Below are 57,067 nucleotides of genomic sequence, written 5' to 3'. Positions count from 1 at the left end.
TGCACCACCACCCATGGCAGCTCCGGCGGCGCGGGCATGGCCGCGCGCAGGCGGCGCACGTCCTCGTCGGCGGGCGGCGCATCGGTGGCCCGCAGGCGCTCGCGCAGCCGTTCCAGCGTGACCGCCAGCCGCCGGTCGTCGAACGGCTTGAGCAGGTAATCGACCGCCGCCACCTCGAACGCACGCAGGGCGTGCTCGTGATAGGCGGTCGCGAACACGATCAGCGGCCACGGCGGCGGCAGGCGGTCGAGCACGTCGAAGGCGCTGGCCGTGCCCAGCGCGATGTCGAGAAACAGCGCATCGACCTGCGTCGTCGGCAGACGATCCAGCGCCTCGCGCAGACCGTCGGCCTCGACCACGATCTCGACGTCGTCGTGCGCGGCCAGCAACCGCCGCAGCCGGGCGCGCGCCGGCGCCTCGTCCTCAACGATGGCCAGACGCAACGGCATCGTCCCGCTCCAGCGGCATGTCCAACGTCACCTCGGTGCCGCCCTCCGCGCGCCGCGCGATGCGCAGCGCGTGGTCGTCGGGATACAGCAGCGCCAGGCGCTCGCGCACGTTGCCGAGTCCCAATCCGGGTTCGGCGTCGGCGGCCAGTCCGACGCCGTCGTCGGCGACCCGGCACCGCAGCCGCCCGTCCTCGGCCCACACGTCCACCTCCAACCGTCCGCGGCCGCTGCGCAGGCCGTGACGGAACGCGTTCTCGACCAGCGGCTGCAGCAGCAGGCGCGGTATCCGTGCGTCGCCCAGCGCGGGATCGATGCGGATCGCCACGTGCAGCAGTCCCGGCTGCCGCTCGGCCATGAGATGCGCGTAGGCGCGCAGCCACTTCGCCTCCTCGCCGAGCCGGATGCGCTCGCCGCCCTCGCCGTTCATCGCCGAGCGCAGCAGATCGGCCAGCGCTACCACCATGCGGTCGGCGGCGGCCACGTCCTCGTACATGCGGTTGGAGATCGCGTTCAGCGTGTTGAAGATGAAGTGCGGCTCGATCTGCGCGGTCAGATGCGCCAGCCGCGCCTCGGACACCGCCTGCCGCAGTTCCAGCTCACGCAGTTGCTGGCGGCGACGCTGGAGGATGCTGCGCACCAGGGCGCAGGCCAGCAACAGCAACAGGTAGGTACTCAGATCGCGCTGGAACTCGAAGAAGAACACCTCCACCGCGTTGCCGACACGGTAGGTGCTGCCCATCGCCGCATAGGCCAGCTGACGCAGCCATTCCATCGAGGCGATATGCACCACCGAGAACACCAGGCAGGCCACCACGTGGATCGGCAGCCGTCGCGGCCAGCCGGGGCCGGTGATGCGGAAACGGTTCTCGAAGCGCGCCACCGCCAGCGACAGCACGCTCAGCACCACGGTGCTGCTCAGCTCCCAGACATAGTTTTCCCAATGCGCCGGCGGATGCATGTCGCCGCGATGACTGATGACGCCCTCGCTGCCCTGCCACAGGCCCAGCAGCACCCAGCCCAGGACGTACAGCAGGAACCGGACCGGCCGCTCCAGCAGCAAGGCATCGGGAGAACGGAATCGGGACTGCGTCATGACATCGCCGCGGCAACAACGAAGGTCATTGAACCGCGATCGGCCGTCGCCGTCGATGCCGTCCGTCCCGGCATCGGCCCCGCTCGTCACATGCCGGTTGCGAACTCGTCGGCGCGCAGCCCGGCGAAGTCGAACAGCGACGGATCGGCCAGGTGCGAGGGTGTGACATGGCCCAGCGCGCGCAGGATGTTGTCGACGCGACCGGGTTGTTCGCGGTCCCACGCGTTCAGCATCGTCTGCACGGCCTGGCGCTGCAGGTTCGGCTGGCTGCCGCACAGGTTGCAGGGAATGATCGGAAAGCCCTGTTCTTCCGCATAGGCCTCGATGTCGCGCTCGCGACAGTAGGCCAGCGGACGGATCACCACGTGGCGACCGTCGTCCGAACGCAGCTTCGGCGGCATCGACTTCAGCGACGCCTGGAAGAACAGGTTCAGGAACAGCGTGGCGACCAGGTCGTCGCCATGGTGGCCGAGCGCGATCTTGGTGATGCCGTTGGCCGCCGCCCAGGTGTACAGCGAACCCCGCCGCAGCCGCGAGCACAGACCACAGGTGGTCGCGCCCTCGGGAATCACCCGCTTGACCACGCTGTAGGTGTCCTGCTCGATGATGTGGAACGGCACGCCCTTGGCGCGCAGGTAGTCCGGCAGCACGTGCTCGGGGAAGCCCGGCTGCTTCTGGTCCAGATTCACCGCGATCAGCTCGAAACGCACCGGCGCGCGCGCCTGCAGCTGCAGCAGCATGTCGAGCAGGGTATAGGAATCCTTGCCGCCGGACAGGCAGACCATGACCTTGTCGCCGTCCTCGATCATGCCGAAGTCGACGATGGCCTTGCCGGTCAGGCGGCGCAGCTTGCGGCCGAGCGATTCGTGGCGGCGCGCGCCGCGCAGGCCGTCGAGCGGGATGACGATTTCACGGGCATTCATGGGCGTCGATTGTACCGGCCTCGACGGCGCTACACTTGGTGCTTGGACTTACCGTCACGGAGCGCACCCGTGCAGCCGCCCGATCCCGTCGAAATCGCCCGCCAGCTGGAAGCCCTGCGTCTGGAGCATCGCGATCTGGACGACGCCATCGCGCGGCTGGTCATGGACCCGATCTGCGACCAGCTGCGGCTGAGCCGCATGAAGAAGCGCAAGCTGCTGCTCAAGGACAGCATCGCGCGGCTGGAAAGCCGGATGATTCCCGACCTCGACGCCTGAACGGGGCGCGGCCGACGCCGCGCCCACGGACTCAGTTGCCTTCGACCGGATAAGTCTGCGCGGAACCGTCCTGCGGCTGCGCGCTGGTGCCCGTCGTGGCCGCGGCCGGCTTCATCGCCGCCTGGCCGCACTGGTACGCACCCCAGGCCTGCTCGCCGTCCAGCGGCTCGCCCAACGGCTTGACCGTATCGGCGCCCATGCTGGCGGCCTCGTTGCGCGCCATCACTTCCAGCTCGTCACGCACCTTGATGTCGTTGCGGTCGATCGGGCCGACGCGATCCATCACCGACACCGTGACCCGGCCCAGCTGCTTGCACTGGGAGACGTCCTGGGTCCAGGCCGTGTGCACCTTCTTGCCGCCTTCGTTGAGTTTGATGCCCCAGGTGCAGCCGGCGACCGTCAAAGTCAGCACCGCCAGGACGAGCAACGGAATCTTGCGCATGGAATTCTCCGGAAAGGGACTGCTTGCAGTCTGCCAACGCGCATCGTACCGCGTGAACGTGACTTGCGGCTTAAAGCCCGACTGCCGTCTGCACGGCCTGCGCAACGCCGCACGCATCGAGGCGCATCCGCGCGCGCGGCGCTTGCGTAGATAAGGGGGTGCGCGCCGACGTGCGCCGCACACGCCGCCCGCATCACGGAGTCGCCATGCTTTCCGCCCTGCTGCTGTCCCTGGCCGCGCTGTCCGCCGGCACGCCGACGGGTCCGATCCGCGCCTACACCGGCATCGCCCGCACCGCGCCGGACGCCGACGTGCTGTACCGCGAACAGCATTTCCTGTTCGACAGCGCCGATGGCCCGCGCGAATTGGTGCTGTACCGCTGTCCGGATGGACGTCCGTTCGCGCGCAAGTGGCTCGACACGCGCACACCCCAGACGCCCGACTTCGCGCTGCTCGACGCGCGCAGCGGCTATCGCGAGGGCGTGCGCACGCAGGATGGGCGACGCGAAGTCTACGTGCACCGGGTCGGCGCCAAAGACACGCCGCAAGCCGCGCTGACCATGTCGCCCAACGCGGTGATCGACAGCGGCTTCGACGCCTTCGTGCGCACGCACTGGGACGCCCTGGCGGCGGGACGTACGCTGAAGGTCGAGTTCCTGGTGCCCAGCCGCCTGAAGTTCATGCATTTCAAGGTCGCGCGCCGCGACGACCCTGCCGCCGCCCGCCACGACGAGATGGTGCTGCGGCTGCAGCTGGACAGCTGGATCGCCTTCGCCCTGCCGCACATCGACGTCGGCTATGCGCTGGACACGCGCCGGCTGCGCTGGTTCCGTGGACTGTCCAATCTGCGCGACCTGCGCGGCGAGAACCTCACCGTGTCGCTGCGCTATCCATCCGATCTGCGCGAGGATCGCGCGCCCGCGGCGGCGTTGCAGGCCGCGCGCGACGCCTCGCTGGACGGCCGCTGCCGCCTGCGCTGAAACGCTTCAGGCCGACGCGTCGGTGTCGATGCGCTGGCCGCTGCCGGCGTCGAAGAAATGCATGCGCCGCGGATCATAGGTGACGCGCACGCAGCGGCCCGACTCGGGCAGCGCCTGCGGCGGCACCCGCGCCACCACGGCATGCGCGCCGAAGCGCATGTTGAGAAAAGCCTCGTTGCCGACGTGTTCGACCAGATCCAGCTCGGCCTCCAGCGTCGGCATCGCGCCCGCCTCGGTCGTCGCCAGGGCCAACGCCTCCGGCCGCAACCCGACCACGACTTCACGTCCCTCGTGGGCCGCCAGCGCGCGCCGCACAACGGAGTCCTCGGGCAGGTCCAGGTGCCCGGCATCGGTCACCTGCACGCACGCGGCCACGACATCGAGCCGGCCACGCAGCAGGTTCATCGACGGGCTGCCCAGGAATCCGGCCACGAACAGGTTGGCCGGTCGCTCGTAAATGCGCAGCGGCGTGTCGTCCTGCTGCACGCGCCCGCCGTCCATCACCACGATGCGCTGGCCCAGGGTCATCGCCTCGACCTGATCGTGGGTGACGTAGATCATGGTCGCCTTGACCGCGCGGTGCAGGCGCGCGATCTCCATGCGCATGCTCGCGCGCAGGCCGGCGTCGAGGTTCGACAGCGGCTCGTCCAGCAGAAACACACGCGGCTGGCGCACCAGCGCACGGCCCAGCGCGACACGCTGGCGCTGGCCGCCGGACAGCGCGCCGGGGCGACGATCCAGCAGCGCCTCCAGACCGAGCATCGCGGCCGCCTGCTGCACCCGCGGCGCAATCTCCCGACGCGGACACCCGCGCAGCTTCAATCCGAACGCCATGTTCTCGGCCACGCTCATGTGCGGATACAGCGCGTAGTTCTGGAACACCATCGCGATGTCGCGATCCTTCGGCTCGACCGCATGCACCTCACGGTCGTCGATCAGGATGCGGCCGCTGTCGACGCTGTCGAGCCCGGCGATCATGCGCAACGTGGTGGTCTTGCCGCAGCCCGATGGCCCCAGCAACACCATCAGCTGCGCGCTCTCGACGCGGAAGCTGACGGCATCGACCGCGCACACGCCTTCAGCGTAGGCCTTGGTCACGTTTTCGAGTACGACACTCCCCACCCTTGCTTGTCCTCGTCGCGTGTCACCGGCTGCCATCTGCCGGACAGTTGAGCTATTCTGCCATGTAATCGTTTTCAGCCGCGGTTCCGCGCGTATCTCCCAGGGGCCTCCCGCATCATGCCGGAAAACATGCGCTTTCCCGAAACCTTCCTGTGGGGGTGCGCGACCAGCGCTTACCAGATCGAAGGCTCGCCGCTGGCCGACGGCGCCGGCCCGAGCATCTGGGAACGGTTCGCGCACACGCCGGGGATGATGCACAACGACGACCACGGCGACATCGCCTGCGACCACTACCACCGCTTCCGCGACGACGTGAAGCTGATGCGCGACCTGGGCCTGACCAGCTACCGCTTCTCCATCGCCTGGGCGCGCATCCTGCCGGCCGGCACCGGCGCGGTGAATCAGAAAGGACTGGATTTCTATCGCCAACTGGTCGACGCGCTGCGCGAAGGCGGCATCACGCCAATGGCCACGCTGTACCACTGGGACCTGCCCGAAGCGCTCGATGACCGCGGCGGCTGGCTCAACCGCGACAGCGCCGACTGGTTCGCCGAATACGCCACCACCTGCTTCGAGGCGCTGGACGACCGCGTGCCGCTGTGGGTGACGCTGAACGAACCGTGGGTCGTCACCGACGGCGGCTACCTGCACGGCGTGCTCGCGCCCGGCCACCGCAGCCCGTACGAAACCGCGCGGGTCACGCATCACCTGATGCGCGCGCACGGCGCCGCAGTGCAGGCCTACCGCGCCGTGGGCAAACACCAGATCGGTCTGGTGGTGAATCTGGAGCCGAAATACCCGGCCAGCGACCGCGCCGAAGACCGCGCCGCCACGCAACGCGCCGACGCCTACATGAATCGGCAGTACCTGGACCCGGCGCTGAAAGGGTCCTACCCGCCGGAAATGCGCGACATCTTCGGCGACGCCTGGCGCGACTGGCCGGCCGCCGACCTCGAACAGATTCGCCAGCCAATCGACTTCCTCGGCGTCAACTACTACACCCGCGGCCTGACCGCACACGACGCCACCGCCTGGCCACTGCGCGCACGCACCCGACGCGTCCCGCAAGCGACCTATACCGAGACCGACTGGGAAGTCTACGAGCAGGGCCTGACCGACATCCTGACCTGGGTAAAACAGCGCTACGGCGACATTCCGCTATACGTGACCGAGAACGGCGCGGCCTTCTACGACCCGCCGGTCGCCGCCGCCGACGGCGTGCACGACCCACTGCGCATCGACTACCTGCGCCGCCACCTGCGCGCCGTGCACAAGGCCATCGCCCAAGGCGCGGACGTGCGCGGCTACTACCTGTGGTCGCTATTGGACAATCTGGAATGGTCGCTGGGTTTCGCCAAACGCTTCGGCATCGTGCACGTCAACTACGAAACCCTGCAGCGCACGCCCAAGGACAGCGCGAAGTTTTACGCCGAGGTCATCGCCAGCCACGGCGAGTCGCTGAGCGACTGAACCGGCTCAACCCTTCACGCTGCCCAGCAGCAGCCCCTGGATGTAGTGCCGCTGCATCATCAGGAACAGCGCCAGCACCGGCAGCATAGTCACCACCGCGCCGGCCATCATCTGTTCGGTGTCCTGCACGCGTTCGCGCGACAGCGCTGCCAGGGCGACGGGCAGGGTGTAGTGCTGCTGGCTGGTGAGTACGATCAGCGGCCACATGAAGTCGTTCCAGCTGGCCAGGAAGGTGAAGATCGCCAGCGTGACCACGATCGGCTTCAGCAGCGGCAAGACGATCTGCACGAAGATGCGACCTTCGCCGGCACCGTCGATGCGCGCGGCTTCCAGCAGTTCGTCCGGAATCGAGCGCGCGTACTGGCGCACCAGGAAGATGCCGAAGATGGTCACCAGCATCGGCGCCATCACGCCGAGGTAGGTGTCGACCAGGCCCATCCACTTCAGCAGCAGAAAAAGCGGCATCATCGCCACCTGCGCGGGAATCACCAGGCCGCCGATCAGCGCCTGAAACAGTCGCTCGCGACCGGCGAAGCGCAGCTTGGCGAAGGCGTAGCCGGCCATCAGGTTGAACACCAGCGAGATCAGCGTCGCGATCGTCGCGATCAGCAGGCTGTTGAGGAAATAGCCGCCCATGCCGGACTGCGCGAACAGATCGCGGTAGTTGGCGAAGGTCGGATGCGCCGGCAGCAGCGGCGGCGGCAGCGCGCTGGCCATGCCCGGCTGCATGAACGACACCGACAGCATCCACAGCAGCGGGAACAGCGCGATCAGCGCCATGCCGATCAGCGTGCCGTTGACGCAGACACTGGCCAGCCGAAGCTTCATGCGTGCCCCCGGCGCCGCGCGAACAGCAGTAGGCCGCTGGTGATCGCGAACATCAGTACGAACAGCATGAAGGCCACGGCCGAGGCCATGCCCAGGTTCCACCATTTGAAGCCGTCCTCGTACATCAGGTACAGCACGCTGACGGTACTCTGCAGCGGCCCGCCTTCGGTGATGACGTAGGGCTCGGTGAACATCTGGAAATAGCCCGACAGCGTGAGAATGCCGACCATCAGCAGGGTCGGTCCCAGCATCGGCAGCGTGACGTGCCAGAAGGTGCGCGGCGCGGACGCACCGTCGATGCGCGCGGCTTCGTACAGCTGCGGCGGAATCGACTGCAGCCCGGCCAGGAACAGGATCATGTTGTAGCCGAGGTTCTTCCACACCGCGAACAGGATCAGCGTCGGCATCGCCCAGCGCGGATCGCCGAGCCAGTCGACCGGGTCCAGTCCCAGGCCGCTGAGCAGACCGTTGGCCAGCCCGAAGCGGGTGTTGAACACGTAGCGCCACACCACCGCCGCGGCCACCAGCGTGGTCACCACCGGCGCGAACAGCGCGGTGCGGAAGGCCGCGTGCCAGCGCGTCAGCCGATGGTTCAGCAGCAGCGCCGCGCCCAGCGAGGCGAGCATGGTCAACGGCACGCCGACCAGCACGAAGTACAGCGTGTTGCCGAGCGCCGACCAGAACTCCGGCCGCTGCAGCAACGCCAGGTAGTTGCCCAGCCCGATGAAGCGCAGGTTGTGCAGATCGGCCAGGGCATAGGGATCGAAATCGGTCAGGCTGAGCGCGAAGCCGCCCAGCACCGGCAACACGAAGAACACGCCCAGCACCAGTAGCGCCGGCGCCAGGAACATCCACGCGGCCATGCGGCGCGACTTCACGGCGAACGCTCCGGTGCCTTCGACGGCTCGTGCGCCAGCACCCAGCGGCGCTTGGCCAGGATCGCGTCGGCCCGTGCATTCAGCAGCTGCGCCGCCTGATCCACGCTGAGCTGGCCGTGCGCCATGCGCTCCTCGACCAGCGCCAGCTGCGCCGCGATGCGCTCCCATTCGGGCACCTTCGGCACCGGTCGCGCGCGTTCCAGCTGCACGCGGAAGGCGTGCGCGTGCGGATCGTCGGCCAAGGCGGAGTTGTCCCACGCCGAACGCCGCGGCGGCATGTCGCCGACCAGCTGATAGAAGGTGCGCTGCACGTCCGGGCGCGACAGGTACTCGATCAACTTCCACGCCGCCTGCTTGTGCCGGGACGCGCGGAAGATCACCAGCGACGCGCCACCGGCCAGCGACGTGCCCGGGCCGTCCGGGCCGGGCAGGGGCGCGGTGGCCCAGTCGCCTTGCTGGCTCGCCGGCAGACGGTTCTTGAATTCCTCGATGTTCCACGGGCCCGACACGTAGAAGGCGAAATAGCCGCGACCGAACTCGGCCCACGGATTCGACGCCTCGGCGTTGGTCACCTTCGGCGCCCAGTCGTTGCGGAAGATCTCGCTGTAGAAGCGGAGCGCGCGCTTGAAACCCGGCGACTGGAAATTGCCGTAACGGCCGCCGTCGCGCAGCATCGACTGCGGCTGCTGCAGGCCCAGCGATTCCAGCTGCTCGAATTCGTTCAGCGGCAGCAGCACGGCGTAGCGCGACGGCCCGACCATCGCCTTGATCGCCGCCATCTGCCGCGCCCACTCGCCCCAACTGCGCGGCGGATGATCGAAGCCGGCCTTTGCCAGCAGGTCCTTGCGATAGAACAGCAGACGCGTGTCGACGTACCAGGGCACGCCGTACAGCGTGCCGTCGATGCGGTTGGTGTCCCAGATGCCCGGGAAGTAGTCGTCGGGATCGACGCTCTTCGACGCCCGCACCTGCGCGCCCAGCGGTTGCAGCGCGCCCAGCGCCGCCAGCTCCGGCACCCAGGTGTTGCCGAGCTGGCACAGATCCGGCGTGACGTCGCCGGCGAATGCGGTCAGCAGCTTCTGGTGCGCGGCCTTCCACGGCAGGATCTCCACACGCACGCGGATGTCCGGATGCTCGCGCTCGAACGCCGGCATCAACCGACGCACGCTCTCGCCTTCGCGGCCCATCGCCCAGAAGGTCACGGTCTGCGTCGCCGGCGGCGCGGCGTGACGGCACGCGCACAGCAGCAGGGCGACGGCCAGCAGGGCCGCGCAATGCCATCCGCGCGCGCGCCAGAGCCGCATGGCTAGTGCGCCGCGGCCTTGTCCAGCCAGCCGCCGCGGAAACCGGCGCGCAGCAGACCGCGCCGAATGTACGGATTGCGACGCATCACGCGCCACACGAATCCGCTGCGGTAGTTCTCGATCATCAGCAGGATCGGTCCCTGGTCGATGCCCAGATAGGCATCATCGACCCAACCGGCGCCCGGTATCAAATCGCCGTGCTTGGGCTTGGCGTCCTTAATCGCGAAGCTGGGGTTGAAGGCGTCGGTGAAGCCGTATTCGCGGTAGATGGCCTTGCCGTAGCGCTTGCGCAGCGTGTCCAGCACCGCCAACGAGCGCTTGGGCGTGAACGGGATCGAAGCCAGCGCCGCCGTCGGCGCCAGGGTGCCGTCGTCGAAAGTGCTGCCGGACAGGCCCGCGCCACGCGCCGAGTAGCCGCGGAAATGCACGGTCTCGCCGTTGTGCACCCAGGTGAAATGGCCGGGACCGTCGCTGGCGGTCAGGCCCCACACGTTCTTGCCATAGCCCTTGAAACCGTGCGGGTTGGCGATGGCGTAGGCCTGATGCGCGAGCGCGGCGCGGCGGCTGTTGATGAAGTAATCGATGCCCTTGCCGCGCATGTAGTCGTCCTGGATGCCGCGGAAGTCGACCCAGGCATGGCTGTACTGATGCCCGAACAGCGGCGCGAAGGCCAGGTAGGTCTGGCCCTGGAAGGTGCCCCAGCTGCGGCTGTAGGTATCGGTCCAGGCCTTCCACGCGTCCGGCTTCACCGGGTGCGTCGGCGAACCCAGCGCCAGGATGTAGATCAGCATGCCTTCGTCGTAACCGGTCCAGTCGTGCGGGATGAACTGGCCGCCCGGCGTCCAGCCCATGCTGATCAGCGGCGGACGCGCCTGCGCCCAGGTCCAGTCCACGCGGCGGTAGATGGTGTCGGCCAGCTGACGGATCTCGCGCTCCTGCGCGGTATCGCGGTCGAAGTAGGTCTGGCAGAACAGCACGCCGCCGAGCAGCAGCGTGGTGTCGACGGTCGACAGCTCCACCCAGCGCCCGTAGCGCTTGCCGGTGCGCATGTCGAGGAAGTGATAGAAGAAGCCGCGATAGCCGGTGTCGTCATCTTCGGACGTGCCCTGCGGCGCATCGGCGAAGAACTTCAGCGTCGTCAGCACGCGCTCGATGGCCTGCTGGCGCGTGATGTAGCCGCGCTCGACGCCGATGCCGTAGGCGGTCAGCGCGAAGCCGTCCGCGGCGATGCTGGCGAACGGCTGTTCGCGCAGCGGGAAGTGGTCCGGCGCCAGCCCGTTGCCCGGGTTGGTGGTCTTCCAGAAGAACTCGAAGGTGCGGCGTTCGAGATCGTCCAGGCGCGCACGGTCGCCGGCCGAGAGCTTCGGCGCATGCGTCTTCGCGTGCGCGTCCGCAAGCGATCCGGCGCAGGCGGGACCCCAACCGGCAGCCGCAACGAGCAGGGCGAAGAAAACGTTTACAAGGCTCTTGCGAGCGAATGTCCCCATGGTCATGCCATTACGTTCCTGAAAAGCGAAAGTTGAGTGAGCGGTCTACGGGCGGCCGGGGGCGTGCCTGAAACTACCGATGAACGTCATTCCGTCGCGGCGCAGTGGCGGTCGATGAACGCCTGATGCATGGGCATGGCGCCCACGCACTGGTCGATCACCTGTCCGACATTGCCGATGAACTGCTTCAGATAATCCTGCGGCACCTCGTCCACCAGCGGGTGGTGCGAACGCGGCATCAGCCGCTGACCGATCATCACCTGTACCCAACTGGGTTCGGCGAACATCTCCTCCGCATTGCGGAAGAAACGACCGCTGTCCTCGAACAGGCGAATGTTCTCCTGCAGCGATTCGGGAATCTGCATGGTCCGGCAGTAGTTCCAGAACGGCGTGTCGGTGCGTTCGGTGAGGTAGTAGTGCAGGATCAGGAAATCGCGGATGCGCTCGAACTCGAACGTCATCTGCGCGTTGTAGCGTTCCATCAGCACGGGATCGAAATCGCGCTGCGGGAACAGGTTCAGCAGGCGCGAGATGCCCGACTGGATCAGATGGATGCTGGTCGATTCCAGCGGCTCCATGAAACCGCCGGCCAGACCCAGCGCCACCACGTTGCGGTTCCAGAACTTGCGCCGCATGCCGGTGGTGAAGCGCAGGTGTCGCGGCTCGGCCAGCGGCTTGCCTTCGAGGTGACCGAGCAGGATGGACGTGGCCTCGTCCTGGCTCTGGTACTGGCTGGAATAGACATAGCCGTTGCCCATGCGGTGCTGCAACGGGATGCGCCACTGCCAGCCGGCAGTGCGCGCCGTAGCCCGCGTGAACGGCGGCGGCGGACCGGTGCGCTCCGACGCCACGGCGATGGCGCGGTCGCAGGGCAGCCAGTGGGTCCAGTCCTCGTAGCCGGTCTGCAGCGCCTGCTCGATCAGCAGGCCGCGGAAGCCGGAGCAGTCGATGAACAGGTCGCCCTCGATGCGCTCGCCGCTTTCCAGGGTCACGGCCTCGACGAAGCCGTCGCTCTCGCGCAGATGCGTCTGCGTGATCTTGCCCTCGGTGCGGCGCGCGCCGAATTCCTCGGCGAAGGCGCGCAGGAATTGCGCGTAGCGGCCGGCATCGAAGTGGTAGGCGTAGGCGATGTCCGCCAGCGGGGAATTGGGCGGCACGTCGGTCGCGGACGGCATGAACTTGCCACGCGGCGCGGCCAGCGTGTTGATCGAATAGTCGCCCAGCTCGCCCGCGATGCCCTCGCGGTGCGCCTTGATCCAATACTGGTGGAACGGCAGCAGCCCTAGTTCGGTGCCGATCTTGCCGAAGCCGTGGATGTAGGAATCGCCGATGCGCCCCCAGTCGTTGAACTGGATGCCGAGCTTGAAGGTGGCGCGGGTCTTCTTGACGAACTCGATCTCGTCGATGCGCAGCAGGTTGTTGAACAGTTTCAGGTGCGGAACCGTGGCCTCGCCGACGCCGATCGTGCCGATCTCCTCGGACTCGATCAGCCGCACGTCGTACGCGCGACCGAGCAGCTTGGCGAACGCCGCCGCGGCCATCCAGCCGGCCGTGCCGCCGCCGACGATGACGATCTTCTGGATGCGTGGATCATTCATGGCGGGTCCAAGGATACGACGATGGAACGCGGTTTGCGGCAGGTCGAAAGACAGGGCCCGCCGAGGCGGGCCCTGTCGATACCGCGGTGAACGGCGATCAGAACTTCATGCCGACTTCGAACTTGATGGTTCGCGGTACGAAGGTGATGTCGCCTGTCGGGTTGTAGGTTACCGGGCCGATCGAACCCACCGTGCTATTCGGGAACAGCGTGCTGTTCAGGTTCTTGAAGTTGAAAACGTTCAGCAGATCGAAACGACCGTAGAAATCCATGCCGTGGATACTGAAATTCTTGGTTGCCTGGAAATCCACATCGCGGTAACCGAACACCTTGCCCCCCACCAGGAAGCGCCCATTGCCCTCGGGGGTCGTGCCGTAGGCGCTGCACTTGCTTCCATTCGGGAAGTACTGCTGGGTAGTCGGATCATTGGTCGTGGCATAGCAGACATTACTGTTGAACGGTATTGGTGTGGCCAGCGTCAGCTTGGCCGAGAACACCAATCCCCAAGGACCGTCCACGACACCCGTCGCGACAAAACGATGCTTCGACGCTGCATTGGACACGATGAACGGGTAATCGTTGATCGTGGCGTAGTCGAAGGAATAATGCTCGTTGATGTCCCGATTCTGCTTGGCGTCGGTGTAGGTGTACGCCAGCGTCACGCCCCAGTGCGATTGCTTGGTGTAGGGCTTGTTGGCCGACAGCAGCACCTGCGTGGTGCGGGTCTCGATGCCGTTGTTGCCGACGATCAGGCTGCCGAAGCCCGGCACGCCGTTGTTCCAAGGCTGGCCGCCGTCCTTGAAGAACGTGCCGTCCGGATAGCGGTTGCCGAGGGTGAACGCGAAGCCGTCGTGGCTCAGCACGCGGGTCACCGTGGCATCGGTCTGCCAGTCGCCGACGCGGTTGGCCATGCCCAGGCTGAACTGGTCGGAGTAGGGCGCCTTCAGCTTGTTGTTGAGCAGATCGACCTCGGTGCCGGTGTTGCTGGCCGAAGCCAGCGACTGCACGCTGCTGAGGCTGGTCAGGTACGACGGATCGAACGGCACGCAAGGCGTCTTGCCCTGGTAGCACAGGCCGGAGTTCGGATCCTGGAAGTAGTAGGTGAACTGCGGCAGCGCCGACTTGGTCACTTCCAGCTGCAGGTAGTTGTACAGGTCGCGGTCGTAGGAACGGCCGGCGCCGCCGTGGATCACGTGCGCCTGATCCGCGTTGACGTCATAGGAGAAGCCCAGACGCGGCTGCCATTCGCCCTTGTACGCGCTGCGGTTATGGCCGTTGCTGATGTAGTCGGCGACGTTGATGCCGCCCTTGGCCAGCGAATCGGCGTAGGTCTGTCCGGCCGGCGCATTCGGATCCTGCGCGTACAGCGCGGCGACCACGTTGGACGGCGTCACGAAGTTCAGGTACGACGGCGTCTTCTCGTAGTCCCAACGCACGCCCAGATTCAGGGTCAGCTTGTCGTTCACCGCCCAGTCGTCCTGGATGTAGGTGCCCAACTGCTTGTCCTTGGTGGTCACCATCGGGCTCAGGCCCAGGCCGGTAACCGGTTTCGGGAAGATCACCTCGTACGGCTGGCTGTCGGTGCCGCTCGGCGTGACGTTGTAGAAGAACTGCGGGTTGGTGGCACCTGCGTCGGAAGAATGCAGCGTGATCCACTTGTACTTGAAACCCATCTTGATGACGTGGTCGCCGTGCCACTGGAAGTCGTTGAAGGTCAGGTTGTCCTCAATGGCCGGTCCCTTCTGACCCTTGTTCTGCGTGGCGCGCGGATCTGCGCCGCCAGTGGAAACAATCGTCTTCGTCTGACTACTGGTTGGGCCGGTACCATCCGGAGCGTAGGTATAGACAGCGCCGTTCCCGGTAGTGATCGCCGTCGGCGCGTAATTGCTGTCCTCGTAGGTGTACAGCAGCTCATTGAAGTACGAATAGCCGCTGTGCTGCCAACGGATGGTGTAGCGCTTGTCGTTGTTGATCACCGAGAACGCCGCCGACGGACCCGTGGTGCCGCCCACGCCACCGATCTGACTTTCCTTGCGGATCTGCGCACTAAGCTCGAAACGATCCCGATCAGTGGGTTCCCAGTCGAACTTGGTGAAGTACAGATTTTCGGAGAAAGGCCGATTGGCCGGACCAAGTTGGGCCGCTGCACTGGCAGGCAGACCAGGCAGGCCGGGTACCGCTTCCGCATCCGGAACGACCGCCACAGGCGTGTTGAAGCGCTTGCCTTCGTAGGTGACGAAGAAATGCGCCTTGTCCTTGATGATCGGACCGCCCAGCGCGAAACCGTATTCCTTCTCCTGCGAGGGGGTCTTGAAGTTTTTGTCGTTCTCGGCCGGCGTACGCGCGCGATAGCCGTCGTTGGTATAGCGGTCGTAGACCTCGCCGTGGAACTCGTTGGTGCCGGACTTGGTCTGCGCGGTCACCGCCGCGCTGGAGATCTGGCCGTACTCGGCCTTGTAGTTCGAGGTGATGACCTTGTATTCGCCGATCGCCAGCTGCGGGAACGGGTTGCCCTGACTAGCATTTTGGCCGGTCGGGCCGCCGAACAGGTAGCTCTTCTGACCCACGCCGTCGATGTAGACGTTCACCGCGGCGTTGTTCTGCGCGCCGCCGCGCAGCGAAGTGTTGCCACCCACGCCGTCGACGTTGAAGACCACGCCCGGCACGGTGTCGGCGAATTCCAGGAAGTTGCGCGAGATCTGGGGGATCGTGTCGATCTGATGCAGCGAAATCGTGGTCGCGACTTCCGGCGTCGTGACGTCGGGCAGGTTGCTCGCGGTGACGGTCACGCCGCTCAGCGTCTGTGCGTTCGCGGTGGACGGCGTGCCGCTGTCGGTCGTGAAGTCCAGGGTGGAGGTCGAGGCCACCGTCAGCGTCACGGTGCGCGAGGTGCCCGCGCCGTCGTCGACGGTGTAGGTGCCCGGCTGCAGACCGACGATGGTGTAGGAACCGTCCGACGTCGCCTTGGTCTGGCGCATGGTGCCGGTCGCGGTGTTCAGCGCGGTGATCTGCGTGTTGGGCTTGGCCTTGCCGTGCAGCGTGGCGTAGGCCGACTGCGCCCACACGGCCGTGGGGGCTGCCGTTGCGGTCACTAGCGAGGCGGCGATCAGACTCGCGATGAGCCGCTTGCGGGTGCGTACCTTCATGGCGTCCGGCAGAGCCGTGGCAACGCGATGCCGGAACGATTTCGTGCTGTTCATGGTGGGGTCTCCCTCAAACTTTGCTTACGTGGGCGGTCTTTCGCCGCGTCTTGTGTGCGCTGGTCCCGCTGGAAGCGCGTAGCACCAACTCGGATTCGAGCGTCTTCTCGCGCTCCGCATCCGCGTTCGGGTCCTCGATGGCCTGCACCAGACGCTCCAGCGCCTGTTCGCCGAGTTCGGCGATGTGCACGCGCACCGTGGTCAGTTTCGGCGTGATGTAGCGCGCCAACGGAATATCGTCGAAGCCCGCCAGCGCGATGTCCTCGGGGACACGCAATCCTGCTTCGTGCAAGGCGGACAGACAGCCGATCGCCATCATGTCGTTGGCTGCGAATACAGCATCGGGGCGCTGCTCCAGTTGCAACAGATGCTGACCCGCCCGGTAACCGGAGACGTCCGTGAACTCGCCTTCCAGAATCTGGAGGGGCGTACCGGGCAGAAACTCGGCCATCGCGTCGCGATAGCCAAGCAGTCGGTTCTGGGCCTCGAAGTTGTCGTCGGGCCCGTTGATGAAAGCGATGTGCCGGTGCCCCAGCGACGCCAGGTGTTCGACCATGGCGTAGGCGCCGGCGTGATTGTCCACGCTCATCGCCATGCAGTTGTCCGGGGTGTGCGGCGTGTTGATGAGCACGGTGGGCATGGCCGGCGGCAGGTTGTCGGCCAGAAAGTCGGCGTCCGCGTACGGCGACATCACCAGCAGCCCGTCGACCTTGCCGCGCATGGTGCGCAGAGCGGCCGCGGCCTCGTCGGCGTCGCCATGCGAACTGGACACCAGCAGATGCTGGCCGTGCGCGCGCGCCGCGATGTCGATGCCGCGGATCAGCTCGGAGAAGAATTCACCGTGCAGGTCGGGAAGCAGGGCGCCCAGCGTGTGCGTGCGACGCGTGATCAGGCTGCGCGCGGCGCCGTTGGGGATGTAGCGCAGACGCCGCACGGCAGCGAGAATGCGCTTGCGCGTCTCCTCGTTGACATTTTCACGACCGTTGAGCACCCGCGACACCGACGCCACGGATACATGGGCCGCTTTTGCAACGTCTTTGATCGTCACCGACATGTCGGCACGCCCACCCCTCACAGAATAACGGGCGCAACTGTAAACGTTTTCATAAGGCATTGCAAAGGCTTTCCGAAGGTTTCGATAACGCGCTGGTCAGCCCTCGGTTCGCCCGCCCTCGCCACGCCGCGCCGACGGCCCGCACGACGCGTCGACCGTGACCGAAGCGAGGCCCGCGCGGACGTCCGCAGTGTCCGACCTCGGGCGGACGTCCGTCCGCGGACATCTTCCTGCGACGACAAGCAATCTGACAAACATCACAAAATCAGTGTTTTACGTGGCAGTGCCCGCTTGGCACGCGACTTGCGAGAGTAGCAGCGCAGGGATATCCCCTCGTCGTCACGGAGAACACTCATGAAATTCGAAAGCTTCCTGTTACGCGGTCTGTTCGTGGTCTGCCTGGTGCTGTGCGCCGCCACCGTCGGTTCCATGCTGTTCGGCACGTCGATCGCCGCACCGGCGTCGCCGAACCAGGTGGTCGAAGCCACCACCATCACCCCGCTGGCCTGCCCGCTGCTGCCGGACGGCGTGCTGTGCATCCGCGCCAACTGACGCGGGCCGCGGCGGCGGCGATAATGGGCGGATGCTGCACGTCATCCTCCACCGCCCGGAAATCCCGCCGAACACCGGCAACGTCATCCGTCTGTGCGCCAATACCGGCGCGTCGCTGCACCTGATCCGCCCACTCGGCTTCGAACTGGACGACAAACGTCTGCGACGCGCCGGACTCGACTACCACGAGTACGCCGCCGTGCGCGTGCATGACGACCTCGACACCTGCCTGGACGCCTTGCACGACCCTCGCGTCTTCGCCCTGACCACCCGCGCCACGCGCTCGCCCTACACCACCGCCTTCGCCGACGGCGACGCGCTGCTGTTCGGCTGCGAGACCGCGGGTCTGCCCGATGCCGTGCTCGATCGCCTGCCCGAAGCACAGCGGCTGCGGCTGCCGATGCAGGCCGACAGCCGCAGCCTGAACCTGTCCAACGCCGTCGCGGTGACGGTGTTTGAAGCCTGGCGGCAACTGGGCTTCCCCGGTGCGGCGTGACGCCGCGCGGATCGCGCGCGGCAACGGGTACAATCGACGCATGACCGAAGCCTCTCCGTTGCTGCCGCGCCCGATGCGCAAGCTCGCCGGTCGCGCCCTGGAAAGCGCGCTGAACCGCGCCGTCGATCTCGACCCCGAGACCCGCGAACGCGTGCGTGCGCTCGAAGGTCGCCGCGTGGTCGTGCACATGCGCGGCCCCGAGCTGACGCTGTCCGTGCATGTCAAGGACGGCCACCTGCGCGTCGGTCCCGCGCCCGCAGCGCCGGACGCCTCGCCCGCGCTGCGCGTGACCGCCAGCCCCGGCAGTCTGCTGGCGATGGCCTTGCAGCGCGGCGAGGACGGCATCGCGCCGGGCAAGGTCGAGATCGCCGGCGACGCCGGCCTCGCGCGCCAGTTGGAAAGACTCGCGCGCGGTTACGCGCCGGACGTCGAGGAAGCCTTCGCGCAGCGCTTCGGCGACGTGCTCGGCGTGCCGCTCGCGCGCACCCTGCAGCGCGGCGTCACCCATCTGCGTCGCGGCGCCCGGCACGCCACCGAGGATGTCGCCGACTGGCTGCGCGAGGAATCGCGCCTGGCCGTCGCGCCCGCCGAAATGGACGATTTTCTGGACGACGTCGACGCCCTGCGCGAACGCGCCGACCGTCTCGATGCACGCCTGAAGCGCCTGTCCCGCACACTGGAGCCAGACGCATGACGTCGCTTCGCCTCGCCCCGCGGCTGCTGCGCGTGGCCAGCGTGCTGCTGCGCTACCGCCTCGACGAACTGGTCGACGCCGCGCATCTGTTCCGCCCGCTGAAGCTGATCCGCAGGGTGCTGCCGCGCGCCCGCGCCGACGTGCGCGACCTGCCGCGCGGCGCACGCCTGCGTCTGGCGATGAACGAGCTGGGGCCGATCTTCGTCAAGGCCGGCCAGGTGCTGTCCACGCGCCGCGACCTGATTCCCGAGGACATCGCCGACGAACTGGCCTCGCTGCAGGACCAGGTGCCGCCGTTCCCCGGCGCCGAGGCGCGCGTGCTCGTCGAGGCCTCGCTGGGCCAGCCGATCGACGCCGTCTTCGCCCATTTCGACGAGGAACCGCTGGCCTCCGCGTCGATCGCCCAGGTGCATGCGGCGCAGCTGCACGATGGCGCCAGCGTGGTGGTCAAGGTGCTGCGTCCGGGCATCGACAAGCGCATTCGCCGCGACGTCGACCTGCTGCACGCGCTGGGCGAACTGGCGCAGCGCTGGCATCCGAACGCCGACAAAATCCGGCCAATGGACGTGGTCGCCGAGATCGAGAAGACGCTGGAGAACGAACTCGACCTGCAGCGCGAGGGCGCCAACGCCAGCCTGCTCGGCCGCAACTTCGCGAACTCGTCGGAACTGAAGGTGCCGGCGGTGTACTGGGATTATTCCAGTGCCCGCGTGCTGACCCTGGAGCGCGTGCACGGCGTGCCGGCCGACGACGTCGAGGCCATCGAGGCCGCCGGCCTCGACCGGCGCGCGCTGGCGGCGATGGGCGTGCGGCTGTTCTACGAGCAGGTGTTCCGCGACAACTTTTTCCACGCCGACGCGCATCCCGGCAACATCTGGGTCGACGTGTCCAGCCGCGAGCCGCGCTTCATCGCGCTGGACTTCGGCATCATGGGTTCGCTGCCCGAGGCCGACCAGTACTGGCTGGCGGAGAACTTCATCGCCCTGTTCGAGCGCGACTACCGCCGCATCGCCGAGTTGCATCTGGCGGCCGGCTGGATGCCGCGCCACGTGCGCGTGGACGAACTCGAAGGCGCGGTGCGCACGGTGTGCGAGCCGTACTTCACGCGCCCGCTGTCGCAGATCTCGCTGGCCGAGGTGGTGGCCAAGCTGTTCAATACCGCTCGCCGCTTCGAGCTGACCCTGCAGCCGCAGCTGATCCTGCTGCAGAAGACGCTGCTGAATATCGAGGGCGTGGGACGCATGCTCGATCCGGAGATCGACATCTGGTCGGTCGCGCATCCGGTGCTCAAGCGCATCCTGCGCGAGCGCTACAGCCCGCGCCGCGCGTTGCACACGCTGCGCCGCCGCCTACCGGAATGGCTGCACGCCGCGCCGCGCATGCCGGACCTGGCGCGCGAACTGCTGGAACAGAGCGTGGCCGGACAGACCCGCGTGCATTTCGCCTCCGAGGATCTGCAGCGCCTGCATGCCGAAGCGCGTCGCTCGCGCCGCCTTCTGGCGGGCGGACTGGTCGGCGCCACGCTGGTGCTCGGCGCGGCCCTGGTCTGGTCGCTGGCGCCACAGCACGGACCGTGGATTCCCGGCGTAGCCGCCGGCCTCGGTCTGCTGGCCTTCGTCGCCAGTTGGCCGCGCGGCCACTGAGCGCCTGTCGACGAACTGCAACGGCTTCCCCGCTACACTGACCGCATGCTGCGCGTGAACCGCTCCATCGCCATTCCCGAATCGGAACTGACCGAGCGCTTCGTGCGCGCGGCCGGTCCCGGCGGACAGCACGTGAACCGCACCGAGAGCGCGGTCGAATTGCGCTTCGACGCGGCGCATTCGCCCGCCTTGCCCGACGCGGTGCGCGCACGGTTGCTGGACCGTCGCGACCGCCGCATCAGCGCCGAAGGCGTGGTGGTGATCCAGGCGCGCCGCTTCCGCGACCAGGCGCGCAACCGCGAGGACGCGCGCGAGCGCCTGCTCGATCTGCTGCGCGGCGCGACCCAGGCGCCGAAAAAGCGCATCGCCACCCGCCCGACGCGCGCCGCCAAGGAGCGCCGCCTGCAGGCCAAGCAGCAGCGCGGCAAGATCAAGCGCACGCGTTCGCGCGACTGGAGCGGCGAATGAGCGAACCGTTGCTGCCCGAGATGCCGCCGCAGGCGCCGCGCACCCGCCACGGTTTCGGCGCGCGCCTGAGCCGCCTGCTGCTGCGCATGGCCGGCTGGCGCCTGGCCGGCACGCTGCCCAACGTGCCCAAGCTGATCATCATCGGCGCGCCGCACTCCTCGTACTGGGACGGCGTCTGGGGACTGCTGATGAAGTCCGCGCTCGGCCTGGACATCAACATCATGATCAAGCGCGAGGTCTTGGCCGGTCCGCTGGGACCGATCCTGCGCGGCTTCGGCCTGATTCCGATCGACCGCCAGGCCGCCATCGGCGTTGTCGAGCAGATGCAACAGCGCTTCGCCGAGCGTGAGCGCATGTGGCTGGGCATCACGCCCGAAGGCACGCGCAAGCGCGTGGAACGCTGGAAATCCGGCTTCCTGCGCATCGCGCAGGCCGCGCAGGTGCCGATCCTGCCGGTACTGATCGACTTTCCCAGCAAGACCTTCACCCTGGGTCCGCTGCAGCACACCAGCGGCGACATCGACGCCGACCTGACCCGCATCCGCGCGCTGTTCCAGCACGCTCGCGGCAAGCATCGCGGCGCCTGAATCCATCCCCTGAAAGTGCGGAATACGTGCACGCGGACCCCGCGTGGGCAGGCTATGCTAAGCAAAACGGCCTATTACTTAGGTGAGACAGGAACGTCAATCGTTTTGCTGTGACGGAGTTCACAAATATGGTAAAAATTGACCCCCGCCGCGCACTATCTCCCGCACCATTGCGGCTACGAATCGCCGGCGTTGGCTACAGGGGCCAGTTATGCATGTGCTGATTACAGGGGGCGCGGGCTTCATCGGCTCGCATGTCGCGCAGTTGCATCTGGCGCGAGGCGACAAGGTGCACGTGGTCGACGACCTTTCGACCGGCAATCGCGCCAACATCCATCTCCTCGAAGGTTTTCCCAATTTCCGCTTCGACCACGCCGACATGCTGGTCTGGGACGGACTCGAGCGCGCAGCCGCCTGGGCCGACCGCATCTATCACCTGGCCGCCGTGGTCGGCGTGTACCGCGTGATCGCCGAGCCGACGCGCGTGCTTGCGACCAACATCGCCGCCTGCGAACGCCTGCTGCGTGCGGTCACCGCCAGCGGCTGGAAGCCGCACGTGGTCATCGCGTCCAGCTCCGAGGTGTACGGCCATCGCCTCGAAAGCGAGCTGCACGAGCAGATGGACCTGTCCGTATCCACGCGCGCCGGCACCCGCTGGAACTACTCGGTCAGCAAGATCGCCGACGAGGCGCTGGGGCTTTCCTATGCGCAGAAGTTCGACATCCCGACCGTCATCGCGCGCCTGTTCAACACCACCGGACCGCGCCAGACCGGCCGCTACGGCATGGTCGTGCCGCGCTTCGTCGAGCAGGCGGTGAAAGGCGAGGAGATCACCGTGTACGGCGACGGCGTGCAGACGCGTTCGTTCTGCGACGTGCGCGACACCGCGCGCGCGCTGGACATGCTCGCCGCCAAGGCGACCGCCGAGGGTCTGGTGGTCAACGTCGGTAACGACCGCGAAATCTCCGTCAACGACCTGGCCGAGATGGTGCGCGCGCGCGCCCACAGCACATCGCCGATCAAGCACGTGCCCTACGTCACCGCCTACGGCGAGGACTTCGAGGACATCCGCCGCCGCCGCCCCGTACTCGACCGCTTGCGCGCGCTGACCGGGTTCAAGCACGAGCACACGCTCGAGGACACGCTCGACGAACTGATCCGCACCAGCCGGGCGAAACTGTCGAAGGAGGACGGTCATGGCCACCGCTCCGTGGTTTGTCATCAGTCCTAACGCGCTGCTCAGCGCCATCGGCCTGCTGCGCGGTCCGGACAAGACCGTACCCACACCGGCCGAGGACTGGCGCACGGCCGTGGTCGACGTGGTCATTCCCGCCTATCGCGAGACCGAGAACCTGCCGCACTGCCTGACGTCCATCGCCCGGCAGACGCTGAAGCCGCGCCACATCATCGTGGTCGACGACGGCAGCGGCGACGACACCGCCAGCGTGGCCGAACGGACGGCGAAGAAACTCGGCCTCGACGTCACCGTCATCCGCCGCCAGAGCTCGATCGGCAAGACGCCGACCATCAAGCGCCAGGCGCGCGAGTTCGACGCCGACGTCGAGTTCATCCTCGACGGCGACACCTTCCTCGAATCGACCGACTACATCGAGCGCTGCGTGCAGGAGCTGTACCAGGGCGTGGGCATCGCCAGCGCCTGCGGGACGATTCTGCCGATGCGTCTGAGCGACCGCCGCAAGCTCGCCGAGACCCCGGAATTCGCGCCGCTGCTCGCCGACGACGGCTGGCACGACCCGATGGAGAAACGCGGCCGGCTGCACCTGATGTGGTGGGGCCTGACCAACATGTACCGCGACTGCCTGTACCGCTTCCTGCAGGGCTTCGTGTACCACGGGCAGATGGTGTTCTTCGGCGGCATCACCAACCCGGTCGGCTGCGCGGTTGCGTATCGCCGCAAGTACATCCAGAACCTGTTCGACCACTACGAACCGCTGCTCGGCGACGACCTGACCACGTCCGAGGACATCTTCATCGGCTTCGCGCTCAACAACGAGGGCTACCGCAACATCCAGCTCAACGACATCCGTGCGCGTTCGGAGGAACCCGAAGCCACGCGGCTGCCACGGCAGGTGTTCCTGTGGTCGTCCTCGTTCCTGCAGAGCTGCTTCTATTTCGACGGTCTGATGCGCAGCCCGTTCAAGGCCTACCGCCGCTTCCTCAAGCGCATGCACGAACGCAAGGCCAGCGAGCAGAAGCGCATCCGCGAGATGCGCAAGATCCAGGAACCCTACCGCCAGGCGTTCGGCGAGAACGTCACCAAGACGTACGGCCGCCCTATCGGCTGGGTGATCTTCATGGGCGCGGTGGAGAAGATCGGCTTTCCGACCACGCTCATCATCATGCTGCTGATGCAGTGGTGGGAACCGCTGTGGGTCACCGTGGTGGTGGAGATCCTGCTGTCGCTGCTGATCCTGGGCGTGGTCTCGCCCGGCGCGCGGCTGAAATCGATCGGCAAGGGCCTGCTGATCACCCCGCTGCGCTACGCATTGATGGTGGCCGAGCTGCGCACCATCGGCGTGTTCGCCACTCATCTCTGGATCACAAGGAATCGGAAATGGCGCAAATGACACATCGCCGTCGGGCCTCTGCCCGCGCTGCGGCGCTGGGTCGAGCCACCCTGCTCACCGCCTTCGCGCTGGCCTGCACGTTGCCCCTGACAGCCGTTCGCGCGCAGAGCGCGGTTCCCTACCAGCCGGCGCTGAGCGCGGCATGGGACGGCCACACCGCCAAGGCTCTGCGTCTGATCGACGTCTACCTCGCCGCGCATCCGAACGATCACGCCGCACAGCTCGACCGCGCGCGCTTCCTCGCCTGGATGGGCGCCTACGCGAAGGCCGACGATGCCCTGGCCAAGTTCGGCGCCAACGACCAGGAAGCCCTTGCGCTGCGCGCGCGCGTGCTGGCCTGGGCCGAGCGTCGCCACGCCGCCCTGGCCATCAATGCACCGCTATACGCGGCCGACCCGAGCGACGACGACAACGCCTGGACCCAGGCGCTGATCCTGCGTCAGGGCGAATGGCCGCAGCAAGCTCTGCCGGCGCTGGCCACCGTGCAGGCCGACAAGCCCGACGACAAGGACACCAACGACCTCGCCAAGGCGGTGCGCCTGCCGCTGTTCTCCTGGGTCGGCCTGACGCCTTCGCTGTACAGCGATTCCGACCACATCGAAATCCGCACGCTCGACCTCGACAGCAGCCTCTGGTTGGCCGATCGCTGGCGACTGCTGGCCGACGTCACGCGGCGACGACACTCGGCGCCGTTCGGTGGCCCGTTCGCGCCGTTGCTGGGCGACAACCACGTCGACGAGGACCGCATCGGCTCCGGTCTGCGCTTCGCGCCGTCGCCCGACATCGCACTGGAGCTGTGGCTGGGCAATTCGCGCATCGACAACGGCCGGGGCGGTGAAAACGAAACCATCGGCCACCTGCTGTTCTCGCAGTACGCCAGCGACGCCTTCCGTTACACGATCACCGCCGACCGCGACCGCGTCGACGCCTCGCCGCGCGCGCTGACGGTGATGCGCAACGGCCTGGCCGTCGACCTGAGCTGGACACCGACGCTGCGCGACCGCATCGACGCGCACATCGCACACGACGACTTCGACGACGACAACCGTCGCGCTTCCGCGCTCGTCAGCTACGCCCGCGCCGTGTACCGCGGCGAGCGGGCAACGCTCGATCTCGGCGTGCAGGGCGAGACACAGCACAACAGCCTCAACACCGACAACGGCTACTACAGCCCCGATCGCTACCGTCGCTACGCGTTCACGGCATCCAGCTACATCTCGATCAGCGACGAAGTCGGACTGTCGCTGTCGACCGCGCTCGGTCAGCAGAGAGACGAGACGTTCAGTCAGTGGAAGCGGGCGTTCGACATCAGCGGCGCGCTGACCGTCGGCATCTTCACGCATTGGCAACTGGTCGGTCGCGCCGGCTACAGCCAGCGCCTGAACCAGTTCGGCCGCTACATCGGCAGCAACGTCGGCCTGGAGCTGCGCTATCGCTTCTGCGAATTCCGCGCCGACCGCTGCCCGTCGGTGCGGTGAGCGCCGCGCCCGATCCGCGGCCGCACCGCGGTTCGGCGCGGCACGGGTGAAACATCTGCACCGTCCGCAAGGACGTTCGTCGGTGCAACGGAACCGCGCTGCGACGCGGCAGCACGACCCGCGCGCATCGTGATGCCATGAAGGGAAGGGGGAAACACATGAAAGGATGGCCGCACCTCGTCTGTGTCGCACTCGTTTGCCTGCTGCCGACCGTGGCCGCGATGGCGCAGAACGCCACCGTCGCAAAACCTGCCGCCACGCCACCCGCGTTGCGCATCGCCATCACCTTCGACGACCTGCCCTGGGCCAGCCTCGATCCGAACACGCCGCTGCCGGCGCACGGCAGCGTGCCGCCGCGCATCGCCGCCGAATCCGCGCGTCTGCTGCAGGCGATCAAGCAGGCCAAGACGCCCGCGATCGGCTTCGTCAATTCCGCGCGCCTGCTCGTGCATGGACAGCAGCAACCCGACCGCGTGGCGATGCTCCATGCCTGGCTCGACGCCGGACTGGAACTGGGCAACCACACCGCCACGCACGTCGACCTGAACGCGGTCGGCGTGCCGGCCGACGAGAAGGACATCCTCGCCTGCGACGCGGTGCTGCGGCCCTTGCTGGCCAAACGCGGCCTCAAGCCGCACTGGTTCCGCCATCCGTACCTGCGCACCGGACGCACGCTCGAAGCCAAGGCGGCGATGAAGACGTTTCTGAACGATCACGGCTACCGTATCGCGCCGGTCACGATCACCGATTCCGACTGGATCTGGGCCGCCGCGTACGCCAAGGCGCTGGATCGCGGCGACACCGCCACGCAAACGAAGCTGCGCGCGCAATACGTGCCGTACCTGCTGCGCATGGTCAACTACTTCCAGCATCGCTCGATCAAGCTGCTCGGCTACCCGTTGCCGCAGGTGATGCTGCTGCACGCCAACGCGCTCAACGCCGACACCTACCCCGATTTCGTCGCCGCGCTGCGCCAGCGCGGGTACCGCTTCGTGAGTCTGGAGCAGGCCATGCAGGATCCCGCCTATCAGCGCCCGGACACCTTCACCAGCGCGCTGGGCACCAGCTGGATCCACCGCTGGGCGATGGCCGAAGGCCGGTCATGGAAGTTCTACAGCGGCGAGCCGACGTCGCCGAAGTGGGTGATCGACCTGGCTGGCGTGCCCGCGAATTCCGAGTAGCGCCGGCTGCGCCCGTCAGCGCGCGGAGTGTCCGGATTCGTCGTACTCGCGATGCGTCAGCAGGCCGGGGCGGATCAGGTCCAGAAACACGCGCGCCTCGGGACTGAGGTACTTGCCCTTGCGCATCACCACACCGTAGCTGCGCTGCGGGAAATAGCGGCGCATGTTGCGCACCGCCAGATGCGCGTGATCTTCCTCGGTCAGGCAGATGCCGGTGACGATGGAGATGCCCAGCCCCATCGCCACATAGTGCTTGATGACTTCCCAGCCGCCGACCTCGATGGCCACGGTGTAGGGCACCTGACGCTGCTGGAACACCAGATCGACCAGCCGGTAGGTCGTCAATCGCTGCGGCGGCAGGATCAGGCCGTAGGGCGAAAGGTCCTCGATGGCGATGTCGTCCTTGTCCGCCAGCGGATGATCGGGCGGCATGATCAGCATCGGGTCGAAGTGGTACACCGGCGCGTAGGCCAGATCGTGCGGCACGTCGAGCATCGAACCGACGGCGAAATCGGCGCCGTCGTTGCGCAGCAGCGCCAGGCCGTCCTTGCCGGTGACGTTGGCCAGCTCCAGATGCACGGCCGGCATCTGCTCGCGGTAGGCCTGCACCAGGGTCGGCAGCAGGTACTGGATGGTGGAGGCGCCGGCGGCGATGGTCAGCGAGCCGCTCTTGAGACCCTGCAGGCGCGTGCGGAAGTCGCGATCCAGCGTCTCCCAGCCCTCCACCAGCGGCCGCGCCAGTTCGTACAGCGCCTCGCCGGCGTCGGTCACGGTGATGCGTCGGCGCGTGCGTTCCAGCAGAGTGACGTCGAGTTCGCGCTCCAGCGCCTTGATCTGCAGGCTGACCGACGGCTGCGACAGGAACAATGCCTCGGCCGCGCGGGTCAGCGTGCCCAGCTTCACCGTGTAGACGAAGGCGCGCAGCTGCTTGTGGCGGTTGCCCTTGTAGTAGAAGCGCTGTTCCGGCGGTCCGGATTCACGCTTCGCGGCTTTTCTTGGCGTTTTTTGGGCCATGCACTGCCTGTTTTATCCTCGAAGAATCAAAGAACTAAAAATAACATTGAATTTATCAATATTATGAATTGAAACATTTACTTTGTCAAATAGATATCGCAAGCGCAGCCTGAACCTCCGAATCGCATCGCTGGAGGTGGCCCATGTCTGTGTTGCAGGAATACGTGCCCGAGCGCGGCACCATCGAAATCAACGGCCCGATGACGCCGGAGCGCGCCGCGATCCTGACGGACGATGCGCTCGATTTCCTGGCGCGCCTGCACCATCGCTTCGACGCCCGCTGTCTGGAGCTGCTGGCCTGCCGCCGCGAGCGCCAGCGCCGCTACGACGCCGGCGAGCTGCCCGACTTCCGCGACGACACCCGCGCCATCCGCGACGGCGACTGGACCGTGGCGCCGATTCCCAAGGCCCTGCGCGATCGCCGCGTGGAGATCACTGGCCCGGTCTCGCGCAAGATGGTCATCAATGCGCTCAACTCCGGTGCGCGCGTGTTCATGGCCGACTTCGAGGATTCCAACGCGCCCACGTTCGCCAACGTGGTCGACGGCCAGATCAACCTGCGCGACGCCGTCGACGGCAGCATCGCTTTCAGCCAACCCGATGGCCGCGAGTACCGCCTGGTTGACGACCCGGCCGTACTGATCGTGCGTCCGCGCGGCTGGCACCTGCCGGAATCGCATCTGACCCTGGACGGCCTGCCGCTGTCCGCGGCGCTGGTCGATTTCGGCCTGTTCGCCTGGCACAACGCCCGCGCCCTGCATGAACGCGACCGTGGCCCGTACTTCTACCTGCCCAAACTGGAAGCGATGGAAGAAGCCGCGCTGTGGGACGAGGTGATGGCCTTTACCGAGCAGGAACTCGGACTGCCGCCCGGCTGCATGAAGGCCACGGTGCTGATCGAGACCCTGCCGGCGGCGTTCCAGATGGACGAGATCCTGCATGCCCTGCGCAACCGCGCGGTCGGCCTGAACTGCGGCCGCTGGGACTACATCTTCTCCTACATCAAGACCTGCCGCGCCGATCGCTCGCGGGTGCTGCCCGAACGCGGACAGGTCGGCATGACCGTGCCGTTCCTGCGCGCCTACTCGCAGTTGCTGATCCGCACCTGCCACCGCCGCGGCGCGTTCGCGATGGGCGGCATGGCGGCGCAGATTCCGATCAAGAACGACCCGACCGCCAACGAAGCCGCGTTGGAGAAGGTCCGCGCCGACAAGCTGCGCGAGGTCCGCGACGGCCACGACGGCACCTGGGTCGCGCACCCCGCGCTGGTGCCGGTGGCGATGGACATCTTCGACGCGCACATGACCGGCCCCAACCAGCTCGACCGCCCGCTGGACGACCTCGACATCGGTCGCGAGCAGCTGCTGGCGCCGTGCGGCGGCAGCATCACCCGCGAAGGCTTCGACAACAACGTCGAAGTGGCGCTGCGCTACACCGCCGCCTGGCTGGACGGCCTGGGCTGCGTGCCGATCCACCACCTGATGGAGGACGCCGCCACGGCCGAGATCGCCCGCGCCCAGCTGTGGCAGTGGCTGCATCACGGCGGCCTGGAGTTCACCGACCACGCGCCGATCACGATGGCGCTGTTCGACCGTGCCCTGGCCAGCCATGCGCACCGCCTGCGCGACAGCGACGTGCCGGGCGCCGCACGCATCGATGAAGCCGCCCGCCTGCTCACCGAACTGACCCGCGCCGACACCCTGGCCGATTTCCTGACCCTGCCCGCCTACACGCGCCTGTAACCGCATCCCGACGCCCCCCGGAGAACGCTCATGACTACGCAACGCCTCACCGCCGAACAACTGACCCGCGACTGGAACGAGAACCCGCGCTGGAAGGGCGTGACCCGCCCCTACGACGCCGCCGAAGTGGTGCGTCTGCGCGGCAACGTCCACGTCGAGCACTCGTTGGCCCGCCACGGCGCCGAACGCCTGTGGGGTTCGCTGCACTCGCTGGACTACGTCAACGCGCTCGGCGCGCTGACCGGCAACCAGGCCATGCAGCAGGTCAAGGCCGGCCTGCAGGCCATCTACCTGTCCGGCTGGCAAGTCGCGGCCGACGCCAACAGCGCCGGCACCATGTATCCGGACCAGTCGCTGTACCCGGTCGACTCGGTCCCCGGCGTGGTCCGCCGCATCAACAAGACACTGCTGCGTGCCGACCAGATCCACCACGCCGAAGGCAAGGACGACATCGACTGGATGGTGCCGATCGTGGCCGACGCCGAGGCCGGCTTCGGCGGCGTGCTCAATGCCTACGAACTGATGTCGCACATGATCGAGGCCGGCGCCGCCGGCGTGCATTTCGAGGACCAGCTGGCCAGCGCCAAGAAGTGCGGCCACATGGGCGGCAAGGTGCTGGTGCCGACGCAGGAAGCCGTGCAGAAACTGGTCGCCGCGCGCCTGGCCGCCGACGTCGCCGGCGTGCCGACCCTGATCGTGGCGCGCACCGACGCGATGGGCGCCGGCCTGCTGACTTCCGACGTCGACCCCATCGACGCGCCGTTCTGCACCGGCACGCGCACCGTCGAAGGCTTCCACGAAACCCGCAAGGGCATCGACCAGGCCATCGCCCGCGGCCTGGCCTACGCGCCCTACGCCGACCTGATCTGGTGCGAGACCGCGACGCCGGACCTGGAACAGGCGCGCCGCTTCGCCGAGGCCATCCACGCCAAATTCCCCGGCAAGATGCTGGCCTACAACTGCTCGCCCAGCTTCAACTGGAAGAAGAACCTCGACGAAGCCACCATCGCCTCGTTCCAGCGCGACATCGCGGCGATGGGCTACAAGTTCCAGTTCATCACGCTGGCCGGCTTCCACGCCCTGAACTATTCGATGTTCGAGCTGGCGCGCGGCTACAAGGCGCGACAGATGGCCGCCTACGTGGAACTGCAGGAAGCCGAATTCGCCGCCGAGAAGGACGGTTACACCGCCGCCAAGCACCAGCGCGAGGTCGGCGCCGGCTACTTCGACAGCGTCAATCAGGCCATTTCCGGGGGGCTGAGCTCGCTTTCGGCCCTGTCCGGCTCCACCGAAGAGGACCAATTCGAGGAAGCCGATCACGCCAACGCGGCCTGATCCCACTCAAGTCCTTGCCGGCGCGGAGGAATTCCGCGCTGGCGCTCTTGCCGAAAACGCGTGTTCACAGCCCTCGAAGTTGCTACGATGGAGTCTCAGAAATTGTCTTTGTCAGGAGCAGGCCTGTGGTCACGCCCCACGCCGAAACCAGCAGAAGCGTCTCCGGGTACCTGTCCGACGACGCCTACATCCGCCGCCTGTCCGGGGCCGAGATGGGTTCGTTCTGCTCGGTCGGCACCCGCTGCACCGTCTCCGCCGGCCAGGTGCTGTTCCGCCGCGGCGAGATCGGCCAATGCATGTTCATCATCGACAGCGGGCAGATTCGGCTCGATTTCGCCGGACACATGCAAAACAAGACGCTGGGCGAGCGCGAGTTCTTCGGCGAATTGGCGCTGTTCATCGGTCACCACGCGCGCATGGCCAATGCCGTCGCGGTCACCGACTGCGAACTGTGGTCGGTCGACCAACCCGGCTTCGACATCCTGCTGCAGAGCCAGCCGGACCGCATGGTGCAGTTCATGCGCCGCTCGTTCTCCTATCTGGTTGCCAGCGAGCAGCAACTCGTACTCGGCCTGCAACGCCGCAACGAGGACCTGATCCGCGCGATGGAGTCGCTGCGCAAGACGCGCGGCGAGCTGACCCGCGCCGAGGATCAGGTACGCACCGACGACATGACCGGCCTGTGCAACCGCCGCGGCCTGTACGCCTATCTGGACAACCTGTCGCCGCCCAGCGGCGACCTGCAGCTGGGTTTGCTGCTGATCGACCTGGATCGCTTCAAGCAGATCAACGACCAGTGCGGCCACATGGTCGGCGACGAGGTGCTGTGCGCGGTCGCCCGCGTGGTCAGTGACGCGGCACGCAACTGCGATCTCGCCTGCCGCCTGGGCGGCGACGAGTTCGCCTTGCTGTGCCAGGTCAACACGTCCGGCGAACTGTGCGAGCGCGCCAACCAGATTCTCGAAGGCGTGCGAAACCTCGGTTTCGCCGAAGTCGATCAACCGCAACTGCTGGCCAGCGTCAGCATCGGCGGCGGACTGTGCCGCTACATCGACGGTTGGTCCGTGTGGTACAGCGACATCGACCGCGCGCTCTACAGCGTGAAGGCCATCGGCGGCGACGGATGGCACGTATCCGGGCTGACCGACGCCGAAACCTGAAGCCATGTCTGAGTCCATGGACGTCGGCATCTCCTGGCGACACGCCACCGCCGCCGGACAGCCCGTGCTGCGCACCATGGTGGTGTGCGACCTGGCCGACTCCACCGCCCTGGTCGAACGCCTCGGCGATCGCCGCGCCGCCGCGCTACTGCGCAAGCACGACCGCCTGACCCGTGCGCTGATCGACGAGCACGGCGGCCGCGAAATCGACAAGACCGACGGCTACCTGCTGCTGTTCGAGCGCCCGACCCAGGCCGTCGCCTTCGCACTGGCCTACCAGCGCGGACTGCGCTTCATGTCCGAGGCCGAGGAAGTCGACGTCCGCGCACGCGTGGGCATCCACGTCGGCGACGTGGTGATGTGGGAAAACACCCCCGAGGACATCAGCCGCGGCGCCAAGCCGATCGAAGTCGAAGGCCTGGCCAAGCCGGTCGCCGCGCGCCTGTCGTCGCTGGCGCGACCGCAACAGATCCTGCTCTCCGGCGTCGCCGCCAGCATCGCCCGCCGCGGCCACGAGGAAATCGCCGAGGACTGTCCCGAAGCCGAATGGCGCTCGCACGGCCTGTACCGCATCCGCGGCATCGCAGAGCCCTTGGAAGTCTACGAGGTGGGCGAAGCCGGCATCGCGGATTTCGTCACCCCCGTTCATCGCGGCGTAGCGCGTCGCATCCTGCCATGGTGGCGACGCCCTTCGACGCTGACCGTCGCCAGCCTGCTGGCACTGATCGGCATCGGCAGCCTGCTGTGGCTACTGCTTCGCCAACCACCCACGATCGACTTCGCCGCACGCGACTGGGTAGTCATCGCGGACGTGCAAAATCAGACCGGCCAGTCGGACTACGACAACACGATCGATACCGCGATCCGCATCGGCCTGCAGCAGTCGCGATACGTGAACGTGATCGCACCGGCCAAGATGAGTCAGACCCTGGGGCTGATGAAGCTCGACGAGAAGACGCATATCGATCCCAAGATCGGCGCCGAGATCGCCCTACGCAACAATGCACGCGCACTGATCGTGCCGCGCGTCACCAACGCCGGCCACGGTCTTCTCATCGAAGCCCAGCTGATCGACCCGAACACGCGGAAAGTCATCAACACGGTCAGCGCGACTGCACCGAGCTATGACGCCGTGGTCAAGGCCATCGACAATCTTCTGGTCGAACTGCGCACGAAACTGGGCGAATCGCTGCCGCAGATCAAGGCCTCGAGCGTCCCGCTCGAACAGGTCACGACGTCCAACTTGGATGCCCTGCGCGCCTATTCGCTGGCGGGACAGGCGCGTTCGCGCGGCGACTACCACCTCTCGCTCGACATGCTGAACCATGCCGTGAAGCTGGATCCGGGCTTCGCTTCCGCCTATGCCATGCAGGCCGCGAACTACATCGTGCTTGGCCGCAAGAGCCTGGCGCAGAAGGCGATCGACAAGGCGTTCAAGAATGCCAACCGCCTGAGTTCCTTCGAGCGCGCGAAGCTGCGCGCCCAGAAGATCACCAACGACCAGCCGATGACCGCCGTGACCGCGGCCTGGAAGGTGCTGGCCGACCTGTATCCCGACGCACCGAGCGCATCGAACAATGCGGGCCTGTTCTACGCAGCGAACATGAACGACTGCGAATCCGGCCTGCCGTACCTGCGCCACGCCGCCAGCCTGCCGCAGGCTTTGCGGCCGGCGTCGACCTACATCATGGCGACCTGCGAACTCGCGTTGGGACACGAGAAAAGCGCCATCGATCATTTCAAGGAAGCCTATGACAATGGCTTCCGCGGCCCCTTCTTGGGTCTGGCCGACGCCTACGTCGCAACGCGCCAGTACAGCAAGGCCATGGCCTTCCTGGAGAAGGTACCCAGCGATTCGAACACGAGCATTTCGCTCGCGGTCCGCCAGGCGCTGGTTACCGCCGACCAGGGCGACCTGGCCAGTGCGGAGAGCAACCTGCGCCATGGCCTGCAAACCATCACGCAGACCACCATCGACTCCTCGGGCTGGGCTTTGCGCCTGGACCTCGTCGGCGTGCTGTGGGGTCAGGGTGAGAACCCGCAGGCGTTGAATGAGGTCCGCCACAATCTGAACATCCTGCTGTCCATGAATGCCGACTCGAAGGACCACCTGTCCTACGACTACCCGACGCTTTTGGCCAGTTTTGCCCGATGGGCCGCTCGTCTCGGGGATGTCCCTCTCGCCGAGCGCGCGATCCGTGTCGCAAGCAGCGATGACCAACTGCGGGGCTATCCGATACGCGCACAGTTAGTCGCCGTGGCCAAAGCCGAAGTCGCCCTGCGCGAAGGTAAACCCGAGGAAGCGGTCCACATCGCCGCAGCGGCGGACTCCCATCCGCTATGGGAACTGCTAGAGGTTCTGGCCCGAGCCAAAGCAGCTGCCGGCGATCCGGATGCCGAAGCCGCCTACGAGCGTGCCCTGGATGCACGACCATTGGCCTTCGGCGAGCTGTACGAAAACGAACTGGGTATCTGCTCACGGGCCATCCAGTGGAACCTCGCATCGCTGGATGCGGCTCGGTTCCTGATGAAGACCAAGCCGGCAGCGGCTTCGCGCAAGGCCAGCATCTTTCTGGACAACTGGCGCGCGGCACCCGCAAACCTGCCGTCGATCCGTGAAGCAAGGCGCATCCTCAATCCCGAGGATGCGTCACTGAATTCAGCACCCGCCAGCTGAGCCGTTCGCGATCCTGCCGGTTTCGCGGACAGGACAGCCATGCGCATAAACAGAAGCTGCGGCCTGCACGACACGTGAAGACCGCGGCCTCAAGCGCTCCTGTCCGGAACGCAGCACCACATACTTTCAGATAGTGAACACTACGACGACGCTCGCGGCTGCGGCGAACTGCTGCGCCACTTCGTCGAGGCGCGCGTTCAGCACGTCCTTCGACGGCAGCGTGATGCCCTGCGCCGGCAGCTTGCTCGGATCGATCGTGAAACCGTACTGCGCCGTCGCCGCCACCGGGTCGGCGACCGTGAACGCGCGGAACGCGTCGTCGCGGCCCAGGCGCTCGATGAAGGCGTGCGCCAGGCTCTTCGCGCTGGCGATCGTGGCGGTGGTCTCGTAGCTCTCGTGGTTGGTGGCGAAATCGAACATGGTTTCTCTCCTCAGGGAATGGAATCAGCCGTTACGTAATGGCATGGGCAGCCAGGCCAGATCGTGCACAAACCGACAAGACCAATGCCCTTTCCGTGAGCATGATCCCGACATGTACTCGCTTCCCTTGATGCCCCGACCTGTCATCTAAGACCGGTGAACGAAAACTGCGCGAACAGAGACACGCAAAGGAAAGTGGAGGGCGTATTTCTGCTTCCGTCGCAGTGCATAGAGGCCTTCGCCCCAAGCATAGAATATAAGCACTTAGCAAGCAGATGCATGTTATGCAAGGACGACATTCACAAAAACGCGCGAAAGTCGTCCTTTCGATGGGTATGTCCCGCCCCACACGGGTATACGCACATGATTGATAATTTTAGCCTTTCTGGAAATTCGGGGTAAAAGGCTCCGGATTGAAATGCAGCGGGGCGTCCTTGTCTGGTCCCTTAACGCCCAATCCGCTGACGCCGAACGGCGCCGCCTCGATCGGATCCAGACCGAGATATTCACTCAGCTGCGCGTCGTTGATGGCGGCCGTGTAATACGCGCCCAGACCGCGCTCCGTCGCCAGCAGATAGAAGGTCTGGCTCAGGTGCGCGGAATCCATCAGCAGCGCCTTGTAGGCTTTCATGTGCCGCCGGTATTTCCAGTGATGCCGATTGAAGCGGCCCACGTGCACGATCATGACGTGCGCCTGGGCAAAATAATCCTGGCCTGCCGTGAACGCCGTGAATTGCTCTCGCAATACCTGTTCGTCCACTTCGCGCAGCAGCTCCAGGGCATGACGGCTCATGTCGTAGTGGTAGACGCCGGACTTCAGACCTTCCACGCGCAGAATCACCGGATACGGATCGATCGGCGTCAACCCGCCACCGGAAGCGCTGGTGCGCTTGACCGCCGTCGCGCCGGGCGCGAGTTCACGGATACCCTGCGCGCCGAAGCAGCCGTACAGCATGTGCGACAAATCCGCCTGCGACAGCACGGCATCAGCATCGAACACGCGCGTGGTGCGGCGCGACTTCAGTATCGTCGCGAGCGGCGAATCGAACGGCTGCAATTCCAGAGCGTGCGTGGACAGAGCATCCGCTCGACGTGGGAAATGCGGCGGAATATCGCCGTGCCGATCGGCGATCTTGCCCAGACGCTGACGATGGGCCTCGGGGGTGTGTTCACGAGTCGCGACGTCGTCGGCCATGCCGGCCCAGCGCGTCATCGCGTGATACATCGCGGTGAGGTCGTACCAGCCCACGCGCTCAAAGCGACCCTCCGCCTCGAGGATGGCCTTGCTGGCGATGTCGTGGTCGGCATCGGACAGCACAATGTGCCGCTGCACCAGGCTGGCCAGCGCTTCCTCGTCGATGCTTCCTCGTTCGATCAGGTCGCCGGCGTCGACCCATGCATCGGCCGGCAACTCCGCCAACAGCGCCAGTTCGCGGCCGCTGACTTTCAGGCGCTCGCTGCGAATCGGGCACAGCAGTTCCGCGGCCGGTTCCGTGTCGAGTTTCACCTCGCCGCTGAACAAGGCGTTGAAATCCGGAATCAGCTGATCGGAAATCTGGATGAAGCAAATGCGGCGACGACGGATGCGCATGGACGTTCCTGTTCAACGTGTCGGCGGGTCAGCGCAGACCCGGGTCCGACAAAAGTATCACGCGACTGCTTCGGTCTCTTGACGCGGCGGCGGCACCAGCACGATGACGGTCCAGCCCGGCTTGGGATCGAGTTCGCGCTTGCTGGATGCCACGCGCAGCGCGCCGCGTTCGCCGATGCCGAACAGCAGCACCGACTCCGAACCGTACTGTTCGACGAAATGCGGCCAGTCGAAGGTTTCGGTGAGCTTGGTCGACTTGATGCGCCAGCCTTCGCTCATCATTTCGGCGAAGCGGCCGTGGGTCATGTTCTCGCCGAACAGCGCAGGCGCCAGCAGGTTGCCAGCGAAATTGCGGCGATCGTGACGTTCTTCCGGCGCCAGATTGCGCAGGCGGTAGACGCGTTCGCGACCGAACTCCTGGCGGTAATGCACGACGGCCAGCGAATTGAGCTCGCGTCGCGTCGACATCGCCAGCAGGCGGCCGATGCCGGTCAGGTCCATGTGGTGATCGGCATGCTGCGAGGTCGGGCTGCCGAAGAAGGTCTCCAGACCCTGCATGCGCGCGGCGCGCACGCCCTCCCAGTCGTCGTCGACCACCAGCACGCGGAAATCCGCGGCCTTGAGCGACGCCGCCACGGCGCGCGCAACCGGGTCGGCGCCGAACACCAGCACGCCGTCCGGCTCCGGCTCGGCCACGCGCAGCCAGCGCGCCAGCTGGCGCGAGGTCGCGCTCTGTACGATCACCGTGCCGATGATCAGACTGAACACCAGCGGCACCAACGCCTCGGCGCCGGGCACGCGCAACTCTTCCAGGCGCAACGCGAACAGCGCCGAGACCGCCGCGGCGACGATGCCGCGTGGCGCGACCCAGGCGATCAGCGCACGCTGCCGCCAGTTCAGCGTGCTGCCCAGCGTCGCCAGCCAGGCCGACACCGGACGCACCACGAATTGCGCCGCCAGGAACACCAGCGCGCCACCCAGCAACATGCCGTCGGGCAACGGCCAATGCAGGCGCGCGGCGAGGATCACGAACAGCAGCGAGACCAGCAGCGTGGACAGGTCCTCCTTGAAGTCCATGATGTGGTCGATGTGCACGTCGCGGCGGTTGCCGATGACGATGCCCATGATGGTCACTGCCAGCAGACCCGATTCGTGCGTGATCGCGTTGGACACTGCGAACGCGCCGAGTACCGCGGCCATCGTGCCGAAGTTCTGCAGGTACTCCGGAATCAGATGACGGCGCAGCAGGAACGCCAGCACGATCGCGCCGATCACGCCGATCACGACGCCGCTGCCGACCGTGGCCGCGAACACGCCGATCGAATGCCCCTGTTCGCGCGACACGATGGCCTCGAACACCAGCACCGCGAACAGCGCGCCGAGCGGATCGATGACGATGCCTTCCCAGCGCAGGGTGTTGGCGATCTTCGCGTCCGGGCGCAGGGTGCGCAGCATGGGCACGATCACGGTCGGCCCGGTCACGCAGCCGAGCGCGCCGAACAGGAAGGCGATTTGCCACTCCAGTCCCGCGATCCAGTGCGCGGCCGCCGCCAGCATCAGCAAGGCCGCGACGGCGCCGTAGCTGACCAGGCCGCGCACCGCACGGCCGATGCCGCGCAGTTCGTGGAAACGCAGCGTCATGCTGCCCTCGAACAGGATCAGCGCCACCGCCAGCGACACGGCGGGGAACAGCCACTTGCCGAGCAGTTTGTCCGGCTCCACCAGTCCGCTGACCGGACCGAGCAGGATGCCGGCCAGCAGCAGGAACAGGATTGCCGGCAGCTTGACCCGCCACGCAAGCCATTGGGCAGCGAAGCCGATCACCAGCAGCAGGGTGAGCATGAGCGCGAGATTGACGATCACGAGAGACGACATCCACGGTGGTCGTGGGTTCGATGGTAGCGGCAATCGCACGCCGCATGTCCACGCATGTCTGCCCGGCGGCCGGACGTCGATGCGGCCGTGAAGATCGAACGGAAGACAGGGAAGGAAGAGAGGCCGAGCCCCGGTATCGGATGCGGGGGAGGGGGAGGGGAATCCGATACCGGGGTGGCGGGCCAGGTATTTTGCATACCCGACAGTTCAATTATCCGGCCGACGCACGGCGTGGTCAAGCAAAGCGTCGTTCGCCGTACGGAACACTGTGTCCGCGATGCTCGCCTCAGACGTCGATACGGCGCAGCTGCAAGGCTTCGGCGAGATGCTCGCGATTGACACAACCGGCCGAACCTTCCAGATCGGCCAAGGTGCGCGCCACCCGCAGCACGCGATGATAGGCCCGCGCCGACAGACGCAGACGCTCCAGCGTGTTCTGCAGCCAGTCGCGCTCCTTGACGCCCAGGGCACAGTCGCGTTCGAGTTCGCGCACGCTGATCTCGGCGTTTGGTCGACCCGCGCGCAGCAGCGCCTGTCGGCGCGCCGCGATCACGCGCTCGCGCACGGTGGCGCTGTCCTCGTCGTAGTCGCGTCGCGCGGCGGTCAGTTCGTGCAACGGCACGCGCGGCACCTCCACCTGCAGATCGATGCGATCCAGCAGGGGGCCGGACAGGCGCGCACGATAGCGGGCCACCTGGTCCGGCGTGCAGCGACAGCGCCCGCCCGGATCGCCGTGGTAACCACACGGACACGGGTTCATCGCCGCCACCAGCTGGAACTGCGCGGGAAACGTGTTCTGCCGCGCCGCGCGCGAGATCACGATCTGACCGGACTCCAGCGGCTCGCGCAGCACTTCCAGCACGCGGCGTTCGTATTCGGGCAGCTCGTCGAGGAACAGCACGCCGTGATGTGCCAGCGAGATTTCTCCCGGACGCGGCCGCGAACCGCCGCCGACCAGCGCCACCGCCGACGCCGTGTGGTGCGGCGCGCGGAAAGGACGCCTGCGCCACAGGGCCGGGTCGATCACCTCGCCGGCGACCGAGCGCACCGCGCAGGTTTCCAGCGCCTCCGATTCGCCCAGCGGCGGCAAAATGCCGGGAAGGCGCTCGGCCAGCATGGTCTTGCCGGTGCCGGGCGGACCGACCAGCAGCAGGTGATGACCGCCCGCGGCGGCGACTTCCAGCGCACGGCGCGCCTGCAGCTGGCCGCGCACGTCGACCAGATCCGGCATCGCATCCGTGGGCGCCTCGGCGGTCGCAGCCTGCGGTCGCGATAGTTCCTCGCCACCGCGCAACCACGCGCAGACCTCGGCCAGCGAATCGGCCACCAGCACGTCGGCGTCGGCGACCAGCGCGGCCTCGGCGGCATTGGCGCGCGGCACCACCACGCGACGTCGACGCTTGCCGGCGTGCAGCAGCGCCGGCAGCACGCCGGCAACGGGACGCAGTTCGCCCGACAGCGCCAGTTCGCCGAGGAATTCGCAGTCGAGCAGGCGCTTGCGCGGCACCTGGTTGGCCGCGGCCAGAATGCCGAGGGCGATGGCCAGATCGAAACGGCCGCCGTCCTTGGGCAACTCGGCCGGGGCCAGATTGACCGTGATGCGGCGGCTCGGATATTCGAACGCGGTATTCTGGATCGCCACGCGCACCCGGTCGCGCGCCTCGCGCACGGCCGCCTCGGGCAGCCCCACGATGAACGTGTTCGGCAACCCGCCGGAAAGATTCACCTCGACCATCACCTGCGGCGCGCTCACGCCTTCCTGGGCGCGGCTGAGAATCACCGAGAGACTCATGCGCGTCGCGCCTCCGCACGGCGGAAGCCCGATGCGCCCGGACGTGCGATGTGCATTGCAACTGTGCTCCTTGCACCGACACATCGCGACAGGGCGAAAAAAGCCGCCCCCGATCGTTGACTCGGGGTGAGGTGACGGATCGGGGGCGGTCTCCCGGGAGGCGGTTGTTCGGTGCGGTCAGCGGCCGGTGTCGGCCAGTCGCGCTTCGAGCTCGGCGATGCGTTGTTCGCACTGTTCCACGCGCTCGCGGGTGCGGGCGAGGACCTGGCGCTGCACGTCGAACTCTTCGCGTGTCACCAGATCGAGGCGACGCAGTCCCTGCGTCAGCACGTCGCGGAAGTTGTCCGCGAGGTCTTCGCGCGCCTGCGCGAGACCGGGCGGGACCGCGTTCGCGAGCCGCTGCGCGATGGCGTCAATGGACTGGACATCAATCATGCGGCACCTCGAAACTCTTGCGGTCAGTGTGGAACGCTCAGGATAGCCACGCCATCGGCGGAATGCATCAGACCGCGTAGGGTTTTGCCTACACGTCGTGAAGACGGCGTATGCGTCGGCCGCATCGGCATCCGCGCCGCGCAGCCGCTATAGTGTGCCCCCACCTGTCATGTCCGCCGGGAACCTGCATGAAGCTGATCACCGCCATCATCAAGCCGTTCAAGCTCGACGACGTGCGCGAGGCGCTGGCCGAGATCGGCGTGCAGGGCCTGACCGTCACCGAGGTCAAGGGCTTCGGCCGGCAAAAGGGTCACACCGAGTTGTACCGCGGCGCGGAATACGTGGTCGACTTCCTACCCAAGATCAAGATCGAGGCGGCGATGGCGGACGAGCTGCTCGACCGCGCGGTGGAAGTCATTCAGCAATCGGCGCGCACCGGCAAGGTCGGCGACGGCAAGATCTTCGTGCAGACGCTGGAGCAGGTAGTGCGCATCCGCACCGGCGAGCTGGACGCCGACGCGCTGTAAAACTCGCGTCGTAAAAGCTCGTCAGACTTCTGCGTTAGGTCGCAAATGGAAAGATGTCGCCCCAAAAGAGCACGACTCCTCACGCCCATTCCTGCCGATCGGGTGGGGCTTTCAGAAGGGTATGAGACAAGCCCGCCCGCTGTCGGAGACATCGTGGAGTTGGATCAAGGGTTCACCTTTCCAGACGGAAGGCCGGGAGGGATGGTTGTCTGCAGAGACGCCAACGGCAAGATCAAATGGGGTGCGGACGTTTACGACTCCGAACTTGCATTGATTTCTGCGCAAGCGCCTGACAACGCATCTAAGCGGACACGCTGACGCGAACCGCTTCACTCAAGTGTTTCTTGCAAGTTGTCGGACGTCTTGCCGCTGCCCGCGATGCCGGCACCAAATCGACCCTGACGCTGCGGCGCTTGCCCCACGAAACCGACGCGGTGATCCCGCCGGCCGTGTCTTTCGCCCTGTCACCCGGAGCAGGTGACCGTCACCGCGAACCTCAGCCCTTGGCCTTGCCCTGGTTGGCAACGGCCTGCATCTTCGCCTTCAGCGCCTCGGCATCGCCCAAGTAGTAGTGCGTGATCGGCTTCATGTCGGCGTCGAACTCGTACACCAGCGGCACGCCGTTGGGGATGTTCACGCCGGCGATGTCGTCGTCGGAAATGCCGTCCAGGTACTTCACCAGCGCGCGCATGGAATTGCCGTGCGCGGCGACCACCACGCTGCGTCCGGCCTTCACCGTCGGCGCCAGGGTCTCGTGCCAGTACGGCAGCACGCGCGCCACGGTGTCCTTCAGGCATTCGGTCAGCGGCACCAGCGAGGGATCGAGATCGGCGTAGCGCGGGTCGGCGGCGAAGGTGTTGTCCTGCGGTTCCATCGCCGGCGGCGGCGTGTCGTAGCTGCGGCGCCAGATGTGCACCTGCTCGTCGCCGTACCTGGCCGCGGTCTCGGCCTTGTTGAGGCCGGTCAGCGCGCCGTAGTGACGCTCGTTGAGACGCCAGTCGGTGTGCACCGGCAGCCACATCTGGTCCATCGCGTCCTGCACGTGCCACAGCGTGCGCACGGCACGCTTGAGCACCGAGGTGTGCGCCAGATCGAAGCGGAAACCGGCCTCGGTCAGCAGGCGGCCGGCCTCGCGGGCTTCGGCGATGCCCTGCTCGGTGAGGTCGACGTCGGCCCAGCCGGTGAAACGGTTCTCCAGGTTCCACTGCGACTGGCCGTGGCGAATCAGGACAAGTTTGTGCATGGGCGAGAGTCCGGCGCGGAAAAGCTTAAGCATGCGAGCCTCGGCACGGAGCGTCAACGCGGGTATTCTTGAAGAGTTTGGTCGAGGCATGTCTTTGGTCACGGCCGACTTCCAGCACACGCAAGCACTCAGGGACGGCAGGCAGACTTGCTCCGATGAACTTTTTTGCGCCCATGATCCGCCGACCGATCGGCATCACGCTGCTGGCCATCGGCCTGGTGCTGGGCGGCGTGGTCGCCTATCTGCGACTGGGCGTGGCCGCGCTGCCGCAGTTGGACGTGCCGGCGGTGTTCGTGATCGCCTCGCAGCCGGGCGCCAGCGCCAACACGATGGCGACCACGGTGGCCGCGCCGCTGGAGCGCCACATCGGCCGGATCGCCGGCATCAGCGACATGCGCTCGACCAGCAACGCCGGTTCGACCTTCGTGCTGGTGCAGTTCGACTTCAACCGCAATATCGACGACGCCGCGCGCGAAGTGCAGGCGGCCATCAACGCGGCCGCGCCCGACCTGCCCTCGAATCTGCCGTCGGCGCCGCAGGTGTTGAAGTTCAACACCGACCAGATTCCGATCCTGCTGGTCGCGCTCACGGCGCGCGCGCAACCGCCGGCCGAACTGTACGACATGGCCAACAGTCTGCTGATGCCGCGCATCGCGCAGGTGCCGGGCGTCGGCCGCGTGCAGGTGTTCGGCAGCGCGCCGCCGGCGATTCGCGTGGACATGGACCTGGACGCACTGAGCGCGAAGAACCTGTCCACCGACGACGTGCGCAACGCGCTCACCGCCGCCAACGTCAACGCGCCGCTGGGCACCATCACCGAAGGTCAGCGCCAGCTCATCGTGCAGGCCAACGACCAGCTGCACACCGCCGCGGACTTCGCCAAACTGGTGATCGCGGTGCGCAACGGCACGCCGGTGCGACTGAGCGACGTGGCGCATGTCTACGACGGCGCCGAGGACATGCACCAGGCCGCGTGGCTCAACGGCCAGCGTTCGGTGATGCTGCAGATCAGCAAGCGCCCGGGCGCCAACGCGCTGGCCACGGTCGACGCCATCAAGGCGCGTCTGCCGCAGCTGGCCGCGTGGATGCCCGCCGACGTGCACATCCAGCCGGTCTTCAACCTCACCAACACCACGCGCTCCTCGATCCACGAGATCCAGATCACGCTGCTGATCAGCATCGCGCTGGTCATCCTGGTGATGCTGGTGTTCCTGCGCCGCACCGGACCGACGCTGATCGCCGCGCTCAGCGTGCCGTTGTCGCTGGCCGGCGCCTTCGTCACCATGGCCGCGCTGGGCTACACGCTCAACAACCTGTCGATGATGGCGCTGGTGGTGTGCATCGGCTTCGTCGTCGACGACGCCATCGTGGTCATCGAGAACATCGTGCGCCACATGGAGGCCGGCGAGACGCCGATGCAGGCTACCCTGCGCGGTGTGCGCGAGATCGGCTTCACGGTCATCTCCATCACCGTCTCGCTGCTGGCGGTGTTCGCGCCGCTGCTGTTCGAGAGCAGCATGCTGGGCATGCTGATGCGCGAGTTCTCGGTCACGCTGGCGGCTGCGGTGGTGATCTCGGCGCTGGTTTCGCTGACCCTGACGCCGGCGCTGTGCGCACGCCACCTGCGACACACCAGCATCCCGCACGAACACGAGCGCACGCGTTGGCAGCGCGCGCTGGAGCGCTTCGACGACGCCGTACTCGGCATGTACCGACGCAGCCTCGACTGGGCGCTGCGCCACCGCCGCCTGATGCGCTGGCAGCCGATCCTGCTGCTGGCGCTGACCGCCGTGCTGGTCATCGTCACGGTGAAATTCGTGGGCGGCACCTTCATGCCGGCGCAGGACACCGGCCTGCTGCGCGTCAACGTGGTCGCCGACGCCGACGTGTCGCCCGATGAAATGACCCAGCGCCTGCAGGCCGTGGCGCATCTGGTGCAGGCCGATCCCGCCGTGACCAACGTCGCCACCGTGCTCGGCGGCGGTCCCGGCGGCGCCGTCGGCAATCAGGGCCAGTTGTTCGTCGATCTCAAGCCTTACGGACACGGCCCCGGCGACCGGCCGCTGAAATCGGAAGCCATCATCGAACGCATGCGCAAGCTGCTGGACAAGGTTCCGGGCGTGCAGTGCTACGTCAACAATGTGCAGTTCCTCGGCGGCGGGGGCGGCGGGGGCGGCGGACAGGCGCAGTACAACTTCCAGCTGCGCGGCGATGACCCCATCGCGCTGCAGACCTGGACCCTGCGCCTGGAGGACGCCCTGCGCAAACTCCCGCAGCTGCGCGACATCGGCAGCGACTACGACGACGTCAGCGTGCAGCAGACCGTGCACGTGGACCGCTCGCGCGCCGCCCGGCTCGGCGTGAGCATGGCCTCGGTGGACGCGGCGCTGGTTGGCGCCTTCGGCCAGCAACCGGTCTCGACCATCTACTCGGAAACCAACAACTACCGCGTGATCCTCAGCGCCGCGAGCCAGCAGGTGGTATCGCCCGCCTCGCTGCTGAATCTGTACGTGCTGGGCAGTGGCGGCATGGTGCCGATCGCTTCATTGGCGCGGCTCGAACCCACGGTGATTCCGCCGCAGGTCGTGCACGAGTCGCAGGAACTGGCCTCGACCATCAACTACGGCCTCAAGGACAAGACGCCGCCAAGCCTGGGCATCGCGCTGATCAAGGCGCAGGCGCAGGGTCTGGGCCTGCCCGCCAACGTGCGCATCGACTTCACCGGCGACAACCAGCGTCTGCAGCAGCTGCAGTCCAACATCGGCATGCTGTTCCTGGCCGCCGTGGTGGCCATGTATCTGGTGCTGGGCATTCTCTACGAGAGCATGCGCCATCCGCTGACCATCCTTTCCACGCTGCCCGCCGCCAGCGTCGGCGCGGTCGCGGCCATGCTGGTCACCGGTACGCCGCTGTCGCTGATCGCCGCCATCGCCGTGCTGCTGCTGATCGGCATCGTCAAGAAGAACGCGATCCTGATGGTCGATTTCGCGCTGGATGCCGAACGCAACCGCGGCCTCGGGCCGGTCGAGGCCATCCGCGCGGCCGCGCTCACGCGCTTCCGTCCGATCCTGATGACCACGCTGGTGGCCATGCTCAGCGCGGTGCCTCTGGCGATCGGCTTCGGCGTCGGTTCCGAGCTGCGTCAACCGCTGGGCATCGCGCTGATCGGCGGTCTGGCGATCTCGCAGTTGCTCACGCTGCTGTCCACGCCCGCGATCTACCTGGGCTATCACGACCGCCAGCTGCGCAAGGTCGCGCGACGCGCGCGACGCGCGGAGCGCAAGCGGCTGAAGACACTCGCCGTATCCAGCCGAAGTTAGGCAGGCGCACGGATGACATGCGCGCCGTGCCGGTCGCGGCGAAATATTCCATGACAATACTTGCTTGAGCATTTAAAATGCCCGAGCGGGATTTACGAGGGGTATTTCGACCGAAGGAAAGGAGTCGCAATGCCTAATCGCATGCATTTCACGTTCATCGCGCTGCTCGCCCTGGGCAGCCTGTTTGCCGCAGCACCCAACGCCCGGGCCGACGACGGCGGCGTCGACGCCACGATCAGCGTCGGGCGCAGCACCACCTCATCGCATCGCTGGACCAATGTCGGCTTCATCGACGTCACCACGCGCACCCACGACTTCAAGGGTCTGCACTGGAAACCGGCCTATACGCTGGGCTGGGTCGACAGCCGCTCGACCCGGGCCGACGATCTCGATCACAACGTCTTCGTCGGCGCGGCCGGCGTGCGTCTGGTCGACTGGTGGGGCGGCGCGTTCTTCAGCTTCCAGCTCGGCGCCGCCGGCGGACGCACCGACGCGCTCAGCAGCAGCGAACAGTTCGTCAGCAGTCTGGGCTGGCAGGGGCATCGCTGGCAGGTGATGGTGCGTCACATCTCCAACGGCGATTTCTTCGGCGGCAAGAACCTCGGCGAGACCATGCTGTTGGTCGGCGTGCGACTGCACTAGCATCGGGGCGATGAGCACCGCCCCGAACACGCACACCCTGCAACGCGGCCGCATCGGCGACATGGATGCGGCCGCCGCGTTCTCCGCCTGCGGCCGCTACCGCTATGCGCTGTGGCGGCGCTGGGGCGAGGGTCCGACAGCGCTGTTCGTGATGCTCAATCCGTCCACCGCCAGCGCCACGGCGAACGACCCCACCATTCGCCGCTGCATCGGCTTCGCCCGCGCCTGGGGCTACGGCGCGCTGGCGGTCGGCAACCTGTTCGCCTGGCGCACACCTTCGCCTGACAAGCTGCGCCGCGCACGCTCGCCGGTGGGCCGCGACAACGATGCCTGGCTGCAACGCCTGCAGGCCGAGGCGGCGCTGACCGTCGCCGCCTGGGGCCATCATGGCGCGCTGCGTCGGCGCGATGCGGTCGTGCGTGCACTGCTGCGCGAACCGCACGTGCTCGGGCTGACCCGCGATCACGCGCCGCGCCATCCGCTGTACATGCGCGCCGACACGCAGCCGAAGCGGTGGGACGCGGCCGTCGCGGCAACGTCCTGAGACGACGCGAGCCCGCACCTCGGCCATCTGCGGGCTTGCCAAGCCCGCCGTCGCCGCCGACACTGGCCGCATGCATGATCAAGCCCAACAGGTCGAAGCGTTCCTGCGCGACTTGCAGGACCGTATTTGCACGGCACTGGAAGCCGTCGACGATTCCGACGGCGACGGCCAGCGCTTCGTCGAGGACGCCTGGCAACGCCCCGAAGGCGGCGGCGGCCGCACCCGCGTTTTGAAGAACGGCGGCGTGTTCGAGCAGGCCGGCGTCAACTTCTCGCGCGTGGCCGGCACCCGCCTGCCGCCCAGCGCCACCGCGCACCGGCCAGATCTGGCCGGCGGCAGCTTCATCGCTACTGGCGTGTCGCTGGTCCTGCATCCGCACAATCCGTACGTGCCGACCACGCACGCCAACGTGCGCTACTTCGAGGCCAGCAAGCCCGGCGCGGAACCGGTGTGGTGGTTCGGCGGCGGCTTCGACCTGACGCCGTTCTATCCGTTCGACAACGACGTCAAGCACTGGCACCGCGTGGCCCGCGAACTGTGCGCGCCGTACGGCGAAGACGTCTACCCGCGCTACAAGCAGTGGTGCGACGAGTACTTCTACCTCAAGCACCGCGCCGAGACGCGCGGCGTCGGCGGCCTGTTCTTCGACGACCTCAACGAGGGCGGCTTCGAGCGCTGCTTCGGTTTCCTGAAGGACGTCGGCCAGGGTTTCCTCGACGCCTACCTGCCCATCGTCGAGCGCCGCATGCACGAGCCCTGGGAAGAGCGCGAACGCGACTTCCAGCTGTACCGGCGCGGCCGCTACGTCGAGTTCAACCTGGTCTACGACCGCGGCACGCTGTTCGGCCTGCAGTCGGGCGGACGCACCGAGTCGATCCTGATGAGCCTGCCGCCGCAGGTGCGCTTCGAATACGCCTACGCGCCCGAGCCGGGCAGCCCGGAGGCGAGGCTCGCAGCCTACCTCAAGCCGCGCGACTGGCTGGCCGAGGACGACGCCGGGGCGTGAGCGTGCGATACGCTCTGCCGGCCTTCCTCGAAGGCATCCACGACCGCGCCGCCTACGTGCGCTGGCTGCAACGCAAGGCGGTCGCGCACGTGCGCCGCGACCGCAAGCGCGGCAACGTCACGGCGACGGTGTCGTCGTACAAGCAGGCCATCCATGAAGCCGTGCTGGCGTCGGACGGCGTCGATGCCTACACCGGCGAGGCCCTGGACTGGCGACTGCTCAGCGACTACGACAACGCCACGTCGAAGGAACAGCGGCGCGCCTACAAGCAGCGCTTCGCCATGCTGCCATCGGTCGACCATGTCGGCGACGGTCTCGGCCCGGCCGACTTCCGCATCTGCGCGTGGCGCACCAACGACTGCAAGAACGATCTCGACCTGGCGACCTGGATCGACTTCTGCCGCAAGGTCGTCGCCCACGCCGACCGTTCTGCGTCGTGACGCTCAGGGGCCGGCGCTGATGCGCTTGGCCGCCGCCGCGCGCGGCGCGTACTGCGCGTGCACGACGGCGATGCGACCGCCCACGCGTACGTAGCGGTTGGGTCCGAACGGCGTCATCACGCCGTAGTCGAGTTCATGGCCGTCCAGCCGCAGGATCAGCTGCGGCGGCCGCAAGCCCAGCGCGTGCAGATCGGGATGGGTCTCGCTCAACCAGCGCTGCACCGGGGCGGCGGCGATCTCGGCCATGGCCTCGACGCGCGATGCGTCGGTCAGCGGCTGCGGCGTCGGCGTCTGTTGCCACCAGCGACCGTCCTTGCGCTGGTACTTCTCTGGCGGCTGTCCCGGCCAGATCACCTCGATGCGTTGCACCTGCACGGGATCCAGGTGCAGCAGCGTGCCCGGAGCGGCCGCGCGGTCGCTGCGCCACTGCCACCAGGCCAGAGCGACCAGCGCCAGCAGCGCCACGCCACCCAACACGCGGGGCCATGCGCTGCGCATGCGTCAGCGTCGCCGCCGGCGCCAGGCGATGCCCACGCCCAACAGCAGCAGGAGCAGCGGCAGGCCGATCATGAACACCGCCGCCATCGCGGTCAGGCCGCCGCTCGACAGCCGTACCATGCGGTCCGGCGCGGCCGCGCGGTCGACGCCGATCAACGCATCGTCGCCCAGCAGCCACTCGAACACGCGCTCGCCCAGCGTGCGGTTGCCGGCCTGGCCGAGCACCGCGTTGGACAGGAAATCACCGTCGCCGATGACCACCGCGCGCTGTTCGTTCTTGTCCGGGCTCGGCGACAGCCGCGACAGCGCATAGCCGAAATCCAGCGGTCCGCGCAGCTCGCCCTTGTCGGGATCGAAACGAATGGTCGACGGATGCTGCTCGTCGATCGGCTGCAGTTCGGTCCAGCTCTGCGGACTCGAACGCAGCAGCGGCTTGGCCGACCACTGCGTGTCCGAGGTGCTGGCCAGCGCCTGCACCTGCGGGAACACCGTGGTCTGCACCAGCCCCTGGGTAATCGCGGTCGGCGGGTAGCTGCCCAGCGCGACCACGCGCGGGTCCTTCAGGCCCAACGCCGCGCCCTGGCCGTCGACCAGCAGTCCCGGCAGACGCTGCACGCCCAACGCACGCGCCAGCGGATCGAGTTCCGGATGCGGCGCGCCGGGATCGCTCAGCCACAGCAGATTGCCGCCGCCCTGCACGTAATCGACCAGCGCCTTCACCGCGGCCTGCGGCAGCGTCGACTGCGGACTGGCCAGCACCACCAGCTGGGTGCCCTGCGGCACCTGGCCGACCTGGCTGAAATTGAGCGGCACCGCGCGCACGCCGCGCGCGGCCAGCGGCTTGATGAACAGCCCCAGATCGGCGCCGGCCGTGCCGTCCGGGCGGCGTTCGCCGTCGCCGGTGACGAAGGCGACCACGCGGTCGCCGCCGCGCGCCAGGCGTTCCAGCGCATTGGTCAGCGCGTCCTCGCTCAGCTCGCGCACGTGTTCTTCGCGGCCGTCGTAGCGCAGCACCATCTCGCCGGCGACCTCGATGCCGGCGGCGCGCATCGCGGCCGGGTTCGCGTCCGGATCGACGAAGCGCACGCTGAGGTCCGGCTTGACCGCCTCATAGCGCTGCAGGAACGCGGCGATGGTCGGTCGCAACGCGCCGCCGGGCGCAGCGTAGCTGACGATCTGCACCGGACCGTGCAACTTCTGCAGCACCGCTCGCGTCGGCGCGCTCAGGCTGGCGCGGTCGCCCGCGCTCCAGTCGAAGGTGCGCGCATGGCGCGTGGCCAGATAGCCGATGCAGCCGGCCGCGACCAGCAGCAGCAGGGCATAGAGACCGATGGGCAGGCGTCGTCGCATCATCCGCCGCGCGTCCTTTCGTCGCCCACGCGACGGATCGCCAGCAACAGGGCCGTGCCGATCAGCAGCGCAAACCAGACCAGATCGTCGGTACTCACCAGCCCGCGCCCCATCGGCTGCAGATGCGTGGACAGCGCCAGCCAGTTGGCGATGCCGCCGATCGCGCCGTCGGCCAGCGCCAGCTTGTTGACGCCGACCAGCAGCGCGGTGACCACGAAGGCGCCCGCCGCCGCCAGCGCCGGATGCCCGGCGAACGCCGAGCAGGCCACGCCGACCGCGTTCAGCGCCGCCAGGGCCAACGTCAGGCCCAACGCGGCCGCGGCCAGCTTGCCCCAGTCCGGATGCGTGACCACGGCCAGCACCACCGGCATCGCCAGCAGCAGCAACAGGATCAGCAGTTGCCAGAGCAGCGCCGCAAAATACTTGCCCAACACCACCGCCGTCGGCGATACCCCGGCCGAGAACAGCAGCGGCAACGTGCCGCCGCGACGCTCGCCGGCCAGCGCGCCCATCGTCAACAGCGGCGCCAGCACGAAGGCGGCGATCACGAACAATGCCAGCCAGGGCAGGGTGACCAGATCGGTGAATCCACTGGTGTTGCCGGCCGCCGCCAGACGCACCTGCAGCGCCAGGTACTGGTTCAGCATTAGCAGGAATTCCCAGCCCATGCCGGCCATGGTCAGCGCCGCCAGCACCCAGCCCAGCGGACGGGTCCACAGGCGACACCATTCGTAGCCCATCACCGCGCGTACGCTCATGCCGCCTGCGCCTGTTCGGAGGCGGATGCCGCGTGCTGCGTGGCGATGCGCATGAACGCCTGCTCCAGCTCGCCGGCCACCGGCTGCACGCCGGCCACGGCCAGACCGGCCGCGACCGCCGCCTGTACCAGCGCCGGAGCGTCGGCGTCGTCGCGCAACGTGATCGCATAGCGGCAGGCATCCTGGGCCTGCACCTGCGCCACCGGCGTCAGCGCCGCGATGTGGGCAGCGTCGACCGACTGCGCCAGCGTCAGCAGCAGACGATCCCGACCGGCATGCAGCGGCGCGTCGTGGCGCAGCGCGCCTTCATGCAGGATCGCCACGCGATCGCACACCGCCGTCACCTCCGGCAGCAGGTGCGTGGACAGCACCACGCCGCAACCGGCTGCCGCGCGTTCGCGAATCAGCTCGCGCAGCTGCGCCGCCTGCAGCGGATCGAGACCGTTGCCCGGCTCGTCCAGCACCAGCAGCGGGGGTTCGTGCAGCAGCGCACAGGCGAGACCGACGCGCTGGCGCTGCCCCTGCGAGAGCACCGCGACCAATCGTCGCGCCTCGCGTTGCAGTTGCAGCCGTTCCAGCAGCGCGTCGCGGCGCTTGCGCACGGCCGCGCCGCGCAAGCCGCGCAGACGCGCGCTGGCGTCGAGATGCTCGATCACGTTCAGCTCGGGCCACAGCGGCGCACGCTCGGGCAGCCAGCCGATATCGGTGCGCGCGCGCTGCGGCTGCTCGGCCAGATCCACGCCCTGCAGGCGTACGCAGCCACGATCGGGCTGCTGCGCGCCGGCCATCATCGCCAGCGTGGTCGACTTGCCGGCGCCGTTGACGCCGAGCAGACCCAGCACCTGACCGCGCGCCAGACGCAGATCGAGCTCGCGCACGACCGTGCGGCCGCCGAGGCGGCGGCTGACGCGTTCCAGTTGCAGCAGCGGGGAAGGATCGTTCACTTGATGATTCTGGCCGGGAACCCATATTGAGAACAACCGGCATCGGAAAAAAGTGCGTAGCAACAATACTTTTGCAACACCCGATGTGGTTCAATGGCAGTGACGCGAAGCGCGTTCTGCCGCGCCGGCAACATGCTGGCGAGTATGGATGCGCGACGCGTACACTGATCCTCCGCTTCTCCGAGATGTTCTGATGTTCAACGCGCTCCTCGACTTCGCTGCCCGCGGCCTGACCGGCGCCGGCTGGGTCACCTGGCTGGTCTACGGCCTGATCGTCACTCAGCTGACCATCTTCGCCGTGACCCTGTACCTGCACCGCAGCCAAACGCACCGCGGCGTGGACTTCCACCCCGTGATCGCGCATTTCCTGCGCTTCTGGTCGTGGCTGACCACCGGCATGGTGACCAAGGAGTGGGTCGCGATCCACCGCAAGCACCACGCGCTGGTGGAAACCAAGGACGATCCGCACAGCCCGCAGATCTACGGCATCAAGAAGGTGTTCTGGGACGGCGTGAGCCTGTACCGCGAGGCGAGCAAGATCTCCGCCGACATGGAGAAGTACGGCCGCGGCACCCCCGACGACTGGCTCGAACGTCACGTCTATGGCGCACATCCGTATGCCGGCCCGACGCTGATGGCGATCATCAACATCGCGCTGTTCGGCGCCGTGGGTCTGGCCATCTGGGCGATCCAGATGATCTGGATTCCGTTCTGGGCCGCCGGCTTCGTCAACGGCATCGGTCACTGGTGGGGCTATCGCAATTTCGAGAGCTCCGACACCGCCACCAACCTGATCCCGTGGGGCTTCTGGATCGGCGGCGAAGAACTGCACAACAACCATCATGCCTTCCCCAGCTCGGCCAAGTTCGCGCTGCGCAAGTGGGAGTTCGACATCGGCTGGGCGGTGATCTGCGGCCTGCGCGCCGTGGGCCTCGCCAAGGTGCTGCGCGTAGCGCCGTCGCTGGACGTGCGCCCGAACGTGCACCTGCCGGACGCCGACACCCTGAAGGCCGTGCTGACGCACCGCTTCCAGGCCATGACCGACTACTACCGCCAGGTCATCGTGCCGACCCTGCGCGAGGAAGCCGCACACGCCGGCGATAGCATCAAGGCCGTACCCAAGCGCCTGCGCCGTGCGCTCGCCGACGGCGGCCGCTGGCTGGACCGCGACAAGCGCGCGCAGCTGGAGGCCGTGGTCGAGCATCGCCCGCGCCTGCGCGTGGTGTGCGACTACCGCGCCCGCCTCATGGCGCTGATGGAACAGCGCGGCGCCGACGCGGCGCTGAAGGGTCTGCAGCAGTGGATTCGCGAAGCCGAGCAGAGCGGCATCCGCGCGTTGCAGGATTTCGCGCAGCGCCTGAAGGGCTATTCGGTCGCCGCCAGCCACGCCTGAGCGACCGCCGACCCGAGATTCGGAAAGCCCGCTTCGGCGGGCTTTTTCGTGCATGCAACCGTACCTGGTGAAGTCTGCGAACATAGGACATCCACACCAGGTGCATCGATGCAGCATCGTCCGCCCATGCACCTCGGCGGGCATCATCGCCGACCACGATGACCTCGCAGGGCCCCATTTCCGAGATATCGGCCGGTCCGTCGCGGCGACGCTTCGTGACGCAGGACTGCGGACCCAGGGACTCGGCATGCCGCCGACGCAGCAAGCGGACGCGTGCCGCGCGCAACCCGAATCGACACCCGGCGAGAGTCCTGCCGCCGCTACATCCCGTTCAGGCCCGATCCCAGCCGCCACCCTGCTCCAGCCCTGCACTTCCGCATCGTCGCAGCTGGCACATCGACCCAAAAACAAGGCCCGCCGGTGAGGGCGGGCCTTGTCGGGAAGCATCGATCCCCGCAGTGGCGGGTGGATGCGGCGTCGCGCTTGCGCGCGGACGTCACCTCACTTGATCTTGCCTTCCTTGTACATGACATGCTTGCGGACGACGGGATCGTACTTCTTGATCTCCATCTTCTCGGGCGTGTTCTTTTTGTTCTTGTTGGTGGTGTAGAAGTGGCCGGTGCCGGCCGACGAAATGAGGCGGATCTTGTCGCGCTTGGAGGGCATGATCTTGTCTCCTTAAACCTTTTCGCCGCGGGCACGCAGGTCGGCGATCACGGCCTCGATGCCGTTCTTGTCGATCGTGCGCAGCGCTTTGCTGGACACACGCAGCTTCACCCAGCGATTCTCGCTGGGCACCCAGAAACGACGCTCATGCAGGTTGGGCAACCAGCGACGACGCGTCTTGTTGTTGGCGTGCGAGACGTTGTTGCCGGTCTGCACACCCTTGCCGGTGACTTGGCATACACGGGCCATGATGACCTCCGAATACAGTATGGACCGCCCATTAGCCAGGGCGATTTCGGCCCAGCAACGGCCGTTCGGGCCGCTCGCGGCATGCTGGGTATTGCCTTTCGCTCCCGCGCTGCCGCCGTGCGCGAGGCGTGTCCATAGGGTCGGACACAGAAAGGCAAGCTCGCCATTATGGCAAATCAAGCGCTTGCGCCGCAAGCATGCCGGTCGTGGCCACGCGGTCGCTCGGGCGCACACGGGCGGCAATCTATGGGACAATGCCGCTCTTTGACATTCGATCATCGCGAGCAGAGAGCATCATGGCTGAAGAAACCCAAGCGAACGGTCAGGACCAGGTCGAGCTGATCCTGCAGAAGGTCTACCTCAAGGACGCGTCCTTCGAAGCGCCCAACGCGCCCGCCATCTTCCAGCAGATCGGCGAAACCGACGAGCAGCCGCAGGTGCAGCTGAACCTGGGCCACAAGGCGGTCAAGCTGGACGAGGCCAACCGCGAGGTCGTGCTGACCCTGACCCTGACCTGCATGCTCGGCGAGCAGACCGCCTACCTGGCCGAAGTGCATCAGGCCGGCATCTTTTCGATCATCGGCTTCTCGCCGGAAGACGAAGAGAGCGTCATCGGCAGCTACTGTCCGAACGTGCTGTTCCCGTTCGCGCGTCAGGTCATCGCCTCGATGATCCAGGATGGCGGCTTCCCGCCGTTCCTGCTGCAGCCGATCAACTTCGACGCCCTGTTCGCCGAACAGCAGCGCCGTCAGGCCGCGGGCGAAGCGGCGCCGACGCTCAACTCCTGAGTCCACGCGCATGACGCAGGCGAAACCGCGCGTCAGCGTGCTTGGCGCCGGCTCCTGGGGTACGGCGCTGGCCGCGCTGCTGGCGCGCAACGGCACGCCCACCACGCTGTGGGGGCGTGACCCGGAAGCCCTGGCCGAGATGCAGGCCGCGCACCGCAACGTGCGCTACCTGCCGGACCTGGAACTGCCGCCGGCGCTGCGTTTTCAAGCGGATCTCGCCGCGGCGGTGCAGCAGGCGGACATCGTGCTGATCGTGGTGCCCAGCCACGCCTTCGCGGCGCTGCTGGACCGGATCGCGCCGATGCTGCCGCCGCACTGCGCGGTCAGCTGGGCGACCAAGGGCTTCGAGCCCGGCACCGGTCGCTTCCTGCACGAACTGGTCGCCGAGCGCCTGCCCGGTCGCCCGGTGGCCGTGGTCACCGGACCGTCGTTCGCGCGCGAAGTCGTCGCCGGCCTGCCCACCGCCGTCACCGTGCACGGCTCCGATCACGCCTTCGCGCAGCAGCTCGCCGACCTGCTGCACGCGCCCGATTTCCGCGCCTACACCGGCAGCGACATGCTCGGCGCCGAGCTCGGCGGCGCGATGAAGAACGTGCTGGCGGTCGCCACCGGCGTCGCCGACGGCATGGAACTGGGCCTCAACGCCCGCGCCGGCCTCATCACCCGCGGCATGTACGAAATGCTGCAGCTGGGCATCGCGCTCGGCGCGCGGCCGGAAACGCTGATGGGTCTGTCAGGCCTGGGCGATCTGGTGCTGACCTGTACCGGCGACCTGTCGCGCAATCGCCGCCTGGGCCTTGCGCTCGGTCGCGGCGTGCCGCTCGACGACGCCGTGCGCGAAATCGGCCAGGTGATCGAAAGCGTGGTCACCGCCGACGAAGTCGGACGCCTGGCCGAACAGCACGGCCTGGACCTGCCGATCGCCTTCGGCGTGCGCGCCGTGCTGCACGGCGACGTCACCCCGGAACAGGCGCTGCGCACGCTGATGGCGCGCGAACAGAAGCCCGAATACGCCAGCGATCTGTTCCCGCCGAAATAACGGCAGCAAAACGCCTTCGCCACTTTGTGCGCGCGTGCTTGCACGCATGGGCGCACAGGCTGCTAGTCTTGATGTTTTGATCCGCGAGCGAGACGGATGCAGCGACCGACCGGCGAACGCCGGGCCCCGCCCCGGCCACGCAAGGACAAGGACCCGGAGCCGCAAGGCGCCGTGCCCGCCGACTGGAAGCGCCTGCTCGGCGGCCACGCTGGCGCGCCGGAGCCGGCTGCGCACGGCAAACCGACGCTCGGTTTCTTCCTGGAGATGGTCAACGGCGAGGAGCATCTGGGCGCGCGCCTGGAAGTCGCTCCCGTGTTGCTCAGCGTCGGCGAACAGGGTCGCCTCTACCACGCCGTGCCGCTGGACGCGCGCCGCCTGGCGCAGACCAAGCTGCCGTCGACCGAACAGCGCCTGGCGACCAGCCTGTTGGGCCTGCCGCACAGCCAGCGCAAGGGCCGCAACTACGCGCATCTGCACGGTGCCGTTGGCGACGCGCTGCTGACCGAGATGCTCGACACCGCCCCGTGTTTCCTCGGCGGCGTGGCCGGCCTGCGCCTGACGCGCGGCAAGCCGCACCGGCCGGAATGGGTCTGGCAGCTCGACGAAAAAGGCTTCCAGCACCTGCAGCCGCAGTTGCCACACGGCCAACGTCTGCTGCGTGCCGGCATGCCGTGGTACCTGGATCCTGAAAACGCCGCGCTCGGCCTACTCGAACTCGACCCCGACGAAGCGCGCCTGATCGACGCACCGCCCGTCGCGCCCGAGGCCGCGGCCGCCGTTGCCGCCGCGCTCGCCGAATCGCCGCTGGCCGGCCGCGTGCCTCGTATAA

General features: G+C 67.2%; 51 protein-coding genes (1 of these 51 only partly in view). 26 read left to right on the top strand and 25 right to left on the bottom strand.

Translation table 11 applies throughout. The features are described from left to right. From LF63_RS01055 to ttcA, 3 genes are all read right to left on the bottom strand, one after another. Positions 1-449: the 5' portion of a LytR/AlgR family response regulator transcription factor gene (locus LF63_RS01055; RefSeq protein WP_052394489.1), read on the bottom strand. It extends 310 nt beyond the left edge of the window; the window shows 449 of its 759 coding nt (coding positions 1-449); the start codon lies at positions 447-449; the stop codon falls past the left edge of the window. Continuing rightward, on the bottom strand, positions 424-1,542 hold the full coding sequence (locus LF63_RS15090) for a sensor histidine kinase (protein WP_152569199.1): 1,119 nt from the start codon (positions 1,540-1,542) through the stop codon (positions 424-426). The genes LF63_RS01055 and LF63_RS15090 overlap by 26 nt, the downstream gene beginning before the upstream one ends. An 86-nt stretch (positions 1,543-1,628) precedes the next feature. Continuing rightward, positions 1,629-2,465: a tRNA 2-thiocytidine(32) synthetase TtcA gene (gene ttcA / locus LF63_RS01045; protein WP_081945024.1), complete on the bottom strand. Its 837-nt coding sequence runs from the start codon at positions 2,463-2,465 to the stop codon at positions 1,629-1,631. A 69-nt stretch (positions 2,466-2,534) separates the two neighbouring features. On the opposite strand from ttcA, the gene LF63_RS01040 reads away from it, so the two are divergent. Further along, positions 2,535-2,741 (top strand): YdcH family protein, encoded by a 207-nt coding sequence (locus LF63_RS01040; RefSeq protein WP_043099051.1) that lies wholly within the window; start codon positions 2,535-2,537, stop codon positions 2,739-2,741. Positions 2,742-2,772: 31 nt separating this feature from the next. On the opposite strand, the gene LF63_RS01035 is transcribed toward LF63_RS01040, so the two are convergent. Next, positions 2,773-3,183, bottom strand: a complete 411-nt coding sequence (locus tag LF63_RS01035) for a DUF4156 domain-containing protein (protein ID WP_043099050.1) — start codon at positions 3,181-3,183, stop codon at positions 2,773-2,775. Positions 3,184-3,389: 206 nt separating this feature from the next. Between LF63_RS01035 and LF63_RS01030 the strand changes: the two genes are divergently transcribed. Beyond that, a complete protein-coding gene (locus tag LF63_RS01030; RefSeq protein WP_052394485.1) occupies positions 3,390-4,163 on the top strand; it encodes a hypothetical protein in 774 nt (257 codons plus the stop codon). 6 nt (positions 4,164-4,169) lie between these two features. Here the strand turns inward: LF63_RS01030 and LF63_RS01025 are convergent, their stop codons facing one another. Next, on the bottom strand, positions 4,170-5,285 hold the full coding sequence (locus LF63_RS01025) for an ABC transporter ATP-binding protein (RefSeq protein WP_043099048.1): 1,116 nt from the start codon (positions 5,283-5,285) through the stop codon (positions 4,170-4,172). Between the two features lie 129 nt (positions 5,286-5,414). Between LF63_RS01025 and LF63_RS01020 the strand changes: the two genes are divergently transcribed. Next, positions 5,415-6,755, top strand: a complete 1,341-nt coding sequence (locus LF63_RS01020) for a GH1 family beta-glucosidase (RefSeq protein ID WP_235205245.1) — start codon at positions 5,415-5,417, stop codon at positions 6,753-6,755. 6 nt (positions 6,756-6,761) lie between these two features. Here the strand turns inward: LF63_RS01020 and LF63_RS01015 are convergent, their stop codons facing one another. From LF63_RS01015 to LF63_RS00985, 7 genes are all read right to left on the bottom strand, one after another. Further along, positions 6,762-7,583, bottom strand: a complete 822-nt coding sequence (locus LF63_RS01015; protein ID WP_043099044.1) for a carbohydrate ABC transporter permease — start codon at positions 7,581-7,583, stop codon at positions 6,762-6,764. Next, positions 7,580-8,461, bottom strand: a complete 882-nt coding sequence (locus LF63_RS01010) for a carbohydrate ABC transporter permease (protein WP_043099043.1) — start codon at positions 8,459-8,461, stop codon at positions 7,580-7,582. The genes LF63_RS01015 and LF63_RS01010 overlap by 4 nt, the downstream gene beginning before the upstream one ends. Then, positions 8,458-9,765 (bottom strand): sugar ABC transporter substrate-binding protein, encoded by a 1,308-nt coding sequence (locus tag LF63_RS01005; RefSeq protein ID WP_043099041.1) that lies wholly within the window; start codon positions 9,763-9,765, stop codon positions 8,458-8,460. The genes LF63_RS01010 and LF63_RS01005 overlap by 4 nt, the downstream gene beginning before the upstream one ends. A 2-nt stretch (positions 9,766-9,767) precedes the next feature. Next, positions 9,768-11,258 (bottom strand): glucoamylase family protein, encoded by a 1,491-nt coding sequence (locus LF63_RS01000; protein WP_081945023.1) that lies wholly within the window; start codon positions 11,256-11,258, stop codon positions 9,768-9,770. An 80-nt stretch (positions 11,259-11,338) separates the two neighbouring features. Beyond that, positions 11,339-12,850 carry a tryptophan halogenase family protein gene (locus LF63_RS00995; RefSeq protein WP_043099038.1) on the bottom strand — a complete coding sequence of 504 codons (1,512 nt, stop codon included), beginning with the start codon at positions 12,848-12,850 and terminating at the stop codon, positions 11,339-11,341. Between the two features lie 97 nt (positions 12,851-12,947). Next, positions 12,948-15,995 carry a TonB-dependent receptor gene (locus LF63_RS00990; RefSeq protein WP_043102786.1) on the bottom strand — a complete coding sequence of 1,016 codons (3,048 nt, stop codon included), beginning with the start codon at positions 15,993-15,995 and terminating at the stop codon, positions 12,948-12,950. A gap of 67 nt (positions 15,996-16,062) precedes the next feature. Then, on the bottom strand, positions 16,063-17,103 hold the full coding sequence (locus LF63_RS00985; protein ID WP_043099036.1) for a LacI family DNA-binding transcriptional regulator: 1,041 nt from the start codon (positions 17,101-17,103) through the stop codon (positions 16,063-16,065). A 354-nt stretch (positions 17,104-17,457) separates the two neighbouring features. Here LF63_RS00985 and LF63_RS00980 point away from each other — a divergent pair, with 354 nt between their 5' ends. From LF63_RS00980 to LF63_RS00935, 10 genes are all read left to right on the top strand, one after another. Then, entirely contained in the window at positions 17,458-17,655 is a 198-nt protein-coding gene (locus LF63_RS00980) for a hypothetical protein (RefSeq protein ID WP_043099034.1), read from the top strand. Positions 17,656-17,686: 31 nt separating this feature from the next. Next, positions 17,687-18,151 carry a tRNA (cytidine(34)-2'-O)-methyltransferase gene (locus tag LF63_RS00975; RefSeq protein WP_043099032.1) on the top strand — a complete coding sequence of 155 codons (465 nt, stop codon included), beginning with the start codon at positions 17,687-17,689 and terminating at the stop codon, positions 18,149-18,151. Positions 18,152-18,191: 40 nt separating this feature from the next. Next, a complete protein-coding gene (locus LF63_RS00970; RefSeq protein ID WP_043102783.1) occupies positions 18,192-18,845 on the top strand; it encodes a ubiquinone biosynthesis accessory factor UbiJ in 654 nt (217 codons plus the stop codon). Then, positions 18,842-20,488 (top strand): ubiquinone biosynthesis regulatory protein kinase UbiB, encoded by a 1,647-nt coding sequence (gene ubiB, locus LF63_RS00965; RefSeq protein WP_043099030.1) that lies wholly within the window; start codon positions 18,842-18,844, stop codon positions 20,486-20,488. Before LF63_RS00970 ends, ubiB begins: the two co-directional genes overlap by 4 nt. Before the next feature lie 45 nt (positions 20,489-20,533). After that, the gene (gene arfB / locus LF63_RS00960; protein WP_043099027.1) at positions 20,534-20,956 is read left to right on the top strand and encodes an alternative ribosome rescue aminoacyl-tRNA hydrolase ArfB; all 423 of its coding nucleotides are present in this window, start codon (positions 20,534-20,536) and stop codon (positions 20,954-20,956) included. Further along, positions 20,953-21,543, top strand: coding sequence for a lysophospholipid acyltransferase family protein (locus LF63_RS00955; protein ID WP_043099025.1), 591 nt, complete (start codon positions 20,953-20,955; stop codon positions 21,541-21,543). Before arfB ends, LF63_RS00955 begins: the two co-directional genes overlap by 4 nt. 211 nt (positions 21,544-21,754) lie before the next feature. Next, positions 21,755-22,774, top strand: a complete 1,020-nt coding sequence (locus LF63_RS00950) for an NAD-dependent epimerase/dehydratase family protein (RefSeq protein ID WP_043099023.1) — start codon at positions 21,755-21,757, stop codon at positions 22,772-22,774. Beyond that, complete coding sequence (locus LF63_RS00945; protein ID WP_043099021.1) at positions 22,740-24,131, top strand: glycosyltransferase family 2 protein; 1,392 nt, start codon at positions 22,740-22,742, stop codon at positions 24,129-24,131. The genes LF63_RS00950 and LF63_RS00945 overlap by 35 nt, the downstream gene beginning before the upstream one ends. Beyond that, positions 24,119-25,609 carry a PgaA family protein gene (locus LF63_RS00940; protein ID WP_043099018.1) on the top strand — a complete coding sequence of 497 codons (1,491 nt, stop codon included), beginning with the start codon at positions 24,119-24,121 and terminating at the stop codon, positions 25,607-25,609. The genes LF63_RS00945 and LF63_RS00940 overlap by 13 nt, the downstream gene beginning before the upstream one ends. 158 nt (positions 25,610-25,767) lie before the next feature. Then, positions 25,768-26,790, top strand: coding sequence for a polysaccharide deacetylase family protein (locus LF63_RS00935; RefSeq protein WP_043099015.1), 1,023 nt, complete (start codon positions 25,768-25,770; stop codon positions 26,788-26,790). 15 nt (positions 26,791-26,805) lie between these two features. Here LF63_RS00935 and LF63_RS00930 read toward each other — a convergent pair whose 3' ends face one another. Further along, entirely contained in the window at positions 26,806-27,804 is a 999-nt protein-coding gene (locus LF63_RS00930; protein ID WP_043099013.1) for a LysR family transcriptional regulator, read from the bottom strand. A gap of 143 nt (positions 27,805-27,947) precedes the next feature. Between LF63_RS00930 and aceB the strand changes: the two genes are divergently transcribed. From aceB to LF63_RS15085, 4 genes are all read left to right on the top strand, one after another. After that, a complete protein-coding gene (gene aceB / locus LF63_RS00925; RefSeq protein WP_043099011.1) occupies positions 27,948-29,546 on the top strand; it encodes a malate synthase A in 1,599 nt (532 codons plus the stop codon). A 30-nt stretch (positions 29,547-29,576) separates the two neighbouring features. Beyond that, the gene (gene aceA, locus LF63_RS00920) at positions 29,577-30,881 is read left to right on the top strand and encodes an isocitrate lyase (RefSeq protein WP_043099008.1); all 1,305 of its coding nucleotides are present in this window, start codon (positions 29,577-29,579) and stop codon (positions 30,879-30,881) included. Between the two features lie 125 nt (positions 30,882-31,006). Continuing rightward, positions 31,007-32,041: a GGDEF domain-containing protein gene (locus LF63_RS00915; RefSeq protein WP_052394478.1), complete on the top strand. Its 1,035-nt coding sequence runs from the start codon at positions 31,007-31,009 to the stop codon at positions 32,039-32,041. A 4-nt stretch (positions 32,042-32,045) separates the two neighbouring features. Then, complete coding sequence (locus LF63_RS15085; RefSeq protein WP_081945022.1) at positions 32,046-34,718, top strand: putative peptide modification system cyclase; 2,673 nt, start codon at positions 32,046-32,048, stop codon at positions 34,716-34,718. Between the two features lie 126 nt (positions 34,719-34,844). Here LF63_RS15085 and LF63_RS00905 read toward each other — a convergent pair whose 3' ends face one another. From LF63_RS00905 to ubiK, 5 genes are all read right to left on the bottom strand, one after another. Continuing rightward, positions 34,845-35,138, bottom strand: a complete 294-nt coding sequence (locus tag LF63_RS00905; RefSeq protein WP_043099006.1) for an NHLP-related RiPP peptide — start codon at positions 35,136-35,138, stop codon at positions 34,845-34,847. 376 nt (positions 35,139-35,514) lie between these two features. Beyond that, entirely contained in the window at positions 35,515-36,729 is a 1,215-nt protein-coding gene (locus LF63_RS15080; RefSeq protein ID WP_052394475.1) for a putative peptide maturation dehydrogenase, read from the bottom strand. Between the two features lie 57 nt (positions 36,730-36,786). Continuing rightward, positions 36,787-38,604, bottom strand: coding sequence for a cation:proton antiporter (locus tag LF63_RS00895; protein WP_221265679.1), 1,818 nt, complete (start codon positions 38,602-38,604; stop codon positions 36,787-36,789). Between the two features lie 286 nt (positions 38,605-38,890). Beyond that, complete coding sequence (locus LF63_RS00890; RefSeq protein ID WP_081945021.1) at positions 38,891-40,396, bottom strand: YifB family Mg chelatase-like AAA ATPase; 1,506 nt, start codon at positions 40,394-40,396, stop codon at positions 38,891-38,893. A gap of 177 nt (positions 40,397-40,573) precedes the next feature. Further along, positions 40,574-40,831 (bottom strand): ubiquinone biosynthesis accessory factor UbiK, encoded by a 258-nt coding sequence (gene ubiK / locus LF63_RS00885; RefSeq protein WP_043099002.1) that lies wholly within the window; start codon positions 40,829-40,831, stop codon positions 40,574-40,576. Positions 40,832-41,019: 188 nt separating this feature from the next. On the opposite strand from ubiK, the gene glnK reads away from it, so the two are divergent. Then, the gene (gene glnK / locus LF63_RS00880) at positions 41,020-41,358 is read left to right on the top strand and encodes a P-II family nitrogen regulator (RefSeq protein ID WP_043099000.1); all 339 of its coding nucleotides are present in this window, start codon (positions 41,020-41,022) and stop codon (positions 41,356-41,358) included. Between the two features lie 496 nt (positions 41,359-41,854). On the opposite strand, the gene gpmA is transcribed toward glnK, so the two are convergent. After that, entirely contained in the window at positions 41,855-42,601 is a 747-nt protein-coding gene (gpmA, locus tag LF63_RS00875) for a 2,3-diphosphoglycerate-dependent phosphoglycerate mutase (protein WP_043098998.1), read from the bottom strand. 155 nt (positions 42,602-42,756) lie between these two features. Here gpmA and LF63_RS00870 point away from each other — a divergent pair, with 155 nt between their 5' ends. The 5 genes from LF63_RS00870 (at position 42,757) to LF63_RS00850 (ending at position 48,553) form a co-directional block, all read left to right on the top strand. Next, on the top strand, positions 42,757-45,921 hold the full coding sequence (locus tag LF63_RS00870; protein ID WP_043098996.1) for an efflux RND transporter permease subunit: 3,165 nt from the start codon (positions 42,757-42,759) through the stop codon (positions 45,919-45,921). A 129-nt stretch (positions 45,922-46,050) separates the two neighbouring features. Next, positions 46,051-46,563 carry a lipid A 3-O-deacylase gene (locus LF63_RS15075; RefSeq protein ID WP_152569197.1) on the top strand — a complete coding sequence of 171 codons (513 nt, stop codon included), beginning with the start codon at positions 46,051-46,053 and terminating at the stop codon, positions 46,561-46,563. Between the two features lie 10 nt (positions 46,564-46,573). Next, positions 46,574-47,107: a DUF1643 domain-containing protein gene (locus LF63_RS00860; protein ID WP_152569196.1), complete on the top strand. Its 534-nt coding sequence runs from the start codon at positions 46,574-46,576 to the stop codon at positions 47,105-47,107. A 70-nt stretch (positions 47,108-47,177) separates the two neighbouring features. Further along, entirely contained in the window at positions 47,178-48,113 is a 936-nt protein-coding gene (hemF, locus tag LF63_RS00855) for an oxygen-dependent coproporphyrinogen oxidase (RefSeq protein ID WP_043098995.1), read from the top strand. After that, entirely contained in the window at positions 48,110-48,553 is a 444-nt protein-coding gene (locus LF63_RS00850; protein WP_052394473.1) for a hypothetical protein, read from the top strand. The genes hemF and LF63_RS00850 overlap by 4 nt, the downstream gene beginning before the upstream one ends. A gap of 3 nt (positions 48,554-48,556) precedes the next feature. Here LF63_RS00850 and LF63_RS00845 read toward each other — a convergent pair whose 3' ends face one another. From LF63_RS00845 to LF63_RS00830, 4 genes are read right to left on the bottom strand one after another with little or no spacing between them, the layout of a single operon-like run. Then, the gene (locus LF63_RS00845; protein WP_043098993.1) at positions 48,557-49,051 is read right to left on the bottom strand and encodes a hypothetical protein; all 495 of its coding nucleotides are present in this window, start codon (positions 49,049-49,051) and stop codon (positions 48,557-48,559) included. A 3-nt stretch (positions 49,052-49,054) separates the two neighbouring features. Next, on the bottom strand, positions 49,055-50,404 hold the full coding sequence (locus LF63_RS00840; protein ID WP_043098991.1) for a GldG family protein: 1,350 nt from the start codon (positions 50,402-50,404) through the stop codon (positions 49,055-49,057). Then, positions 50,401-51,159 (bottom strand): ABC transporter permease, encoded by a 759-nt coding sequence (locus LF63_RS00835; RefSeq protein ID WP_043098988.1) that lies wholly within the window; start codon positions 51,157-51,159, stop codon positions 50,401-50,403. The genes LF63_RS00840 and LF63_RS00835 overlap by 4 nt, the downstream gene beginning before the upstream one ends. After that, positions 51,156-52,103 carry an ABC transporter ATP-binding protein gene (locus LF63_RS00830; RefSeq protein ID WP_043098986.1) on the bottom strand — a complete coding sequence of 316 codons (948 nt, stop codon included), beginning with the start codon at positions 52,101-52,103 and terminating at the stop codon, positions 51,156-51,158. The genes LF63_RS00835 and LF63_RS00830 overlap by 4 nt, the downstream gene beginning before the upstream one ends. Positions 52,104-52,296: 193 nt before the next feature. Between LF63_RS00830 and LF63_RS00825 the strand changes: the two genes are divergently transcribed. Then, complete coding sequence (locus LF63_RS00825; protein WP_043098984.1) at positions 52,297-53,496, top strand: DesA family fatty acid desaturase; 1,200 nt, start codon at positions 52,297-52,299, stop codon at positions 53,494-53,496. A gap of 501 nt (positions 53,497-53,997) precedes the next feature. On the opposite strand, the gene rpmG is transcribed toward LF63_RS00825, so the two are convergent. Both rpmG and rpmB read right to left on the bottom strand, forming a co-directional pair. Next, positions 53,998-54,165 carry a 50S ribosomal protein L33 gene (rpmG, locus tag LF63_RS00820; protein WP_184655132.1) on the bottom strand — a complete coding sequence of 56 codons (168 nt, stop codon included), beginning with the start codon at positions 54,163-54,165 and terminating at the stop codon, positions 53,998-54,000. A 9-nt stretch (positions 54,166-54,174) separates the two neighbouring features. After that, a complete protein-coding gene (rpmB, locus tag LF63_RS00815) occupies positions 54,175-54,411 on the bottom strand; it encodes a 50S ribosomal protein L28 (RefSeq protein ID WP_043098981.1) in 237 nt (78 codons plus the stop codon). Positions 54,412-54,707: 296 nt separating this feature from the next. Here rpmB and secB point away from each other — a divergent pair, with 296 nt between their 5' ends. Both secB and LF63_RS00805 read left to right on the top strand, forming a co-directional pair. Next, positions 54,708-55,199, top strand: coding sequence for a protein-export chaperone SecB (gene secB / locus LF63_RS00810; RefSeq protein ID WP_043098979.1), 492 nt, complete (start codon positions 54,708-54,710; stop codon positions 55,197-55,199). Positions 55,200-55,209: 10 nt separating this feature from the next. After that, positions 55,210-56,238, top strand: a complete 1,029-nt coding sequence (locus LF63_RS00805) for an NAD(P)H-dependent glycerol-3-phosphate dehydrogenase (RefSeq protein ID WP_043098977.1) — start codon at positions 55,210-55,212, stop codon at positions 56,236-56,238. Positions 56,239-57,067: the final 829 nt, after the last annotated feature.

The organism is Oleiagrimonas soli (assembly GCF_000761445.1).
GTDB classification, from domain to species: domain Bacteria; phylum Pseudomonadota; class Gammaproteobacteria; order Xanthomonadales; family Rhodanobacteraceae; genus Oleiagrimonas; species Oleiagrimonas soli.
This window is presented reverse-complemented; position numbering and strand designations above follow the sequence as displayed.

Bases quoted from the DNA above. Each gene is read 5' to 3' on its own strand.
- LF63_RS15090 (WP_152569199.1), bottom strand. From the start codon at position 1,542: ATGACGCAGTCCCGATTCCGTTCTCCCGATGCCTTGCTGCTGGAGCGG.
- ttcA (WP_081945024.1), bottom strand. From the start codon at position 2,465: ATGAATGCCCGTGAAATCGTCATCCCGCTCGACGGCCTGCGCGGCGCG.
- LF63_RS01035 (WP_043099050.1), bottom strand. From the start codon at position 3,183: ATGCGCAAGATTCCGTTGCTCGTCCTGGCGGTGCTGACTTTGACGGTC.
- LF63_RS01030 (WP_052394485.1), top strand. From the start codon at position 3,390: ATGCTTTCCGCCCTGCTGCTGTCCCTGGCCGCGCTGTCCGCCGGCACG.
- LF63_RS01020 (WP_235205245.1), top strand. From the start codon at position 5,415: ATGCGCTTTCCCGAAACCTTCCTGTGGGGGTGCGCGACCAGCGCTTAC.
- LF63_RS01015 (WP_043099044.1), bottom strand. From the start codon at position 7,583: ATGAAGCTTCGGCTGGCCAGTGTCTGCGTCAACGGCACGCTGATCGGC.
- LF63_RS01005 (WP_043099041.1), bottom strand. From the start codon at position 9,765: ATGCGGCTCTGGCGCGCGCGCGGATGGCATTGCGCGGCCCTGCTGGCC.
- LF63_RS01000 (WP_081945023.1), bottom strand. From the start codon at position 11,258: ATGACCATGGGGACATTCGCTCGCAAGAGCCTTGTAAACGTTTTCTTC.
- LF63_RS00995 (WP_043099038.1), bottom strand. From the start codon at position 12,850: ATGAATGATCCACGCATCCAGAAGATCGTCATCGTCGGCGGCGGCACG.
- LF63_RS00990 (WP_043102786.1), bottom strand. From the start codon at position 15,995: ATGAAGGTACGCACCCGCAAGCGGCTCATCGCGAGTCTGATCGCCGCC.
- LF63_RS00985 (WP_043099036.1), bottom strand. From the start codon at position 17,103: ATGTCGGTGACGATCAAAGACGTTGCAAAAGCGGCCCATGTATCCGTG.
- LF63_RS00980 (WP_043099034.1), top strand. From the start codon at position 17,458: ATGAAATTCGAAAGCTTCCTGTTACGCGGTCTGTTCGTGGTCTGCCTG.
- LF63_RS00975 (WP_043099032.1), top strand. From the start codon at position 17,687: ATGCTGCACGTCATCCTCCACCGCCCGGAAATCCCGCCGAACACCGGC.
- LF63_RS00970 (WP_043102783.1), top strand. From the start codon at position 18,192: ATGACCGAAGCCTCTCCGTTGCTGCCGCGCCCGATGCGCAAGCTCGCC.
- ubiB (WP_043099030.1), top strand. From the start codon at position 18,842: ATGACGTCGCTTCGCCTCGCCCCGCGGCTGCTGCGCGTGGCCAGCGTG.
- arfB (WP_043099027.1), top strand. From the start codon at position 20,534: ATGCTGCGCGTGAACCGCTCCATCGCCATTCCCGAATCGGAACTGACC.
- LF63_RS00955 (WP_043099025.1), top strand. From the start codon at position 20,953: ATGAGCGAACCGTTGCTGCCCGAGATGCCGCCGCAGGCGCCGCGCACC.
- LF63_RS00950 (WP_043099023.1), top strand. From the start codon at position 21,755: ATGCATGTGCTGATTACAGGGGGCGCGGGCTTCATCGGCTCGCATGTC.
- LF63_RS00945 (WP_043099021.1), top strand. From the start codon at position 22,740: ATGGCCACCGCTCCGTGGTTTGTCATCAGTCCTAACGCGCTGCTCAGC.
- LF63_RS00940 (WP_043099018.1), top strand. From the start codon at position 24,119: ATGGCGCAAATGACACATCGCCGTCGGGCCTCTGCCCGCGCTGCGGCG.
- LF63_RS00935 (WP_043099015.1), top strand. From the start codon at position 25,768: ATGAAAGGATGGCCGCACCTCGTCTGTGTCGCACTCGTTTGCCTGCTG.
- LF63_RS00930 (WP_043099013.1), bottom strand. From the start codon at position 27,804: ATGGCCCAAAAAACGCCAAGAAAAGCCGCGAAGCGTGAATCCGGACCG.
- aceB (WP_043099011.1), top strand. From the start codon at position 27,948: ATGTCTGTGTTGCAGGAATACGTGCCCGAGCGCGGCACCATCGAAATC.
- aceA (WP_043099008.1), top strand. From the start codon at position 29,577: ATGACTACGCAACGCCTCACCGCCGAACAACTGACCCGCGACTGGAAC.
- LF63_RS15085 (WP_081945022.1), top strand. From the start codon at position 32,046: ATGTCTGAGTCCATGGACGTCGGCATCTCCTGGCGACACGCCACCGCC.
- LF63_RS00905 (WP_043099006.1), bottom strand. From the start codon at position 35,138: ATGTTCGATTTCGCCACCAACCACGAGAGCTACGAGACCACCGCCACG.
- LF63_RS15080 (WP_052394475.1), bottom strand. From the start codon at position 36,729: ATGCGCATCCGTCGTCGCCGCATTTGCTTCATCCAGATTTCCGATCAG.
- LF63_RS00895 (WP_221265679.1), bottom strand. From the start codon at position 38,604: ATGTCGTCTCTCGTGATCGTCAATCTCGCGCTCATGCTCACCCTGCTG.
- LF63_RS00890 (WP_081945021.1), bottom strand. From the start codon at position 40,396: ATGAGTCTCTCGGTGATTCTCAGCCGCGCCCAGGAAGGCGTGAGCGCG.
- ubiK (WP_043099002.1), bottom strand. From the start codon at position 40,831: ATGATTGATGTCCAGTCCATTGACGCCATCGCGCAGCGGCTCGCGAAC.
- glnK (WP_043099000.1), top strand. From the start codon at position 41,020: ATGAAGCTGATCACCGCCATCATCAAGCCGTTCAAGCTCGACGACGTG.
- gpmA (WP_043098998.1), bottom strand. From the start codon at position 42,601: ATGCACAAACTTGTCCTGATTCGCCACGGCCAGTCGCAGTGGAACCTG.
- LF63_RS00870 (WP_043098996.1), top strand. From the start codon at position 42,757: ATGAACTTTTTTGCGCCCATGATCCGCCGACCGATCGGCATCACGCTG.
- LF63_RS15075 (WP_152569197.1), top strand. From the start codon at position 46,051: ATGCCTAATCGCATGCATTTCACGTTCATCGCGCTGCTCGCCCTGGGC.
- LF63_RS00860 (WP_152569196.1), top strand. From the start codon at position 46,574: ATGAGCACCGCCCCGAACACGCACACCCTGCAACGCGGCCGCATCGGC.
- hemF (WP_043098995.1), top strand. From the start codon at position 47,178: ATGCATGATCAAGCCCAACAGGTCGAAGCGTTCCTGCGCGACTTGCAG.
- LF63_RS00845 (WP_043098993.1), bottom strand. From the start codon at position 49,051: ATGCGCAGCGCATGGCCCCGCGTGTTGGGTGGCGTGGCGCTGCTGGCG.
- LF63_RS00840 (WP_043098991.1), bottom strand. From the start codon at position 50,404: ATGATGCGACGACGCCTGCCCATCGGTCTCTATGCCCTGCTGCTGCTG.
- LF63_RS00835 (WP_043098988.1), bottom strand. From the start codon at position 51,159: ATGAGCGTACGCGCGGTGATGGGCTACGAATGGTGTCGCCTGTGGACC.
- LF63_RS00825 (WP_043098984.1), top strand. From the start codon at position 52,297: ATGTTCAACGCGCTCCTCGACTTCGCTGCCCGCGGCCTGACCGGCGCC.
- rpmB (WP_043098981.1), bottom strand. From the start codon at position 54,411: ATGGCCCGTGTATGCCAAGTCACCGGCAAGGGTGTGCAGACCGGCAAC.
- secB (WP_043098979.1), top strand. From the start codon at position 54,708: ATGGCTGAAGAAACCCAAGCGAACGGTCAGGACCAGGTCGAGCTGATC.
- LF63_RS00805 (WP_043098977.1), top strand. From the start codon at position 55,210: ATGACGCAGGCGAAACCGCGCGTCAGCGTGCTTGGCGCCGGCTCCTGG.